The sequence below is a fragment of the Nocardia macrotermitis genome (assembly GCF_009604405.1).
Classification (GTDB): Bacteria; Actinomycetota; Actinomycetes; order Mycobacteriales; family Mycobacteriaceae; genus Nocardia; species Nocardia macrotermitis.
In genome coordinates this window covers 345,347-402,685 of sequence record NZ_WEGK01000005.1, presented here as the reverse complement: position 1 = coordinate 402,685, position 57,339 = coordinate 345,347, and the positions used below count along the sequence as shown (strand labels likewise).

General features: G+C 68.0%; 59 protein-coding genes and 2 pseudogenes (1 of these 61 running past the window's edge). 28 read left to right on the top strand and 33 right to left on the bottom strand.

The features are described 5' to 3' along the window. On the top strand, positions 1–19 hold the 3' portion of the coding sequence (locus NRB20_RS14740; protein WP_194289852.1) for a hemophore-related protein. 308 nt of this gene lie to the left of the window's left edge; 19 of the gene's 327 nt are visible here — the last part of the coding sequence; the start codon falls outside the window, past its left edge; its stop codon occupies positions 17–19. A gap of 115 nt (positions 20–134) precedes the next feature. Then, entirely contained in the window at positions 135–512 is a 378-nt protein-coding gene (locus tag NRB20_RS14735; protein ID WP_153410633.1) for a hypothetical protein, read from the top strand. A gap of 28 nt (positions 513–540) precedes the next feature. On the opposite strand, the gene NRB20_RS14730 is transcribed toward NRB20_RS14735, so the two are convergent. The 8 genes from NRB20_RS14730 to NRB20_RS14695 all read right to left on the bottom strand — a co-directional run bounded on the left by NRB20_RS14730 (position 541) and on the right by NRB20_RS14695 (position 9,668). Further along, complete coding sequence (locus tag NRB20_RS14730) at positions 541–1,896, bottom strand: glycoside hydrolase family 27 protein (RefSeq protein ID WP_319944923.1); 1,356 nt, start codon at positions 1,894–1,896, stop codon at positions 541–543. A 3-nt stretch (positions 1,897–1,899) separates the two neighbouring features. After that, a complete protein-coding gene (locus tag NRB20_RS14725) occupies positions 1,900–3,096 on the bottom strand; it encodes an NAD(P)-dependent malic enzyme (protein WP_319944922.1) in 1,197 nt (398 codons plus the stop codon). A 639-nt stretch (positions 3,097–3,735) separates the two neighbouring features. Then, on the bottom strand, positions 3,736–5,493 hold the full coding sequence (locus NRB20_RS14720; RefSeq protein ID WP_319944921.1) for an FAD-binding protein: 1,758 nt from the start codon (positions 5,491–5,493) through the stop codon (positions 3,736–3,738). Positions 5,494–5,633: 140 nt separating this feature from the next. Further along, positions 5,634–5,942, bottom strand: a complete 309-nt coding sequence (locus NRB20_RS38110; RefSeq protein WP_153410632.1) for a hypothetical protein — start codon at positions 5,940–5,942, stop codon at positions 5,634–5,636. 635 nt (positions 5,943–6,577) lie between these two features. Continuing rightward, complete coding sequence (locus tag NRB20_RS14710; protein ID WP_319944920.1) at positions 6,578–7,432, bottom strand: PHP domain-containing protein; 855 nt, start codon at positions 7,430–7,432, stop codon at positions 6,578–6,580. Positions 7,433–7,499: 67 nt separating this feature from the next. Continuing rightward, a complete protein-coding gene (locus NRB20_RS14705) occupies positions 7,500–8,072 on the bottom strand; it encodes a suppressor of fused domain protein (protein WP_153410631.1) in 573 nt (190 codons plus the stop codon). Positions 8,073–8,150: 78 nt separating this feature from the next. Continuing rightward, on the bottom strand, positions 8,151–8,639 hold the full coding sequence (locus NRB20_RS14700; RefSeq protein ID WP_153410630.1) for a general stress protein: 489 nt from the start codon (positions 8,637–8,639) through the stop codon (positions 8,151–8,153). A gap of 81 nt (positions 8,640–8,720) precedes the next feature. Next, positions 8,721–9,668 (bottom strand): HpcH/HpaI aldolase/citrate lyase family protein, encoded by a 948-nt coding sequence (locus tag NRB20_RS14695; RefSeq protein WP_153410629.1) that lies wholly within the window; start codon positions 9,666–9,668, stop codon positions 8,721–8,723. A 92-nt stretch (positions 9,669–9,760) separates the two neighbouring features. Here NRB20_RS14695 and NRB20_RS14690 point away from each other — a divergent pair, with 92 nt between their 5' ends. The 5 genes from NRB20_RS14690 to NRB20_RS14670 all read left to right on the top strand — a co-directional run bounded on the left by NRB20_RS14690 (position 9,761) and on the right by NRB20_RS14670 (position 15,633). Further along, positions 9,761–11,101, top strand: coding sequence for a magnesium transporter MgtE N-terminal domain-containing protein (locus NRB20_RS14690; protein ID WP_153410628.1), 1,341 nt, complete (start codon positions 9,761–9,763; stop codon positions 11,099–11,101). Continuing rightward, positions 11,098–11,682: a DUF1003 domain-containing protein gene (locus NRB20_RS14685; RefSeq protein ID WP_319944919.1), complete on the top strand. Its 585-nt coding sequence runs from the start codon at positions 11,098–11,100 to the stop codon at positions 11,680–11,682. Before NRB20_RS14690 ends, NRB20_RS14685 begins: the two co-directional genes overlap by 4 nt. A 146-nt stretch (positions 11,683–11,828) precedes the next feature. Then, positions 11,829–13,256, top strand: a complete 1,428-nt coding sequence (locus NRB20_RS14680) for a lytic murein transglycosylase (RefSeq protein WP_319944918.1) — start codon at positions 11,829–11,831, stop codon at positions 13,254–13,256. A gap of 112 nt (positions 13,257–13,368) precedes the next feature. Further along, entirely contained in the window at positions 13,369–14,214 is an 846-nt protein-coding gene (locus NRB20_RS14675; protein WP_319944917.1) for a lytic transglycosylase domain-containing protein, read from the top strand. Between the two features lie 282 nt (positions 14,215–14,496). After that, positions 14,497–15,633, top strand: a complete 1,137-nt coding sequence (locus NRB20_RS14670) for an Mrp/NBP35 family ATP-binding protein (RefSeq protein WP_153410626.1) — start codon at positions 14,497–14,499, stop codon at positions 15,631–15,633. Positions 15,634–15,706: 73 nt separating this feature from the next. Here NRB20_RS14670 and NRB20_RS14665 read toward each other — a convergent pair whose 3' ends face one another. Together NRB20_RS14665 and NRB20_RS14660 are read right to left on the bottom strand one after the other, a co-directional pair. Continuing rightward, positions 15,707–16,633 carry an aminoglycoside phosphotransferase family protein gene (locus NRB20_RS14665; RefSeq protein ID WP_153410625.1) on the bottom strand — a complete coding sequence of 309 codons (927 nt, stop codon included), beginning with the start codon at positions 16,631–16,633 and terminating at the stop codon, positions 15,707–15,709. Further along, positions 16,630–17,916, bottom strand: a complete 1,287-nt coding sequence (locus NRB20_RS14660) for an XRE family transcriptional regulator (protein ID WP_153410624.1) — start codon at positions 17,914–17,916, stop codon at positions 16,630–16,632. The genes NRB20_RS14665 and NRB20_RS14660 overlap by 4 nt, the downstream gene beginning before the upstream one ends. A gap of 293 nt (positions 17,917–18,209) precedes the next feature. Between NRB20_RS14660 and NRB20_RS14655 the strand changes: the two genes are divergently transcribed. The 5 genes and pseudogenes from NRB20_RS14655 to NRB20_RS14635 all read left to right on the top strand — a co-directional run bounded on the left by NRB20_RS14655 (position 18,210) and on the right by NRB20_RS14635 (position 21,017). Next, a complete protein-coding gene (locus NRB20_RS14655; RefSeq protein WP_153410623.1) occupies positions 18,210–18,398 on the top strand; it encodes a hypothetical protein in 189 nt (62 codons plus the stop codon). 99 nt (positions 18,399–18,497) lie between these two features. Further along, a pseudogene (locus NRB20_RS14650) lies at positions 18,498–18,812 on the top strand (DivIVA domain-containing protein); the annotation flags it as partial. Between the two features lie 407 nt (positions 18,813–19,219). After that, positions 19,220–19,795, top strand: coding sequence for a DNA-3-methyladenine glycosylase I (locus tag NRB20_RS14645; protein ID WP_319944916.1), 576 nt, complete (start codon positions 19,220–19,222; stop codon positions 19,793–19,795). A gap of 181 nt (positions 19,796–19,976) precedes the next feature. Beyond that, positions 19,977–20,144 carry a DUF3117 domain-containing protein gene (locus NRB20_RS14640; RefSeq protein WP_083895957.1) on the top strand — a complete coding sequence of 56 codons (168 nt, stop codon included), beginning with the start codon at positions 19,977–19,979 and terminating at the stop codon, positions 20,142–20,144. 21 nt (positions 20,145–20,165) lie between these two features. Next, entirely contained in the window at positions 20,166–21,017 is an 852-nt protein-coding gene (locus tag NRB20_RS14635; RefSeq protein WP_319944915.1) for a putative RNA methyltransferase, read from the top strand. A gap of 69 nt (positions 21,018–21,086) precedes the next feature. Here NRB20_RS14635 and glgA read toward each other — a convergent pair whose 3' ends face one another. Further along, positions 21,087–22,283 carry a glycogen synthase gene (gene glgA / locus NRB20_RS14630; RefSeq protein WP_153410819.1) on the bottom strand — a complete coding sequence of 399 codons (1,197 nt, stop codon included), beginning with the start codon at positions 22,281–22,283 and terminating at the stop codon, positions 21,087–21,089. Positions 22,284–22,365: 82 nt separating this feature from the next. Here glgA and glgC point away from each other — a divergent pair, with 82 nt between their 5' ends. The 3 genes from glgC (at position 22,366) to NRB20_RS14615 (ending at position 24,293) form a co-directional block, all read left to right on the top strand. Continuing rightward, positions 22,366–23,580 (top strand): glucose-1-phosphate adenylyltransferase, encoded by a 1,215-nt coding sequence (gene glgC, locus NRB20_RS14625; protein ID WP_319944914.1) that lies wholly within the window; start codon positions 22,366–22,368, stop codon positions 23,578–23,580. A gap of 52 nt (positions 23,581–23,632) precedes the next feature. Further along, positions 23,633–23,923: a hypothetical protein gene (locus tag NRB20_RS14620; protein ID WP_153410621.1), complete on the top strand. Its 291-nt coding sequence runs from the start codon at positions 23,633–23,635 to the stop codon at positions 23,921–23,923. Between the two features lie 142 nt (positions 23,924–24,065). Then, positions 24,066–24,293, top strand: coding sequence for a hypothetical protein (locus tag NRB20_RS14615; protein WP_153410620.1), 228 nt, complete (start codon positions 24,066–24,068; stop codon positions 24,291–24,293). 63 nt (positions 24,294–24,356) lie between these two features. On the opposite strand, the gene NRB20_RS14610 is transcribed toward NRB20_RS14615, so the two are convergent. The 6 genes from NRB20_RS14610 to NRB20_RS14585 all read right to left on the bottom strand — a co-directional run bounded on the left by NRB20_RS14610 (position 24,357) and on the right by NRB20_RS14585 (position 29,157). Then, on the bottom strand, positions 24,357–24,581 hold the full coding sequence (locus NRB20_RS14610) for a hypothetical protein (RefSeq protein ID WP_319944913.1): 225 nt from the start codon (positions 24,579–24,581) through the stop codon (positions 24,357–24,359). A gap of 95 nt (positions 24,582–24,676) precedes the next feature. Then, the gene (locus NRB20_RS14605) at positions 24,677–24,907 is read right to left on the bottom strand and encodes a hypothetical protein (RefSeq protein WP_227833493.1); all 231 of its coding nucleotides are present in this window, start codon (positions 24,905–24,907) and stop codon (positions 24,677–24,679) included. Between the two features lie 156 nt (positions 24,908–25,063). Next, positions 25,064–26,722 (bottom strand): ABC transporter permease, encoded by a 1,659-nt coding sequence (locus NRB20_RS14600; RefSeq protein ID WP_153410619.1) that lies wholly within the window; start codon positions 26,720–26,722, stop codon positions 25,064–25,066. After that, positions 26,719–27,639 carry an ABC transporter ATP-binding protein gene (locus NRB20_RS14595; protein ID WP_153410618.1) on the bottom strand — a complete coding sequence of 307 codons (921 nt, stop codon included), beginning with the start codon at positions 27,637–27,639 and terminating at the stop codon, positions 26,719–26,721. Before NRB20_RS14595 ends, NRB20_RS14600 begins: the two co-directional genes overlap by 4 nt. Before the next feature lie 54 nt (positions 27,640–27,693). Next, positions 27,694–28,401 carry a TetR/AcrR family transcriptional regulator gene (locus NRB20_RS14590; protein WP_319944912.1) on the bottom strand — a complete coding sequence of 236 codons (708 nt, stop codon included), beginning with the start codon at positions 28,399–28,401 and terminating at the stop codon, positions 27,694–27,696. Positions 28,402–28,518: 117 nt separating this feature from the next. After that, positions 28,519–29,157, bottom strand: coding sequence for an O-methyltransferase (locus tag NRB20_RS14585; protein WP_319944962.1), 639 nt, complete (start codon positions 29,155–29,157; stop codon positions 28,519–28,521). Positions 29,158–29,416: 259 nt separating this feature from the next. On the opposite strand from NRB20_RS14585, the gene sigE reads away from it, so the two are divergent. The 5 genes from sigE to NRB20_RS14560 all read left to right on the top strand — a co-directional run bounded on the left by sigE (position 29,417) and on the right by NRB20_RS14560 (position 33,744). Next, positions 29,417–30,157 (top strand): RNA polymerase sigma factor SigE, encoded by a 741-nt coding sequence (sigE, locus tag NRB20_RS14580; protein WP_153410617.1) that lies wholly within the window; start codon positions 29,417–29,419, stop codon positions 30,155–30,157. Positions 30,158–30,231: 74 nt separating this feature from the next. Further along, the gene (locus NRB20_RS14575) at positions 30,232–30,666 is read left to right on the top strand and encodes a zf-HC2 domain-containing protein (protein ID WP_153410616.1); all 435 of its coding nucleotides are present in this window, start codon (positions 30,232–30,234) and stop codon (positions 30,664–30,666) included. A 90-nt stretch (positions 30,667–30,756) separates the two neighbouring features. Beyond that, positions 30,757–32,337: a S1C family serine protease gene (locus tag NRB20_RS14570; protein ID WP_319944911.1), complete on the top strand. Its 1,581-nt coding sequence runs from the start codon at positions 30,757–30,759 to the stop codon at positions 32,335–32,337. Positions 32,338–32,346: 9 nt separating this feature from the next. Continuing rightward, positions 32,347–32,775 (top strand): Sec-independent protein translocase protein TatB, encoded by a 429-nt coding sequence (gene tatB, locus NRB20_RS14565; protein WP_153410615.1) that lies wholly within the window; start codon positions 32,347–32,349, stop codon positions 32,773–32,775. 132 nt (positions 32,776–32,907) lie between these two features. Then, positions 32,908–33,744, top strand: a complete 837-nt coding sequence (locus tag NRB20_RS14560; RefSeq protein ID WP_153410614.1) for a hypothetical protein — start codon at positions 32,908–32,910, stop codon at positions 33,742–33,744. Positions 33,745–34,008: 264 nt separating this feature from the next. Here NRB20_RS14560 and NRB20_RS14555 read toward each other — a convergent pair whose 3' ends face one another. After that, positions 34,009–34,956, bottom strand: a complete 948-nt coding sequence (locus tag NRB20_RS14555; protein ID WP_153410613.1) for a glucosyl-3-phosphoglycerate synthase — start codon at positions 34,954–34,956, stop codon at positions 34,009–34,011. After that, positions 34,953–35,831 (bottom strand): dihydropteroate synthase, encoded by an 879-nt coding sequence (folP, locus tag NRB20_RS14550; protein WP_153410612.1) that lies wholly within the window; start codon positions 35,829–35,831, stop codon positions 34,953–34,955. The genes NRB20_RS14555 and folP overlap by 4 nt, the downstream gene beginning before the upstream one ends. Positions 35,832–36,041: 210 nt before the next feature. On the opposite strand from folP, the gene NRB20_RS14545 reads away from it, so the two are divergent. Beyond that, the gene (locus tag NRB20_RS14545; protein ID WP_153410611.1) at positions 36,042–36,386 is read left to right on the top strand and encodes an effector-associated constant component EACC1; all 345 of its coding nucleotides are present in this window, start codon (positions 36,042–36,044) and stop codon (positions 36,384–36,386) included. After that, entirely contained in the window at positions 36,386–38,251 is a 1,866-nt protein-coding gene (locus tag NRB20_RS14540) for a tetratricopeptide repeat protein (protein ID WP_153410610.1), read from the top strand. Before NRB20_RS14545 ends, NRB20_RS14540 begins: the two co-directional genes overlap by 1 nt. 44 nt (positions 38,252–38,295) lie before the next feature. Here NRB20_RS14540 and NRB20_RS14535 read toward each other — a convergent pair whose 3' ends face one another. The 4 genes from NRB20_RS14535 to dapE all read right to left on the bottom strand — a co-directional run bounded on the left by NRB20_RS14535 (position 38,296) and on the right by dapE (position 41,152). Then, entirely contained in the window at positions 38,296–38,544 is a 249-nt protein-coding gene (locus NRB20_RS14535) for a hypothetical protein (RefSeq protein WP_153410609.1), read from the bottom strand. Positions 38,545–38,671: 127 nt separating this feature from the next. Further along, positions 38,672–39,226 carry an LOG family protein gene (locus NRB20_RS14530; RefSeq protein WP_406603824.1) on the bottom strand — a complete coding sequence of 185 codons (555 nt, stop codon included), beginning with the start codon at positions 39,224–39,226 and terminating at the stop codon, positions 38,672–38,674. Then, entirely contained in the window at positions 39,223–40,026 is an 804-nt protein-coding gene (locus NRB20_RS14525; protein WP_153410608.1) for an LOG family protein, read from the bottom strand. Before NRB20_RS14525 ends, NRB20_RS14530 begins: the two co-directional genes overlap by 4 nt. 31 nt (positions 40,027–40,057) lie before the next feature. Then, a complete protein-coding gene (gene dapE, locus NRB20_RS14520) occupies positions 40,058–41,152 on the bottom strand; it encodes a succinyl-diaminopimelate desuccinylase (RefSeq protein WP_319944909.1) in 1,095 nt (364 codons plus the stop codon). Between the two features lie 103 nt (positions 41,153–41,255). Between dapE and dapD the strand changes: the two genes are divergently transcribed. After that, positions 41,256–42,209, top strand: coding sequence for a 2,3,4,5-tetrahydropyridine-2,6-dicarboxylate N-succinyltransferase (gene dapD / locus NRB20_RS14515; protein WP_319944908.1), 954 nt, complete (start codon positions 41,256–41,258; stop codon positions 42,207–42,209). A gap of 52 nt (positions 42,210–42,261) precedes the next feature. Here the strand turns inward: dapD and NRB20_RS14510 are convergent, their stop codons facing one another. Further along, positions 42,262–43,689, bottom strand: a complete 1,428-nt coding sequence (locus tag NRB20_RS14510) for an acyl-CoA synthetase (protein WP_319944907.1) — start codon at positions 43,687–43,689, stop codon at positions 42,262–42,264. A 70-nt stretch (positions 43,690–43,759) separates the two neighbouring features. Then, positions 43,760–44,398 carry a TetR/AcrR family transcriptional regulator gene (locus NRB20_RS14505; protein ID WP_319944906.1) on the bottom strand — a complete coding sequence of 213 codons (639 nt, stop codon included), beginning with the start codon at positions 44,396–44,398 and terminating at the stop codon, positions 43,760–43,762. A 174-nt stretch (positions 44,399–44,572) separates the two neighbouring features. On the opposite strand from NRB20_RS14505, the gene NRB20_RS14500 reads away from it, so the two are divergent. From NRB20_RS14500 to NRB20_RS14490, 3 genes are all read left to right on the top strand, one after another. Beyond that, positions 44,573–45,439 carry an oxygenase MpaB family protein gene (locus tag NRB20_RS14500; RefSeq protein ID WP_153410605.1) on the top strand — a complete coding sequence of 289 codons (867 nt, stop codon included), beginning with the start codon at positions 44,573–44,575 and terminating at the stop codon, positions 45,437–45,439. A gap of 126 nt (positions 45,440–45,565) precedes the next feature. After that, entirely contained in the window at positions 45,566–46,906 is a 1,341-nt protein-coding gene (locus NRB20_RS14495; protein WP_153410604.1) for a S8 family serine peptidase, read from the top strand. Between the two features lie 76 nt (positions 46,907–46,982). Next, entirely contained in the window at positions 46,983–47,225 is a 243-nt protein-coding gene (locus tag NRB20_RS14490; protein ID WP_153410603.1) for a hypothetical protein, read from the top strand. A 134-nt stretch (positions 47,226–47,359) separates the two neighbouring features. Here the strand turns inward: NRB20_RS14490 and dapC are convergent, their stop codons facing one another. The 4 genes and pseudogenes from dapC to cofG all read right to left on the bottom strand — a co-directional run. Next, a complete protein-coding gene (gene dapC, locus NRB20_RS14485) occupies positions 47,360–48,469 on the bottom strand; it encodes a succinyldiaminopimelate transaminase (RefSeq protein WP_153410602.1) in 1,110 nt (369 codons plus the stop codon). 5 nt (positions 48,470–48,474) lie between these two features. After that, complete coding sequence (gene fdxA, locus NRB20_RS14480) at positions 48,475–48,798, bottom strand: ferredoxin (RefSeq protein WP_040827607.1); 324 nt, start codon at positions 48,796–48,798, stop codon at positions 48,475–48,477. A gap of 100 nt (positions 48,799–48,898) precedes the next feature. Beyond that, positions 48,899–49,516 carry a Uma2 family endonuclease gene (locus NRB20_RS14475; protein ID WP_194289851.1) on the bottom strand — a complete coding sequence of 206 codons (618 nt, stop codon included), beginning with the start codon at positions 49,514–49,516 and terminating at the stop codon, positions 48,899–48,901. Positions 49,517–49,584: 68 nt separating this feature from the next. Then, positions 49,585–50,883: pseudogene (gene cofG, locus NRB20_RS14470) on the bottom strand (7,8-didemethyl-8-hydroxy-5-deazariboflavin synthase CofG); the annotation flags it as partial. A gap of 184 nt (positions 50,884–51,067) precedes the next feature. Between cofG and NRB20_RS14465 the strand changes: the two are divergent. Then, a complete protein-coding gene (locus NRB20_RS14465) occupies positions 51,068–51,598 on the top strand; it encodes a PH domain-containing protein (protein WP_153410599.1) in 531 nt (176 codons plus the stop codon). A 71-nt stretch (positions 51,599–51,669) separates the two neighbouring features. Next, on the top strand, positions 51,670–53,352 hold the full coding sequence (locus NRB20_RS38105; protein WP_227833539.1) for a PH domain-containing protein: 1,683 nt from the start codon (positions 51,670–51,672) through the stop codon (positions 53,350–53,352). Between the two features lie 13 nt (positions 53,353–53,365). Here the strand turns inward: NRB20_RS38105 and NRB20_RS14455 are convergent, their stop codons facing one another. The 4 genes from NRB20_RS14455 to NRB20_RS14445 all read right to left on the bottom strand — a co-directional run bounded on the left by NRB20_RS14455 (position 53,366) and on the right by NRB20_RS14445 (position 57,030). After that, positions 53,366–53,809 (bottom strand): hypothetical protein, encoded by a 444-nt coding sequence (locus NRB20_RS14455; RefSeq protein WP_153410598.1) that lies wholly within the window; start codon positions 53,807–53,809, stop codon positions 53,366–53,368. Further along, positions 53,806–53,964, bottom strand: a complete 159-nt coding sequence (locus NRB20_RS37555) for a hypothetical protein (protein WP_194289850.1) — start codon at positions 53,962–53,964, stop codon at positions 53,806–53,808. Before NRB20_RS37555 ends, NRB20_RS14455 begins: the two co-directional genes overlap by 4 nt. Before the next feature lie 385 nt (positions 53,965–54,349). Next, entirely contained in the window at positions 54,350–55,267 is a 918-nt protein-coding gene (gene mshB, locus NRB20_RS14450) for an N-acetyl-1-D-myo-inositol-2-amino-2-deoxy-alpha-D-glucopyranoside deacetylase (RefSeq protein WP_319944904.1), read from the bottom strand. Then, on the bottom strand, positions 55,264–57,030 hold the full coding sequence (locus NRB20_RS14445) for an ABC transporter family substrate-binding protein (protein WP_406603830.1): 1,767 nt from the start codon (positions 57,028–57,030) through the stop codon (positions 55,264–55,266). The genes mshB and NRB20_RS14445 overlap by 4 nt, the downstream gene beginning before the upstream one ends. Between the last annotated feature and the right edge of the window lie 309 nt (positions 57,031–57,339).

The following is a 57,339-nucleotide window of genomic DNA, read 5'->3' as shown; positions in this document are numbered from 1 at the left end:
GCACGCCTGCCACAGGTGACCGAATCCCCAACTCGAGACTCCGCTGATAACCGCCGATAACACGTTGTACCGCAGTGGCCGGTGGGATAGAACGGGTGAGAAGACAAAAGTCGTTCTCGACGTGGGGAATTCGAATGATTCGCAAGATCGTCACCGCGACGGCACTGACCGCCGGACTGCTCGGCGGCTTCGCCGCGCTCGGATCGGCAGTGGCGCAGGCGACGCCGATCGGCACCGTCAACTGCGGTTCGGCGCCCATCGGCAGCAAGCTCGTCACCACCTGCACCAACACCGATCTCGGACCCGGCACGATGAACTACTCACTGCTGTGCACCAATCTGGTGTTCGAGTGGTACCACACCGAGCGGATCGGGCCGAACTCCACGCAGACCATGGTTCGCGACTGCGGTCCCGGCGCGCATCCGATCCTGTGGGGTTCCTCGGGCATCACCGACTACCAGCAGTTGCAGAACTACCTGAACCAGCAGAACCAGCAGGCGCTCAACCACTGAGCCGCAACCGATCTCGCGCGGTGGCCGATCAGGTCACCCGCGAGGGGGTTATCCGCAACAGCACCGTGTCGTGCGCGGCCACCTGCGCACCGACCCTGGTGCGGACGAGCGCGTGCGCGCCCGACCACAGGTTGCGGGCCGTATAACTGTTCGCCGCAGGCAGATTCAGGTTCGGCAACGCGATCGAGAGCGTCGCGGTCGCGTCACCGCTGTTCCACAGCGCGACCGCGACCGAACCGTCCGACAACGTTCGGCGCCAGACCTTCCCGTCGGTGCCGGGCACCACGGCGACCGGCGCGGCGAGCGGATCCTGGTCCACGGCAATGATTTCCGGATCGGTCAGCAGCCGCCAGGTGGTCTCGTTCATGTAAGGCAGGGCGTTGCCCGCCATCAGCGGCGCGGCCAGCAGGGCCCACATGCCGAACTGGGTGCGCTGCTCGACCGTGGTGAGTCCGGGATACGAGGTGCCCTGCACCCCCGGGACGCCGACCTCGAGCATATCCGGATCGGCCCAGTGCCCCGGTCCCGATCGGGCCGCCGATGCCGCTGCGCCGGAAAGAATTTCGCTGACGCCCTGATTCCCGGCCGCGCCCTGACGCAGGGCCCAGCCGGGCAGCAGATCGTTGGTCGTGCGCCACAGCGTGCCGATGCCGGACCAGTCGTAGATCCCGCCGGGCGGCGCACCGGGCACATCGCTGTTCGGATTGATGCTGTAGACGATCGGACGTCCGGTGGCGCGCAACGCATCTCGCATTGTCGTGAATGCGGACACCTGCCGGTCGATATTGGAATCCGGTGAGCACCAATCGTATTTGAGATAATCCACACCCCAGGAAGCGAATGTGCGCGCGTCGAGCATCTCGTGTCCGGAACTTCCGGTACTTCCCGGATAGGTTCCGGAAATCTGTGCGCAGGTACGGGAATTCGGACTCTCGTAAATACCGAATTTCAATCCACGCGCGTGCACATAGGCCGCCAGGGCCGCGATGCCGTGCGGAAAACGGGTCGGATCAGGTTGCAGCGCACCGGAAGACGCGCGCTGCGTGGCGAACCAGCAGTCGTCCACCACGACGTATCGGTAACCCGCCGTACGCATCCCACTGGCCACCATGGCATCGGCCGTCTGCTCGACGGTGCGCTCGTCCACCGAACAGCCGTAGGCGTTCCAGGAGTTCCACCCCATCGGCGGCGTGCGCGCCACCCCGGGAATCGCGATCGCCGTGGTACCGCCCAGGTGCACGGTGTCGGCGAACGGCGCCGAGGCGACGCCGCCGAGCAGCACCAGCACCATGATCAGCGCGCCGGCCAGCGCCGTCAGCACACCCCCGGACAGCGCAGAACGCCCCCGCCGACCCGGCGTGGGGCGTTCTACCTTCGAAACCACCTGTTACGCAACGCCTTCTGCGCGTGCCGCAGCGGCCACAGCCTCGGCCACGGCCGGGGCGACCCGCGGATCCAGCGGGCTCGGGATGATCTTGTCCACGGCCAGCTCGTCCCGCACCACGCCGAAGATCGCGTTGGCGGCGGCCACCTTCATACCCTCGGTGATCCGGCGCGCACCGGCATCCAGCGCGCCCTTGAACACGCCCGGGAAGGCGAGCACGTTGTTGATCTGGTTCGGGAAGTCGCTGCGGCCGGTGGCCACGATCTGCACGTACTTCTGCGCGATCTCGGGGTGGATCTCCGGATCCGGGTTGGACATCGCGAACACGATCCCGTTCGGCGCCATCGAGGCGATCAGTTCCTCGGCGATGGTGCCCGCGGACAGACCCATGAACACGTCCGCACCGGCGAGCGCGTCGGCCGCGGTGCCACTCAGCTTGCGCGGGTTACTGCGTTGCGCCAGTTCGGCTTTGACCTCGTTGAGGTTGTCCCGATCGGTGCTGACGATGCCCTTCGAATCGAGCACCACGACATCCTCGACACCCGCGGCGAGCAGGATGTTGGTGCACGCCACACCCGCGGCGCCGGCGCCGGACACCACGACCTTCAGGTCCTTGATGTCCCGGCCCTGCACGGTGGCAGCGCCGTTGAGCGCGGCCAACACCACGATCGCGGTGCCGTGCTGGTCGTCGTGCATGACCGGGCAGTCCAGCGCCTCGATGACGCGCTTCTCGATCTCGAAGCAGCGGGGCGCGGAGATGTCCTCCAGGTTGACCGCGCCGAAGCTCGGACGCAGGCGGATCAGGGTCTCGACGATCTCGTCGACATCCTTGGTGTCCAGCACGAGCGGAATCGAATTGAGCCCGGCGAACTTCTTGAACAGTGCGGCCTTGCCCTCCATGACCGGCAGCGAGGCACGCGCGCCGATGTCACCCAGGCCGAGCACCGCGGTGCCGTCGCTGACCACCACGACCAGGCGGTCGGTCCAGGTGTACCGCTTGGCCAGCGCGTCGTCCGCCGCGATGGCCCGGCTGACCTGCGCGACACCCGGGGTGTAGGCGATCGACAGATCGCGCTGGGTGTCGAGGGGGGCGCTGAGTTCCACCGAGAGCTTGCCTCCGAGATGGCCGGCGAAAATCTCTTCGTGGGTGATCTCGGACAGGCTGGCAGTTGTATTCGGTGCGTCAGTCACAGAGGACACGATTTCACTCCTGCTCGATGCGGGCTAAACCGGGGGACGGTTACCGTCGGGTATGGAAATTAGGGATTTTTCGGGTTACTCGAGGGTGCTCCGAATGCGCTCGCACATGTCCCGCAATACCCTTCGGTAGTTACATCGCGGCAAGTCACGGTGGTTACTTCGCGGCAAGCCGTAAGGGGTATTGCGGGATACGGTTCGCGTATCGCCGCACAGATCCGTCGAGCCGGAGCCGGATGGTTGTCCGGGCAATGCACTACGGTGGTGATCCGCGGACCGGAGCCGTGCGTCACGGATCGCCGTTCACCAACCTCCCCGGGCCGGGCGGTGGCACCGGCCGGGATCCGGAACATTCTGCCAGCAGCCGCAGGTCTTGCCAAATCCTCCCGCGCGGCAGCAGGTCGAGAACGGCCGGTATGTGCCATTTCCCGAGGCTACGTGCCAGAAATTACCGCCGCGTCACCGAAGACCGACGATCCACACGACGATCCGGTGAACTGTCGCACCGCGGCCGAGCACGCGATGTGCGGCGGGCCAGCGGCGCGTTCGAGACTCTAATACGCGCTCCCAGACCGGAATCCGCCGCCCGTCGAACCACGAACCATCCGAGTCGGTACGACGGTTCACGCCACCCGCACCGACTCAGGCCGTAGCCAGATCCGGACGTTCGAGTTCGCACGCCTGCTCGGGCTGCAACGCGGAAGGCGGCGACCCAGCAGGCTGCGACATTGCGGACTGCGACGCGACGGACTGCGACACAGCGGACTGCGACACGACCGGCTGCCACACAGCGGACTCCGGCACAGCGGACTGGAGCACAGCGGACTCCGGCACAGCGGGCTGCCGCACAGCGGACTGCGACGCGACGGGCACCGGCTCGCACGCCTGCGGACGCACCCAGACTGTACCGAGCCCGCCGGTGAGCAGGCGACGGCACCAGTGTTCGATCACCTCGGGATGATCCGTGCGGCGATGGATACCGCGCGATTCGGTTCTGGCCAGCGCGCTGTATTTGGTCCAGCGGGCCACCGCCAGCAGCGCCGCGGCCTCCCGCGCGTACAGACGGTCCGGACCGATACCGCCGAGCGCGAATTCGGTGGCGGGCCACAGCGCGTCGAGTTCGGCGATGCTGTCGCGCAGACTGTCCGCGCTGCGCCGGTAACTGCGGCGCATGGGCAGCGTGTGCTCCTGGACCAGACCGACCACCGCGCGCGGATCGAGCCCGGCTCCGCCGTGCAACCCCGCGCCCGGCACCGGCCGCACCGGCCCGCGCCGACCACGCCCGGCCGCGAAACGGGCCGCACCCGCGCCCGCCCACACGCCCGAGGACATCGACCACGCCCCGCCCTGACCTCCGAATCCGCCGACCGCACCGGTGATCGGTTCGCGCCCGGCCACCTCACCGGCCGCGAACAGTCCGGGAACCGTTGTCGCGCAATCGAATCCGATCAGTCGCACGCCACCCGCGCCGCGCACGGTGCCCTCCAGCACGGCCCGCACCGGCATCCGCGCGAGATCGCCGGGCAGCCGCCTGCCCGGTGCGGCGTCCTGTGCGCCGAGCTGCCAGCAGGCGTAGACACGGCGTCCGTCCGCCAGCGCCGCGAGCGCCTGTGCGCCGAATCCCTCTCCCGCACTGCCGAATACCGTGCCGTTCTCATCGCAGAGGGTGGCCGTGCGCAATGCCGCCCGGGATGCCGTCGCGCGCCGATCCGCGCCCGCCGGATGCGAACCCAGCACCGGTGCCAGCGAATACGCGCTGGAGAACTCCATCCCGGACAGCTCACCGCCCGCCTCGGCCGCCATCAGCATGCCGTCGCCGGTATCGACGTCCGTCCCCGCGCCGCCGGAGCGGAACGCGCAGCCGCCGGTCGCCACCACCACTGCCCCGGCCCGCACCGTCCACGACCGGAAGCCGTCCTGCGTCCGCACGCCCGCCGCGCCGGACACCACGCCCTCGGTGTCCACGATCAGTTGCAGCGCCGGGTGGTGATCCAGGATCCGCACCCCGGCCAGTATCAGCGCGCGACGCATCCGGGCCAGGTACTGCGCACCGTCCAGCCGGATCCGGGTGACGCGCGCGGCGGGCTCGGCCGGTTCGCGCCGCGACCAGCGGGCCAGGTGGTCCGCCTGCCGGTACGTCTCGGCGAGCACCCGCGCCATCCACTCCGGATCGCCGAGGCAGCCGCCGTCGGCGAGGCCGCGCGTCACCGCCGCGTCACGCAGCGGACCGGGCGGGATATTCCACAGGGAGACAGTGCTTTTCGCGGTCGGGCCGCTGTGCCCGCAGCGGGCCTTGTCCACCAGCGCCACCCGGACTCCGGCACGTGCGGCCGACAGCGCCGCCCACACTCCCGCCGGGCCACCGCCCAGCACCAGCACGTCGGCCTCGAGGTCGATCACGGCCGCCTCCCGCGGCGGTCGGACCCCACTCGCTGGAGGCGCGTCGACGCCACGGACTGCTTCGATGATTCGTTCGCGATCTTGCCCACAGGAAATAAGGTTCGGACACAGTTCACCTGTTGGCAACCATTACACGGAGTTCAATTCCACCACTGCGTAACCAATAGATAACCTGCCGCCACAAAAACGACCACCGATCCGGAAAAAGCGGCCAAACCTCGACGCCGATCGGCGAACACCTGCCCAACCATGGCAACCACCGCCAAACCGACATGCCACCCCACCATCTTCATCCCCGGCCCCGGATACCCCCGCGCGTCACCCAGCACCGCCGACCCCGCCACCACCAACGCGAGCACCACCATCCCCGCGGCCACCACCCCACTGACCCCCCGCACGAACCTCACGCCCCACACCCCATCCCGCGCCCCACCATCGACCGCCACCATCGCCACCACTCCCTTCGACCACCACCGACACTGCACACCCACACCCGAAAGCCTTGCGCCCCAACAAGTGGACGATCCCGAACCACGACCGGACCAACCACCCCCCACGCGACCGTACGCCGCACCCGCAAGCTCGCCCCACCACGGGCACCCGCACCCCCAACCACTCGCATCACCACACCGCGTCCCGGGCTCGCCCCACCACGAACACCCGCACCCCCAGCCACCCGGATCACCACACCGCGTCCCGGGCTCGCCCCACCACGAACACCCACACCCGGCCACGCGAATCGCCACACCGCAACCCCGGGCTCGCCCCACCACGAACACCCGCACCCCCAGCCACCCGGATCACCACACCGCGTCCGGCTCGCCCCACCACGAACACCCACACCCCCAGCCACTCGCATCACCACACCACACCCCGGGCTCGCCCCACCACGAACACCCACACCCCAGCCACCCGGATCACCACAGCGCATCCGGCTCGCCCCGGCACGTGCGCCCGCACCCCGGCCACGCGGATCACCACAGCGCACCCCGGCTCGCCCCACCATGGGCTGCCCCATCACAGCGCCGGAAGTCACGCAACGCTCACCACATCCCGCACACGCACACGCACTCAGCGTCGGGGGTCATGCGGTGATCACCGGGACGCCGGTCGCCTTGCTCACGAGTTTCTCGAATTGTGCTGGGTCCGTGGTGCATTCGCCCAGCGCGATAACCTTGTTCGCGCCGTGGTAGTCCGAGGAGCCGGTGGTGAGCAGGCCGAGTTCGGCGGCCAGTTCGCGGAGCACCGCGCGGTCGGCCGGGTTGTGGTCCGGGTGGTCGAGTTCCAGACCGGCCAGACCGATCGTGGCCAGGTCGCGGATCTCGTCGAGGGCGAGCAGCCGGCCGCGCGTGCGGGCGCGGGCATGCGCCACCACCGCGACTCCGCCTGCCGCAGTGACCATTTCGACCGCCGTTCGCAACGGGGTGTCGGCCTTCTCGGCGTAGTAGCGCCCGCGCGGAGCCAGCAGATCCACGAAGGCCGCGTCCACCGTCGGCACCACCCCGGCCGCGACCAGTGCGCGCGCCAGATGCGGACGTCCCGCCGCGGGCCCCGCCGAGGCGACCACCTCCTCCGGATCCACCGGCAACCCGTCCGCCGCCATCCGCTCGGCCATCGCCCGCACCCGCGCCACCCGCTCCCCCCGCAACCGCTCCCGCTCCCGGGCGAACGCGACATCCCCCGGATCGAACAGATACGCCAGCAGATGCACCGGCACCGGCCACCCGTCCTCCCCCATCCCCTGACACGACATCTCCATCCCCCGCACCACACTCATCCCCGCGGGCAACGCCGCAACCGCCTCCCCCCACCCCGCGGTCGTATCGTGATCGGTGATCGCCACCACATCCAGCCCCGCCCCCACGGCATTCCGAATCAACTCCGCCGGACTGTCGGTCCCATCGGACACGCTGCTGTGGGTATGAAGGTCGATGCGCACCCATCCATACTGCCCAACGCCGCGGTAGCTGCTACGGCGACCACGGTGAGTCAGCGACCACGGTGAGTCAGAGGTTGGCCGCGCCGCGTTCCGGGTCGCGAACGTCGATATCGGCCTCGGCCCATGCCTCGCGCAACGCGGGGGCGCCGCGCAGGCGGACCCAGGCGGCCTCGGTGGCGGTGATCGGGGCGACGGACAGGAACCGGACCGGGTCGGCGGGTTCGGGGAGGGCGAGGTCGGGGATGTCACCGGGGCCGAGCAGGACGGCGGTGAAGGGGGCGTTGCGCCACAACGGTTCTCCCAGGTCCAGCAGCGCATCCGGTTGCAGCACAACACCTTCCACTGCGGGGGAGGCGATCAGGACGCCCAGCGCGCGGGTCAGGCCGGTGTGGGCGGCACTGCCGCGCAGGGTCAACACCAGTTCCGCACGCGGCCCACGCTCCGGATCCACCACTGCCGCAGCGGGATCCGTCATCGGATGCCGCGCGCCACCGAGCGTGACGTAGTGCACGAACTCGCCGCCGGGAATCCTCAGGATCTCGATCGGCTCGAGCCCCAGGAACGTCACCGAGGCCGAATCCGCGCTCGGCACACCGAAATACCCGAGCACCGCCGCCCGGACCGACTCGATCACATCCATACCGAACCGGCCTCCACACCAGCACGACGCAACGAGAATCCGCGCCGCCGCAGGGCGCGTACCGGATCGCTCATACCGTCAGATCGCCAGCCGGGCCAGCATGTCGCGCGCCTGCTCGGCGGCCTTCGGCTCGCACAGCACATCGTAGCGACCGGCCACCAACTGCATGGTCGAGGCGAAATCACGCTGACCGCGGGTGGCCGCGTACGGGATCGAGGTGGAGATGACGCCGAAGATCACACCGCCCACCAGGCCGACCAGCAACGCCAGCGCGCCGCCACTGGAGAATATGCTCAACAGCAGCCCGAAGAACAGCCCGAGCCACGCGCCCGAAACCATCCCTCCGCCAATGACTTTGCCCCACGTCAACCGGTAGAGCACCCGCTCGACCTGCATCAGGTCCACTCCGACGATGGTCACGTTCTCCACCGGGAAGTGGTTGTCGGCCAGATAGTCGACCGCGCGCTGGGCCTCGGCATACGTCGGATACGAACCGACCGGCCACCCCGACGGCGGGGTCGGCAGCGCCTGCCGATTGCGATTCGAATTCCCGAGTGGGTTGGTCATAACTCCATCATGCTAGTTCCCGGCGGCCGGTGGGGGTACGAAACGCGTGGTTCGTGCCATTCCGGCGGCCGGGCCCGCAGCTCAGTCGGCCGGAGGTTCGAACGCTGTGGTGCGCGTCATCCCGGCGGCCCGCCCCTTCTCCGCGACGACCTGAGCCATCTTCGCGCTGGCCTCGTCGATCATCTCGTCACCGAGCATCACCGCACCGCGCGCGCCGCCCTGAGCCGAGGTGTGGAACGCGTACGCGTCCAGAATCTCCTCGGCCCGGTCGTAATCGGCCTGGCGCGGGCTGAAGATCTCGTTCGCGGCCTCGATCTGCGTCGGATGCAGCACCCACTTGCCGTCGAAACCCAGTGCGGCCGTGCGCGCCGCCGCCCGCCGGAACGCGTCGAGATCACGAATTTGCAGGTAGGGACCGTCGATCGCCTGCAACCCGTGCGCCCGGGCGGCGAGCAGGATGGTCATCAGGATGTGGTGGTAGGCGTCGCCGGTGTCGTACCCCTCGGGCTGCTCCCCCACCACCAACGTGCGCATATTGATACTGGCCATGAAGTCCGCCGGACCGAACACCAGCGTCCGCACCCGCGGGCTCGCGGTCGCGATCTCATCGATGTTGCGCAGGCCCAGGGCGTTCTCCAGTTGCGGTTCGATACCGATCCGCCCGACCTCGAGCTCGCACGCCTTCTCCAACTGGGTCAGCAGCAGATCCAACGCCCGCACTTGCCCGGCGTCGACCACCTTCGGCAGCAGGATCGCGTCCAGGTGCGCACCCGCGCCCTCGACCACCGTGATCACATCGGCGTAGGTCCACTGGGTGGTCCAGTCGTTGACCCGCACCACCTTGATCTGATCACCCCAGCCCGACGAATTCAGCGCTGCGACAATGTTTCCCCGCGCCGCGACCTTGGCGGCCGGAGCCACCGCGTCCTCGAGATCCAGGAATATCTCGTCGGCGGGAAGGCCCTTGGCCTTCTCGATCATCCGGGGGTTGCTGCCGGGAACTGCGAGCACCGAACGGCGGGTTGGCATGGGCGACTCCTCCACGTCTGGGTTCGGTGGGGAGTCTAGCTGTGGCGAGTCCTGCGATCCGGCCCCGGACCGGTGCCTCTACGCTTTCAGGCATGGCTTCGACGAGGGTTTTCGCGGCCAGGCTCGCCGGTCTGGTGGTCCTGGGTCCGGACGGCGAATCGATCGGCCGCGTCCGGGACGCGGCGATCTCGATCCGCTACGACCGACAACAACCCCGGGTGCTCGGCCTCATCGTCGAATTGCCAACGCGCAAACGGATTTTCGTGCCGATGCTGCGCGTCACCTCGATCGAGCCCGGCTCGGTCAGCCTCAATACCGGCACGGTCAGTCTGCGCCGGTTCCAGAAGCGTCCCGGCGAGATGCTCGCGCTGGCCCAGATCCTCGACTCGCGCGTGCAGGTCGAGGATCCCGATCTGCCCGAACTCGACGGCGTCGAGGTCTTCGTCGCCGATCTGGGCATGGAACAGACCCGCACCCGCGACTGGGTGGTCTCGCGGGTGGCGGTGCGCCGGTATCGCGGACTGGGCCGGGCGCTGCGACGCAGTGCGGTGCACGTGGTGGACTGGACCGAGGTGCGCGGGCTGACTCTGCAACAGCTCAATCTGCCCGGCCAGAGCGTGACCGCGCTGCTCGAACAGTTCGAGGGTCTGCGGCCCGCCGACGTCGCGCACCTGCTGCGCGAACTGCCCGAGAAACGCCGCATCGAACTGGTCCGCGCCCTGGACGACGAACGTCTGGCCGACGTCGTGCAGGAGCTGCCCGAGACCGACCAGATCGACGTGGTGCAGAACCTGGGCGTCTCGCGCGCGGCCGACGTGCTCGAGGCGATGGACCCCGACGACGCCGCCGACCTGCTGGGCGAACTGCCCAAGGGCGAGGCCGAGGCGCTGCTCGCGCAGATGGACCCGGAGGAGTCCGAACCGGTGCGCCGGCTGCTCGAGTACTCCCCCTACACCGCGGGCGGCATGATGACGCCCGAACCGGTCGTACTGCATCCGGCCGCCAACGTGGCCGAGGCGCTGGCCCGGGTGCGCGATCCCGATCTGCCCGCGGCGATGGCCTCGATGGTGTTCGTCGTCCGGCCGCCCACGGCCACCCCGACGGGACGTTATCTGGGTTGCGTGCACACGCAGCGACTGCTGCGCGAACCTCCGGCAACCCTGCTCGGCGGCATCGTCGACACCGACCTGTCCCAGCTGCGGCCCGAGACCTCGCTGCCCGCGGTGACCCGCTACTTCGCCACCTACAACCTGGTCTGCGGACCGGTGGTCGACGCCGAGAACCACCTGCTGGGCGCGGTGACCGTGGACGATGTGCTCGATCACCTGCTGCCCGAGGACTGGCGAGAACATGATGAGGAAGCACACGAAGTACACGCCGCCGCGCACGCCGGGGTGAGCTCGCAGGCCGTGGCCGAAGGAGAAGTGCAGTGACCGACCGCGCCGACAAGCCCCGCGCCCGCCTCGAGACCCCGGTCGAAACCCGGTTCCGCTTCGATTTCGACGCCGAGGCGATGGCCCGGACCAGCGAGCGGATCGCCCGTTTCCTGGGCACCGGTCGTTATCTGGCGATCCAGACCGTCATCGTGGCCGTGTGGATCGTGTTGAACATCTTCACGATCGCACTGCGTTGGGATCCGTATCCGTTCATACTGCTCAACCTGGCCTTCTCCACCCAGGCCGCCTACGCCGCGCCGCTGATCCTGCTGGCGCAGAACCGGCAGGACAACCGGGACCGGGTCTCGCTCGAGGAGGATCGCCGACGCGCCGAGCAGACCAAGGCCGATACCGAGTTCCTGGCCCGCGAACTGGCGGCGTTGCGGATCGCGGTCGGCGAGGTCGCCACGCGTGACTACCTGCGTCGAGAGCTCGAGGACATCAAAGGCATGTTGAGCCGCATCGAGTCGATCACACCGTTGGACGATGAAGATCCGAGCGATGCGCCCAAAACGCGGAAGAGTACCGATCGGAAGAGGGCGCAGGTACCGATTTCGCCACAACTGAGTGGCAACTGACCGCAAATATCGACAACATCTTCGACACCGATGGGTAACCTGGATCACGATACACGGAACGGCGGGTTGTATCAGAGCCGCTCACATGACCAGAGGGGAATGGTGTGCCGATGCGAATATCTGGACCGGTTACCGTATCGGCGCTGGTGGCAGCGGGTTTAGTGGCCTCGAGTTCGGCCGCGCAGACCGTCGCGCATCCTGGGTCGCAGAGTACGGCCGAACCACAGCTGGCAGCGGCCACCGACCCCGCGAACCCGATCGCGGCCCTGAACGACGAGTCCGCCGGTCTCGTTCCGGCCGCGCCCGAACCCGCCCGCAAACTTCGCGCGATGTCCTCCCCGACCGACGGCCTGCCGCTGTTCGGGGGCACGATGCCGCTGCGGGACATCTCGCTACCCGGCGGAGGCGGGATCTTCGGCATCCCCGAGATCGTGCTGGCCGCCTATCGCAATTCCGAACTGGCGCTGGCCTCCTCCGAGCCCGGCTGCGGGCTGAACTGGAGCCTGCTGGCGGGCATCGGCAAGATCGAGTCGAATCACGCCGGAAACGGCCGCACCGACGCCAACGGCACGACCGTCGGGGTCATCTACGGTCCCGCGCTGGACGGCACGCTGCCCGGCAACGAGGTTATGAAGGCCAGCGACGGCGGCTATGTGCGCGCCATCGGCCCGATGCAGTTCCTGCCCGGCACGTGGTCCCAGTACGCCGCCGACGGCCGGGGCAACGGCCGTCCGGACCCCAACAACGTCTTCGACGCCGCCCTGGCCGCGGGCAAGTACCTGTGCTCGGGCGGGCTGAATCTGCGCGATCCGCAGCAGCAGTTGCGCGCGGTGCTGCGCTACAACAACTCGATGGCGTACGCCTCGGAGGTGTTGAGTTGGGCCAACGCCTACCGGACCGGTGGCGTGCCGACGCAGGTGACCATCTCCCCGGACCTGATTCCGCCCGGCACCATGCCCGAGGGCGCGGGCGCGCAGATGACCGCGGCCAATTCGAAGGTGACCACGACCCCCGGTCCGGCCACGCAGGCCCCCGTCACCGCGAACACCCCGCCGACGCCCACGCCGACCGAGGTGATGATCAACGTCCCGGGGCTGCCGCCGATCCCGTGTGGCATCTTCTGTCCGGCGCCGCAGCAGGTCAAACCGTGCGATCCCGCCGCGACGCCCATTCCGGCGCAGCACCCGGATCCGAACAACCCGCTGGCCGGATTCCTGAAATGGGCTCCGGGAGCGCTTGCGGGACAGGCGAATCCGGCCACCCCGGCCAAGCCCGGCGACCCTGCGGTCGGTACCCCGGTCGATCCGAAGGATCCGAACGCCAAGCAACTGCCCGCGTCCTGCACGCAGCCACAGCCGCAGGCACAGGCCCAACCGCAGGCAGCCCCGGCCAAGCCGGACGTTCACCAGGCTCCCGCGCCTGCTCCGGCTATCAAGCCGCAACAGCCCGCGGAACCGGCGAAGACGCCCGAGCCCGGCCCCGCCGCGCCGCAGGCGGCCACCGTCGCGCCGCCTCCGCCGAGCATCACGTTGCCGTTCGGCATCGTCATCCCGCTACCCCCGGCGCCGCGATAACGCTAAACCGGGAAAGGCATCACGAAGGGGTAACGAAAAGGTCTCGGATGCGGTAACCTTCAATCGTTGTGTCACGCAAAGCTCACAGCGAGCATTGGAGGGTCCGCGCACCGTGGGACGTCACCGAAAGCAGCCGGAGCCCGTTTTCCGGCGCGGATCCGTTATCGCACTGGCCGGTCTCGTCCCCGCGGGGGTCGTCACCGTCAGCACCGCCTCCGCCTCCGAGTTGAACACCGGCGAGTTCACGGCCCTGTCCGCGGCCAAGCACGAAGCGGGCACGCAGCAGGCCCAGGCCGCCGCCGCGGCCACGGTCTCCGACGAAACCATGCACATGGCAAAGCATTCCGGGCCGCCGGTCGTGGAATCGGTTGCGCTGCCGCAGAATCGGGCCGAGGCGCAGGCCCCGGCCGGTCCGCTGGGTATGCCGGGCGTGGCCTACGCCGCCTACCAGAACGCGGAGAAGATCCTCGCGCAGGAGCAGCCCGACTGCCATATGCCGTGGTCGATGCTGGCCGGTATCGGTCAGATCGAGTCGCATCAGGCGTACGGCAAGCTCGACGCCGACGGCAATCCGCTCGAGCCGATCTACGGCCCGGTGCTGGACGGCAGCCTCTACGGCAACAACGTCGTCCCGGAGACCGACGGCGGCGCTCTCGACGGGATGACGAGTTACGCCCGCGCGGTCGGCCCCATGCAGTTCCTGCCCGAGACCTACCGCAAGTACGCGGGCGACGGCCGCGGCATCGGCGTCTCCGATCCGCAGAACATCTACGACGCCTCCCTCACCGCGGGCAAGTACCTCTGCGAAGGCGGCCTGGACATGCGCGACCTGTCCCAGCAGTCCCGAGCCATCATGCGCTACAACAACTCCATGGCCTACGTCGCCAACGTCATGGCCTGGGAAACCGCCTACCGCACCGGCGTCACCCCCCACGCAGCCGACCTGCCCACCATCTGACACGGCCGACGAGTCCCATCCACAGCTCCGGGAAGCGAAGGCCGGCAACGAAGTTCACGGCCACCGCAGAGTTCGAGGCCGTCTCGTCGGTTCGGACACGTGTCGTATACGCAGGTCGAGGACCGCAAGCCGCCGCACGTCCCACCGATCGGCCACGTGGCGGATATGAGGAACGAGTGCCCAACACCGGCCACGCCCCCTTCGGAGCGGAGCCGGGGCCGAAAATGCGGCACCCGCCGGAGCGGAACGGGAGCCGAAAACCGCACAGCTAGACTCGGCGTTATGTCTGTGGTTACGGAATCGGATGTGCGGGGCGCGCTCGCGAAGGTGATCGACCCGGAGATTCGCAAGCCGATCACCGAGCTGGGCATGGTCAAGGGGGTTCGGGTTGCGGCCGACGGCACCATCGACGTCGGGATCTACCTGACCACGGCCGCCTGCCCGATGCGTACCGAGATCAGTGATCGGGTGTCGCGGGCGATCGCCGATGTGCCCGGTGCGGGCGCGGTCACCGTGGAACTCGACGTGATGAACGACGAGCAGCGCACCGAACTGCGCAAGCAGTTGCGCGGCGACGCCGCCGAACCGGTCATCCCGTTCGCCCAGCCGGGTTCGCTGACCCGCGTCTACGCGGTCGCCTCCGGTAAGGGCGGTGTCGGAAAGTCCAGTGTCACAGTGAATCTCGCGGCGGCGCTGGCCGCCCGCGGACTGTCGGTCGGCGTCCTGGACGCCGACATCTACGGCCATTCGGTGCCCCGCATGCTCGGCACCGATCAGCGGCCCACCCAGGTCGAGCGGATGATCATGCCGCCGATCTCACACGACGTGAAGGTCATCTCGATCGCCATGTTCACCCAGGGCAATACGCCCGTGGTGTGGCGCGGCCCGATGCTGCACCGCGCGTTGCAACAGTTCCTCGCCGACGTGTTCTGGGGCGATCTGGACATCCTGCTGCTGGATCTGCCGCCCGGCACCGGCGACGTCGCGATCTCCATCGCCCAGCTCATCCCGAACGCCGAGATCCTGGTGGTGACCACGCCGCAACCGGCCGCCGCGGAGGTCGCCGAGCGGGCCGGGGCGATCGCCCTGCAGACCCGGCAGCGCATCGCGGGCGTGGTGGAGAACATGTCCTGGCTGGACCTGCCCGACGGCTCCCGCATGGACCTGTACGGCTCCGGTGGCGGCCAGGACGTCGCCGATCGCCTCACCCAGGCCGTCGGCGCGAATGTCCCACTGCTGGGCCAGATTCCGATCACCCAGGAACTCCGCGAGGCGGGCGACGACGGCACCCCCATCGTCCTGAGCGCCCCCGAGAACCCGGCCGCCCAGGCCCTGCACGCCATCGCCGACAAACTCGCCGTCCGTCGCCGCGGTCTGGCGGGCATGTCGCTGGGTATCGACACCACCCGGCATCTCTGAGTTCTCCCGCCACTCCGGGCTTCTGCACGCCCCCGGGCGAGTTCGGCGCGGCAGGTCCGCGAAAGGCCCTGCGCTACAGGATGTTCCAGCGGGACGCCGTGCCCGCACGAAGGGCGTCTATGCGGCGCAGGACCTCTCGCGCACACGGGGTGCCGGGGGCGGACTTGTACGCGTTGGTGGTGATCATGCGAAGTTCTCGGAGGTCACGCAGCCACGGGTAGCCGGACCAGGTCCGGATGTCGAAACCGTAGGCGTGACAGAACTTCTCGTATTCGACCGCGGGATGGGCGAAGCGGCGGCAGTGCACCTCGAGGGTGACCAGATCCCATTCGGGGTGGCCGTACGCCACACTCTCCCAGTCGCAGAGCACGGCACGATCGGTTTCGTTGTCCCACAGCATGTTCCGGTGATGCGCGTCCCCGTGGATGAGGCCCGGCGGCAGCACGAAGGTGACCTCGGCGGCACGCGCGGCCAACCGCGCGCGTTCGGCCCGCAGCAGTGCGCGATGCTCGGGAGTCAGAATCCGGCTCGCCGCAATGGATCTCGCGATCCGGGTGAAGGTTCCGGCCAGGTGCCGGGCGGGCAACCACTGCGGCGGCCGGGTGCGCAGCGAATGCAGCATCGACAGCGGCTCGGCGAGATCCGGCGCGATGATCTCCCGATACTGCGGCAGATACTGCCAGAAGGTGACCACACAACCGTCGATCTCCATCGGCTGCCGCACCGACGCCAACCCCACCACCGACACCTGCCGAGCCCGCAACCAGCGCACCAGCGCGACGACATCGACCGCGGTCGCCCCCTGATGCGGCCGATCGATCTTCACCACCACCGGCGCGCTCACCAACCGGTACACCGCATTGGTGTGATGCCGCAGCAACTGCGCGCCCGTGTGGTCCAGACCGACCGCACGACAAGCGATGTCGAGGATCGCCAGGGTCCGTTCCGGAGTGAACCCCGGGGCCGCGACCGGCTCGACGGGCTCGAATGTCGTGATCATCGCGCCGCCTCCGTGCCAGCCGCAACCAGATGCCGCAATTCCTCCACCCGCCGCCGCCCGCGCCCCCGATCCCCGATCGCGTCCACCACCGCGGCCGCGCGCCGCACCACGATCGTGGTCCGATGCTCGGGCGGCAACGTGGTCAGCACCTGCGCGGCCAGCTCGCACGCCTCGTCCACCGCGCCGTCGAGGGCGTAACCGATCGCGGTGTCCAGCTCGATGAGCGCGGGATCGACCACCACGCCCGGACTCATCCGATACAGCTGCAACGCCTGCTCCTGCACCCGCCGCGCGGCGTCGGTGCGCCCCAGATTGGTCAGAATGCCGGATTGATAGAGCAGCAAACGCTTTTCACCGAATCGGAACGCCTCGTCGGTGGGAGTGTCGCCGAGTTCGACGGTCCGGTGCACCGCCCGGTTCAACGCCAGATCCGCGCCCGCGGAATCACCCAGCCGGGCAAGCGCCCGCGCCTCGGCCGCCGCGGCCAGAGCCGTTGCGTCATCGGCGATTTCGGGTAGTTGCGCCTGCGCGGCCCGGGCCAGTACGACGGCCTGCTCCGGACTGCCGTAGTAGTACGGCAGCATCGCGTGCTGGGCCCGCACCCGTGCCCGCAACCGCAGGTTGGCGGTGTCGTCGGCGGCCATGCGCGCGGTGCCGTACCAGAAGTTCGCCCGTTCGATCTGGCCGAGTTTCATCAGCGCGTCCGCGATCAGCAGGCCCAGCACCGCGGTGACCTCCGAGAGCCGGGACTGGATGGCCGCGGGCTGCCGCTGCGTCGCGACGGCCTGGACTTCCAGCACGTCCGGCAGCACCGTGGCCAGCACCTGCGCGGGCGGGGTGCGGGTGTAGGCCAGGACGCGGCCGGCGGCCCGCTCCTCCATCAGATCCACCATCACCGGTCCGACCGTGCAGGCGGCCACGGTGCGGTCCACGAGCGCGCGGGCGTCGTCCAATCGTGCGAACAGCGTCGCGTCGTAACTCGCGACCGGGGCGGCGGGCGCGGTGGCTCGGCGCGCGGGCAACCGGCGTGCGCCGAGCGCGGCCTCGCCCTCGACGAGGATCTGCTCGAACCGCTCTCGCACCTCCGGCCCGACCTGCACCAGCAGGGTGTCGAGCAGTTCCTGGGTGAGCGGACGCGGGGTGACCGCGCTCAAACCGGCACGCCAATTGGCCACCGTCGTCATCTCGATACCGAGGTGAGCTGCGAACTCCCGCACGGACTTTCGCGTAGCCTCCTGCAGCGCCACCGCTTCGAATCCGGTCCACGGCCGACCCAACACCATTGTGAGTCCTGTTGTGAGTACTTGTTAATTCTGTGTTTCGAACCTTCGTGCCAACAGTAGGCCAACACCAACGCCAACACTGCGCGATTTCGCATCGGTACGGAAACGACGAAAGTAGATGGGGCACCCGGCGTCGAGCGTCACCCCACAGCCGGAGTCATCGCGCACCGTGGCGGCGATCCTGAGACCACGGCGGAACGACGGCGGCGGTATGCGTACCCAGGAAGGCACGCGGACGTCGTCGAGCCCGTTCCCGGCGCCGGGTGCATCCGCTCGCCCAGGAGGTATCTCCCATGCACACACCATCTTCCGGCACCCGGGACATGTGGTTGATGAACAGCCGCAACTGCTCGCACGAGCCCGTCGAACTCACCGACGAGCTGGCGCGATTCATCCTGGCCGTACACGCCGGGCACGGCGGCGGCTGTCGGCAGTACCTGGCCGCGTCCGCGTTCTGTTTCCGGCGCACCGGCGAAAGATGAACCGGCGGTTCGCGTCCCGGCGCGATCCGCACCCGTTGCGGGGCGACGCCTTCGACGGCAGCGTCGCCCCTGTCGGTGCCGCCCCCTATTCTCGAACGCATGCTCACGATGCTGCTGTACGTGCTGATCGTCGGATTGGTCGCCGCGCTGCTGTTCCTGGTCGCGAGCGCGGTGTTCGGTCGCGCGGAGGAGCTGGGTCCGCTGCCCGAGGGGACGACCGAGACCGTGCTGCCCGCCCACGACATCAGCGGCGCCGATGTGCGGGATCTGCGCTTCCAGCAGGTTTTCCGGGGTTACAAAGCGGGCGAGGTGGATTGGGCGCTGGCCCGGCTCGCGGCCCGCATCGATGAGCTCGAAACCCAACTGGCCCAGTCGCGCGGCGAGACACCGCAGCACGCCAGGACCACCGATCCGGTGGAGCAGACCGGCCCCGGCGTGATCCCCGGCGCCTGGACCGGCGGCCACCCCGCCCTCGACCTGCCACCGTCCGGCGCACCTCTCGAACGCCCAGGCAACGGCCAGGGCACCGCGTCACCCGAACAGAACACCGGAACCTCCGGCGACACGCCCGGCCGCATCGACGGAATGCAATCGTCCCTGGCCGGACTCACCTCCGGTTACACCCCCGCCACCGACACGCCCGGCAACCCGTCCGGTCAGATCCCCTGGCACAACCCCTCCGAAACCGGACCCTGGGAGCCGCCGCCCGCCCCCTCGACCGGCAGCCTCTCGCTACCACCGGTCGGCCCGACCCCTGTCCAGGCTCCGCAGCAGCCCGTCGCCTGGCCCACCCAGCCCGGACCGACCGCACCGGGGCAGCTGTGAGTGCCGACGGACCCGCCACCCCCGACGGCCGGGTGCGCTGTGGCTGGGCCGAATCCTCGCAGCTCTACCGGGACTATCACGACCAGGAGTGGGGTCGGCCGCTGCACGGCGACGACGCGCTGTTCGAGCGGATGAGCCTGGAGGCGTTCCAATCGGGGCTGTCCTGGATCACGATCCTGCGCAAGCGTCCGGCCTTCCGATCGGCCTTCGCCGGGTTCTCGATCGAGCGGGTCGCCGAATTCGACGACGCGGACGTCGAGCGGCTGATGGCCGATCCGGGCATCGTGCGCAATCGCGCCAAGGTCGTGTCGTGTATCGGGAACGCAAAAGTTGCCCGTGAGCTGGACACTAGTCTGGACAAGTTGATCTGGTCGTTCGCCCCGAGGCCACACGCCCGGCCGCGAACACTATCCGATGTGCCCGCCGTCACATCCGAATCGACCGCTCTCGCAAAGGAACTCAAGCGACGCGGGTTCCGCTTCGTCGGTCCGACGACGGCATATGCCCTGATGCAGGCGACCGGAATGGTGAACGATCATCTGGCCGATTGCTGGGTCGACGCGCACGCGTGAGTACACGCCCGGCTGGTCGGTTTTGGAACTCCGGTACCCGCCCAGTTCCGCAATAGGGAAGAATGGGCCTGGTGTAGCCCCTCGGCGCGGCGATCGCCGCTTCGGCGGGCTACCTGTTGGTGACAACAACGAGTTCCAAGAAAGTGCGCAGAAGACCGCGCGGATCTGGAGGGAGCAGAGGATGGCGGCCATGAAGCCCCGCACCGGGGATGGTCCCCTCGAGGCAACCAAGGAAGGGCGTGGAATCGTCATGCGGGTTCCACTCGAGGGTGGCGGGCGTTTGGTCGTCGAGCTCACGCCCGATGAGGCGGCGGCTCTGGGCAAAGAGCTCACCCAAGTCACGAGTTAGTCGCTCGATTCGCCCGAGGAGGTGAATCCGGCGGTACAACTCGCCACGGTCGCGTTCTTGCTGGCCTGTCCCGAATGCGGTGACGTCCTGGCTGTCCGCGGTCGTTCATTGTTCTGCGCGCGCGGACACGGTTTCGATATCGCCCGGCAGGGATATGTCAGCCTGCTGACGGGTGCGTCGACGAAAATGTCCGGCGATACCGCGGCCATGCTCGACGCACGGGCCGCCTTTCAGGATGCGCGCCATTTCGCACCCATCGCCGAGGCGGTGGCCGACGGCGTGCATCGGGACACTCCACCGACGCCGTTCTCGATACTCGAGATCGGTGCCGGTACCGGGTACTACCTCGCCGCGGCATTGGACGCCGCGCCGGATGCGAACGGGATCGCCTTGGACGTGTCCAAGCCCGCAGCCCGGCGCGGCGCTCGCGCACATCCGCGGGCCGCGTCGATCCTCGCCGACGCCTGGCGCGGCCTGCCGATCGGGGACGGCCGGATCGATCACGTGCTGTCGGTGTTCGCGCCCCGCAACGCCGGCGAGATCGCCCGGGTGCTCTCGCCCGCCGGTCTGATCACGGTGGTGACCCCGACGCCGCGACACCTGTCCGAGCTGATCGAGCCGCTGGCCATGATCGGCGTGGACACCGCCAAGGACGATCGTCTCACCGAGACGATGTCCGCGCATTTCGTGCTGCGCGACCGCGACGTCGTGGAGTACCCGATGACACTCACCCACACCGACATCGCGAATGTCGCCGCCATGGGCCCCTCGGCCCATCACGCCGCGGAACAGCGCGCCGAGCGGATCGCGGCGCTGCCGGAGGTGGTTCCGGTGACCGCCTCGGTGACGGTCTCGACCTTCGGCCGGGCCTGAGCCTCACCCCTAACCGGTGAGCACCGCCGCACCGGTGAATACCTTTGCACAGCAAGGTATTCGGTGCGATCAGCCCTTGCGGATGTGTTCGTACAGCCGCACGGTGCGTTCGGCGACCTGCGTCCAGTCGAATTCCGCGATGGCCCGCTCACGTCCGGCGAGACCCAGGGCTGCGGCCAGTTCGGCATTCCCGGCCACCGCGTTCACCGCATCGGCCAGACCGCGTTCGAACTCCGCGGGCGTCTCGCTGTCGTAGTGCACCAGCCGCCCCGTGGCCTCGCCGACCACCTCCGGAATCCCGCCCACATCCGACGCGACGACCGCGGTACCGCATGCCATCGCCTCCAGATTCACGATCCCGAGCGGCTCGTACACCGACGGGCACACGAAAACCGCAGAGGCCGCGAGAATCTGACGCACCTGTTCGGTCGGCAGCATCTCGCGCACCCAGAACACGTCCCCGCGACGCCGCGCCAACTCCGCCACCGCCGCCGACACCTCTGCCTCGAGCTGCGGCGTATCGGGCGCCCCGGCGCACAGCACGAGCTGGATCCCCGGATCGAAATCCCGTGCGGCCGCGAGCAGATGCCCGACGCCCTTCTGCCGGGTGATCCGCCCGACGAACGAGACGATCGGCCGGTCCTTGCGCACCCCCAACTCGTCGAGTACGTCGCGAGCCTCGGACACCGGGCCGCCCGGATGCCACACCTGCGCGTCGATTCCGTTGTGCACCACGTGAACCCGGTCCGGATCGATGGCCGGATAGGCGTCCAGCACATCGCGTCGCATACCCGCGCTGACGGCGATGATCGCGTCGGCGTACTCCATCGCATTGCGTTCGGACCACGAGGACAACCGGTATCCGCCGCCGAGTTGTTCGGCCTTCCAGGGGCGACGCGGTTCGAGCGAATGCGCGGTCAGCACGTGCGGAATCCCGTACAGCGCCGCGGCAAGATGTCCGGCCAGGCCGGTGTACCAGGTGTGCGAGTGCACCACGTCGACGCCGTCGGCGGCATCGGCCATGCGCAGTTGCGCCGACATCATCTGCAACGCGGAATTCGCCGCGTACAGCATGGGGTCGGGTTGGTGCACCACCGCGTCGTTGCGCGCGACACCCATACAGTGCACGGTCACATCGCACAGTCTCCGCAGCTTCGCGGTCAGCTGGGTGACGTGCACACCCGCACCGCCGTACACCTCGGGCGGATATTCACGAGTCATCATCGCGACCCGGAGACGATCGCGTTCCTGGGGCTCGCCGCTCATCAGACGGGAACTCACCGGTCCAACCTAATCGTTCACCTTCGGCATGACCACCCGAATCCCCCTCGGGCGGTAAGTTGGAGGCGTGAGGAGCCAGCCGCACGTACTCGGAATCGTGCTCGCCGGTGGTGAGGGTAAGCGCCTGTTCCCGCTCACCAAGGACCGCGCGAAACCCGCGGTCCCGTTCGGGGGTGCGTACCGGCTGATCGATTTCGTGCTGTCCAATCTGGTCAACGCGGGCTTTCTGCGGATTTGCGTTCTCACCCAGTACAAGTCGCATTCGCTGGATCGGCACATCTCGCAGACCTGGCGGCTGTCGGGTTTCGGCGGCGAATACATCACCCCGGTGCCCGCGCAGCAGCGGCTGGGCCCGCGCTGGTACACCGGCAGCGCCGACGCGATCATGCAGTCGCTCAACCTGATCTACGACGAGGATCCCGACTACATCGTGGTGTTCGGTGCGGATCATGTGTACCGGATGGATCCCGAACAGTTGGTGGCGCATCACATCGATTCCGATGCCGGGGTGACCGTGGCCGGGATCCGGGTGCCGCGCAGTGAGGCGAGCGCGTTCGGCTGCATCGATTCCGACGAGTCCGGGCGGATCACGCAATTCCTGGAGAAACCGGCCCATCCGCCCGGCACCCCCGACGACCCGAATATGACCTTCGCGTCGATGGGTAATTACGTGTTCACCACCAAGACGCTGGTGGACGCGATCCGCGCCGACGCCGACGATTCGGATTCCGATCACGACATGGGCGGCGACATCATCCCGACGCTGGTCGCGCAGGGCGAGGCCAACGTCTACGACTTCGCCGAGAACGACGTCCCCGGTTCCACCGACCGCGACCGCGGCTACTGGCGTGACGTCGGCACTATCGACGCCTTCTACGACGCCCATATGGACCTGGTCTCGGTCCACCCCGTCTTCAACCTCTACAACCGGCACTGGCCCATCCGCGGCGCCGCCGAGAACCTCCCGCCCGCCAAGTTCGCCCAGGGCGGCCTGGCCCAGGAATCCATCGTCGGCTCCGGCAGCATCCTGTCGGCCGCCACCGTCCGCAATTCGGTCCTCAGCTCCAACGTCTTCGTGGAGGACGGCGCGACCGTCGAAGGCAGCGTCCTGCTCCCCGGCGTCCGCGTCGGCCGCGGCGCCGTCGTCCGCCGCGCCATCCTGGACAAGAACGTCATGGTCGGCGAGGGCGAAATCATCGGCGTGGACCTCGACCGCGACCGCCAACGCTTCGCCGTCAGCAACGGCGGCGTGGTAACCGTCGGCAAAGGCATTTGGGTATAAGGGAATTCGCCGCGGTGGATTCCCCACGGACGCAGGTACCATCGGATTTGTGATGACGGGATTCAGTGATCAGGTTCTGGTGCTGAAGTTCCTTGCGGCCTCGGTGCTGCTGGTTTTGTTGCCGTTTGCTCTGGGCGGTACCGCCGAGGCCGTGGCGGCTGTGGCTGTCGCGGTTCTGCTGGTGAGTGTCGTCGCATTCCGGGGAGTGGCGGGCCGTGCCGTGGTGGATTCGCGAATCCGTGTGCGCGACAACACTGTTCCGCTGACACCGTGTGGGCATACCGCGCCCGATGTCGCCGGCCACGTTCTTCCCCGAGCTCCGGGATCGGCCTTCCGGCCGTAGTAGATCCCCTGTCCGTTACGTATGTGCTCATTCGAGCGAGCACATACGTGGTCACGTGATGCCTGGAGCTTCCTCGATGAACATCCCACCCCGATCCACTCATGCCCGAATCGCCCAGCGCGTTCGAAATACCTTGTCGCGCTTGCCCGGATATCTGTCCCTCGCCTACTTCACGATCTCGAGTGCGATGTCGACCGTCATGCTCCGAGCAGGCGCGCTGCTACTCGTCGCCATCCCCGTCACCGAAATTCTGATCGGCGTGGACGTGCTCACGACAATCGCACTCCTGGCCCCGGAGGCCGCCGCTGTCATCGCGATCGTCCTGATCGGCGTCTACTTCCTGCGACAAGCGCGACGAAAACGATCCTGACCTGATCCGCGCGGCGGCCGCGCTGTCCCCGGCCCTCGCCAACTCGATGCTGTTGGCGATCAGCTAATTCCAGCCGGGCGGCGGCGTGTTCGGCCCCGCCGTGCAGAACGGGTAGCAGGTGCCGGGGGTCGGGGTGGGGGCCGGATTGGTAGAGGGGCGGCTGCCGTAGCCGGTCACCAGCAGCATGACCAGCAGGGCGACGAAGACGGCGAATCCGAGCACCACGCCGACGAGCACGATCCAGCCTCGTGGCAGCACCTCGATCAGGATCGCCCGCTGTATCACCACTGCCCATCACCCCACAACCGAATCGCTCACTGCCCCAATGGTATCGGTTCGGGGCGATTAGGGGGGCGTTGCCTGGACATCGGCCCGCCGGACGTTCAGCTCGGGTGGACCGGCGAGGGTGTGGGGGTGGCGGCGCAGAAGGGGGCGCAGGTGCCGGGCGTGGTGAGGATCGAGGATTGCTGATCTCCGAAGTGAGCGCCGCTGACCAGCAGCAGGACCAGCACGGCGAGCGCGATGATGAGGCCGAAGACGACCAGTAGGGGGCCGACGAAACCGCCGGGCATGTGCTCGCCGAGCTCGTCCTGGATGTCTACGAATCTGACCATGGTGTCCTCACCCCTCGCGACCACTCGACCGGCTGCGCGGCGGTTTCGGCTGATGGCGGTCGGGCAGGTGGGTGCACAGAACTCCGAGCGATCAGGCGCAGAATACGCCCCCGGAACGGGCCGGGGGCGTATCGGGTGGAAGCCGCGGGCGAACTCTCAGCGAAGATCGCGCCTACGGAAGGCGTACAGGCCCGACGCGATCAGCGCGGCGGCGATCACCAGCAGGATGAGCACCGGTGTCCAGGTGAACGGTTCCGCGGGCAACTTCGGCAGATGGCTGTACGGATCGATGTCCAGAACCCATTGCGGCATACCGGCAATCGAGCCGAGCAGGAACAGCGCCACCCCGGCGGTGAACACACCCCAGGCCACCGAGGCCCACCGCGGCAGCACCCCGAACAGCAGTACCGCGGCACCGGTGAACAACCAGACGGCGGGCAGTTGCACCAGCGCGGCCCCGAGCACCCGCGGCAGCTTCCCGCCGACGTCGTGTGCGGCGATACCGTACGCCAGACCGGCCAGCACACCCGAGATCAGCAGCAGTACAACAGGACCCAGCAGCGCGAACACCAGATGCGATGCGACCCAGCGGATCCGGCCGACCGCCCCGGTCAGCACGATCTCCGCGCGATCGGCCGACTCCTCCGAATTCAGCCGCAGCGTGGCCGATATCGCGTAGGCGGCCGCGGCCAACCCCAGCAGCGTGAACGCGGTGGTGATGAACGCGTCCTCGAGCGCACTGGCCCCACCCATGCGAGCGATGATGTCCGCCACCGCCTTACTGCCGCCCACCTCGTTCGCGATCCCGTTCACGACACTGCCGATGACCAGCCCGTACAACCCCAGACCCACCGCCCAGGCCACGAGCGTGCCGCGCTGCAACCGCCAGGCGAGTCCGAGCGGCCCGGAGAGCACCTCGGACGCCACGGGCGCACCGGGACGTTCGGCGATCAGCCCGGCCCCGACGTCCCGCCGCCGCAACAGCGAATACGCCACCCCGATCAGCACGACCGTGGTCACCACGTGCAGCAGCAGAATCCACCAGTGATCCCCCGACAACGCCCGCACCTGGATCGACCAGCCCTGCGGCGAGAGCCAGCTGAGCGGATCGGCGGGCCCGTCGGCGGCGCGCGCGTCACCCACCGCACGCAGGACATAGGTCACCGCGAGCACCGCGAACGCGACCCCCCGGGCGGTGCGAGCACTCGCCGACAGCTGCGCGGCCACCGCGCCGACGGCCGCGAACACCATGCCCGATCCGGCCAACGCCAGCCCGAATGCCAAGGCCCCGTGCGCATCCACGCCCGCACCCTTGATACTCACCACCGCCAGCAGCCCGGTCGCCAACGCGCCGATACACGAAACCAGCAGTGCCGCAGTCAGATTCGACAGACGACCCAGGCGCGTCGAGGCGAGCAACTCCTCGCGGCCGGTCTCCTCCTCCGCACGGGTGTGCCGGATGACGGTCAGAATGGTCGCGATACCGATGATGGTGAAGAACATCCCGGCCTTCCACAACCCGGCCGCCGCCCCGGAGGTGGTGTTGTAGACCGGCCCGTACATGGCCAGCTGCGCGGGACTGGTATTGACCGTATGTGCGAAGTGCGCCAACTGATCCGGACTCGAATACACCTTCTCGGTGCTCTTCACGTACACACTGCCCAGCGGCAGCGACAGCAGGATCACCCACAGCGGCAACACGATCCGATCGCGCCGCAGATACAACCGCAGCAGCCGCCACGTCCCGGTGAATTCCGAAGCGACACCGGATGATTCGGCACGGCCGAGCGGCCCGGCCAACGTAGCGGTCGTCATTTCGAAACCTCCGCGAGATCGCGGGAGTCCTCGCCGTTGCGCGAATAGTGCCGCAGGAACAGCTCTTCCAGCGTCGGCGGCTGGCTGACCAGACTCCGCACGCCCGCGTCACCGAGCACCCGGATCAGCTCGCCGAGATGTTCGCTGTCGACCTGACAGCTCAATGTGTGATCGCTGAGGTTGACGTCCTCGACACCCGCGATCCGGCTCAGATCCCCTGGGTCACCGATCAATTCGGCCTTGATCGAGGTCCGGCTCAGATGCCGCATCTCGGCCAGCGAACCGCTCTCCACGGTCCGTCCCGCCCGGATGATGGTGACCCGATCGCACAGCGCCTCGACTTCGGACAGGATGTGACTGGACAGCAGCACCGTCACCCCGCGCTCGGCCGCCTCCCGGGCACAATCGCGAAATACCTGTTCCATCAACGGATCCAGGCCCGAGGTGGGCTCGTCCAGCAGCAGCAGCCGGGCCTGCGAGGAGAAGGCCGAAACCAGCGCGACCTTCTGCCGATTGCCCTTGGAGTAGGTGCGCGCCTTCTTGCGCGGATCGAGTTCGAAGCGTTCGATCAACTCGGCCCGGCGCTCGAGGTCCAGCCCGCCGCGCATGCGGGCGAGCAGATCGATGGTCTCCCCGCCCGACAGCGACGGCCACAGCGTGACATCGCCTGGGACATAAGCGATATCGCGATGCAGCGCGACCGCGTCGGTCCACGGGTCCCGGCCCAGCACCTCGGCGGCGCCGGACGTGCGGGACAGGATTCCCAGCAGAATCCGGATGGTGGTCGACTTGCCCGCGCCGTTGGGGCCCAGGAAGCCGTGCACCTCCCCCTCGGCGACGTCCAGATCGAGTCCGTCGAGGGCGCGTACCTGCCCGAAATGTTTGTGCAACTGCCGGACGACGATTGCCGATGACATCGGATCTCCTGTATTCGTGGCGCGGACCGCGACTCCGCGGGATCGTCCCCGGGGTCAGCCCTCCGCGCCGGATCGGTTCTTGGGTGGAATGTGTTGTGCGTCAGTGGTTTCGCGCCCGGACAGCAGAGTGTCCAGCGCCATCGAATCGGTGAGCAGGCCGTTGGTGTAGAGGTCGATAGCGGGCAGCATCATCGCGTCGGTGTACTCCCGCAGCATCTTGGGATAGTCGGGGACACCGTCGTGCTGGGCGAGGTAGAGCTGCATGAAGAGCAGGAATCCCCCGCCGTTCTGCAAACCCATGTACCGGGCGGTCGCCTTCAGGTCCAGCGGTGCGCGCAACGAGCCGTTCTCGATGCCGACCCGCAGATAGGACTCCATATCGCCGACCATGTGGTCGAACATCTCGACCGCGAGCGGTCCGCCCGCCTGCAGACTGCGCATCAGATAGGCCAGGTACGGCGCGAACTCCTCGACCTCGGCCATCGCCTGCAACAGCCCCTTCGGAGAAGGGTTGCTCATGTATTCCATCTTGGCCCTGCGGATGAATTCGCGGACATGATCGTCACATGCCTGCCGCAGCCCGTCCTTGGAACCGAAATGGTGGTTGACCAGGCCGGGTGACACGCCCGCCGCCGCGGCGATGGCACGCACCCCGACCCCGAAACCCTGCTCTCCGAAAATTGTCATCGCGGCCTCGCGGATGCGGGCGCGCGTAGTCAGATCCTCGGGGGATCCTTCCGGTACGGCGACTCCTTTGAACACATGTTTAATATACTAAACAGGCGTTCAATCCGCACGCAAGAGTTCGGCAGATTTTCCGGCGTGTCGTCTTCGCGATTCGGTTCGACGGCCCGCGATCAGGGCTGTGAACTGGGGAAATTACCCGCGCGAGGCGCAGAGCAAGCCGTCGCCGAGCGGGATCAGCACACTCGTCAACCGCGGATCCTCGGCGATCGCGCGAGTGGCCGCGCGCACCGCGTGCGTACCGGCGTCGCGCTGCGCGGGATCGGGCACCCGGCCGCCGAGCAACGCGTTGTGCAGCATGATCGCGCCACCCTCACGCAACAACCGCACCCCCTGCTCGACGTACTGCGGATGTTCCAGCGGCGCGGCATCGATGAACACCAGGTCGTAGGCGCCGTCGGCGAGCCGGGGCAGCACGTCCAGGGCACGGCCGTTGATCAAACGGGTGCGCGCGGGGGCGATTTCCGCGGTCCGGAACGCGTCGCGCGCCGCCCGCTGATGTTCGGGCTCGGAATCGATCGTGGTCAGCGTGCCGTCCTCGCGCATACCGTCCAGCAGCCACAGACCGCTGATACCCGCGCCGGTGCCCACCTCGACCACCGCCCGCGCGCCGAGCAACTGCGCGTACATGCTGAGCAGCGCGCCCACCGACGGCGGCACGGGAGCCGCGCCCAGTTCGGTGGCCCGCTCCCGCGCGGCGAGGAGAACCTCGTCCTCGACCACGGAGTCCTCGACGTACGCGAGGTTGCGCTGCAGGGCCGATGCGGTGGGTATGACGCTCACGCGTATGAGGCTAATCGCGGATCACCGCGACGGCCCGGCGACGCGAGCTCAGTTTTTCTCAGGTGTCACTCAGGCTCCCCATACCACGGCCTCATCGGGACCACGTTAAGTAAGCAGTACGCAAAGGCCGACCGATCGTCGACCGGCGCCGGGAACAACCCGATACGAATCGGCGGTTGTACCCGATACACGACATGACAGTCGTGAGAGCGCCGGGGCACGGTCCCGAGTAGGAGGTAACCCCATCCACATGGTCGATGCGGCGCGTGAGTTCGCCACCCTGCCAGAGTCGAGTATGCCGATCGACGGTAACTCGGCCGAATACCCCTTGCCCGCGGCGGACGGCAGCGACCCTGCCGCGCTCCCCGCCCACCCCGACGAGGCCCTCGAAGCCGAACTCGCCGAGTCCGACCCGTTGTCGGGCACCGCGGCCTTCGACGCCACCGGCGATCGCACCATGATGCCCAGCTGGGACGAACTGGTTCGCGAGCACGCCGATCGGGTGTACCGGCTGGCATACCGTCTGACCGGCGATCCGCAGGACGCCGAGGATCTCACCCAGGAGACGTTCATCCGCGTCTTCCGGTCGCTGCAGAGCTATCAGCCCGGCACGTTCGAGGGCTGGTTGCATCGCATCACCACGAACCTGTTCCTGGACATGGTGCGCCGCCGCAACCGGATCCGGATGGAGGCCCTGCCCGAGGATTACGACCGCGTCCCGTCCGAGGGGCCCGATCCCGAGCAGGCGTATCACGATTCCCGGCTCGATCCGGACCTGCAAACCGCACTCGACTCGCTCGCGCCGGAATTCCGCGCCGCGGTCGTGCTGTGCGATATCGAGGGTCTGTCCTACGAGGAGATCGGCGCGACGCTCGGCGTCAAATTGGGCACCGTGCGCAGCCGTATCCATCGCGGGCGTCAGGCACTGCGCGAGTACCTTGCGCATAATGGATCTCAGGCACGGTTCGCCGCCACGGAGAAGGTCGGGTAATTTACGGCCGTCGGCAGCGGCCGTGTGGTCGGTCGGTATGAGCTGTTGTCAGGTCGGAAGGGTGTGTGCACCGTATGAGTGGCCAGGAGCGCGATTCGGGTAACGCGGCCGGTAGAGCGCCCCAACGCCGACCTCGTTTCGCCCCGACCGAACATCTGGCCAGCGAGGCCATCGCCGCCTACGTCGACGGTGAGCTGCGCATGAATCCCTATCTGCGCGCCGCCGAACATCTGGCCCGCTGCCCCGAATGCGCCGCCGAGGTCGAGGCCCAGCAGCAGGCCCGCATCGCGTTGCGCCAGGCCGCCCAGATGCAGATTTCCGCACCGCACGACCTGCACGACACGCTCAGCCGGATTCCGCTGGCCGACCTCACCGGAAATGGTGTGGACGATATGTCGCGCGGCGCGAGTTTCCTGGGCCTGCGCACGGATTCGTTCCGTTTCCCCTCTTCGGCGGACCGCGATCTGAGTTCCGACAGCAAGCGGTGGACCGGTTGGTGGCGCAAGTAGAGTTCAGGTCGTGAACGGAGCGCAGCGGAGTGAACCATTGACACAGCACCGCGTTGGCGCGGCGGGGGCGAGCGCTAGCGAGGCTCTGTCGTGACTACCGAATCTACGAACACCGGATCACAATCCGCGGCGGACGGGCAGTCGTCCGTGCCGGATTCGGCGGCCGATCGGGGGAACCTGAGGCCGTCGGACGCACCGGTACTGGGCCCGCGGCCGGTTTCCCGGCCCGAGATCGACAAGCACACCGCGCGCGCGTTCCGCCGCCCCGACGGGCAGAGCGGCTCGTTCGCCCCCTACACCGGCACCCCGCAGCAGCAGGCCGCCGCATCCGAACTGGTGAACCGGCCGCCCGACGCGGTCCTGGCCGAGGCGTTCGGCCGTCCCGAGGGCTCCGGCGAATTCCTCCAGCGCGACCCGGACGCGACCGGCGACGCCGCCGCGCCCACCCCACCGGCCGACCCGTGGCGTGATCCGTCCGCCGCCGCCCGGCTCGGCGCGCCCGCGGTCGGCACCCCGCAACCCGAGCGGCCGCAGCCCGGCGTCAAACTCACCGCCCGCGAGGTCCTGTTCGGCAGCCGCGTCGCCCCGAAGGCACTGGCCGTGCTCGGCGTGATCGCGCTGGTCATCGGCGTGGCCGGTGGTCTGGTCGGCCGTTTCACCGCCGAGGCCACCTCGGTGCTGACCTCGAAGAAGGTCACCCTGGCGCAGGACAGCGCGTCGGGTAAACCGCAGGGTTCGGTGTCCAAGGTCGTCGACGCCGTGATGCCCGCGGTGGTGCAGATCCGCGAAACCGTCGGCGACAACGGCGCGCTCGGCTCGGGCGTGGTCATCGACGGCAGCGGCTACATCGTCACCAACAACCACGTGATCTCGATGGTCGCGATGGACAACACCCATCACGGCAAGATCCAGGTGACCTTCTCGGACGGTTCCCGGGTCCCGGCCTCGCTGGTCGGCCGCGATCCCAAGACCGACCTGGCCGTGCTCAAGGTCGACAACGTCAAGAACCTCACCGTCGCCCGGCTCGGCAAATCCGACGACGTGCAGGTCGGCGACGCCACGCTCGCCATCGGCTCGCCGCTGGGCCTGCAGAAGACCGTCACCGCGGGCATCGTCAGCGCGCTGCATCGCGCGATGGTGGAGACCCCGGAGGCCGGTGACGACACCGCGGGCGCGTTCGACGCGGTGCAGACCGACGCGGCGATCAACCACGGCAACTCCGGCGGTGCGCTGGTCGACGGTCAAGGTCGGCTGATCGGCATCAACACCGCGATCCGCAGTGAGAGCGGCGGTTCGGTCGGGCTCGGCTTCGCGATTCCGGTCGATCTGGTCAAGCGGGTCGCGCAGACGATCATTCACCACGGCGTCATCGAACATCCGTGGCTCGGCGTCAGCGCCAAGACCAAGCAGGTGGAGAACGACACGCTCAGCGGCGCGGCCATCGCCGACGTGGTGGCCAACAGCCCCGCGGCCAAGGCGGGTCTGACCGAGGGCGACGTGGTGGTGCAGGTCGGCGATCGCGAGGTCACCGAGCAGGCCGAACTGACCGTCGCGGTGATGTCCCAGCAGATCGGTCAGAAGGTCGATCTGCAGATCGTGCGCGACGGGCGTCGGGTCACGGTTCCGGTAACGCTGGAATCCGACCGGAACGCACCCAAGCCGGCCCAGTAACCTGGTCTCATGTTCGATATCGGCTGGCCCGAGATGATGATCCTGGTGGTTGCCGCCTTGGTCGTGCTCGGGCCGGAACGGTTGCCCGGGGCCATTCGCTGGACCGCGCAGAGTCTGCGGCAGGTACGCGATTACGCGAGCGGTGCGACCAGTCAGCTGCGTAGTGAACTCGGTCCCGAACTCGACGAGCTGCGCAAACCGCTCGACGAGTTCAACGAGTTGCGCAAACCGCTCAATGATCTACGGGGGATGACGCCGCGTTCGATGGTGACCAAACACCTGTTGAACGGGGACGATTCGTTGTTCACCGGTAATTTCGACACACCGGGCGGCACGTCGTCGCCGGATGCGGCGACCTCGTACACCCCACCGGCCGCGGCCCCGCCGAAACCGCTGGCGCACAACGAGAAGCCGCCCATCGATTTCGACGCGACATAACGATTTCGTCGTGGACCGGCCGGTCGACCGATGACATTCGGCGAGGTAGCGAGCCGATGCGCGTCGCCAGTCGGAAATATCACGTCAAGTGGTCTAGACACATACCGCTGTCGAGGTATCTAGACTGCGCACATGTCTGCCGATGAGGTGGCACGGGTGTTCGCGATCGATGACAAGGTCGAACGCCTCAAGGCGGCCACCGACGGGGTTGCCCAAGCGCAACAGACCATCAACGAGCTCACGCGCATCCGGCGCGCAGTCATCCGGGACCTGCATGCCGAGGGTTGGACGTTCGCCAGAATCGGTGCGGCCGCAGGACTTTCGCGTGCGCGCATCCATCAGGTGAGTACCCAGGGGCCGGTGCCGGAGGGCCTGTTCTTCGGGCACGGACCGCTCACCATCCTGACTCCCGAGGTGCGCAGTACCACCCGCACCGCACCGCTGGTCGGCGCGCCCGATGCCACCGCACCGCACCGCCTCCAGGAATTACTGCGCGAGCTGGGGTTCTCGGTGACCGTCGAACGTTTCCTACCCGGGCGGGCGCTGGATCTCGAGCGGGACGGACTCATCGTCCTGGGCGGCCCGGAACTCTCCCCGAGTCTGCGTTATCTGGCCGCCGCCGATCCGCGCCTGCGTCGCACCGTCGCCCGCGCCGGACGGGTGCGTCGCGGTATCGAGGACCGCGCCGCCCGCCGCGTCTACCGCCCCGGCGGCACCGAACCCTACGACATCGCGTATCTGGCCCGGCTGCACCGCCCCGACAGCCACGGCACGGTACTGCTCATCGACGGCCTGCACCCGCCCGGTTCGCTGGGCGCGATCCGCCTGCTGGCCACCCGCCTGGCCACCCTGCACGAGCGTGCGGGCACGCACCCGTTCTCGGCCGTCGTCGGCGTCCGCTACGACCGCAACACCGGGGAACCGCTCGAGGCGGATCTGCTGACACCCATCTATCGCCACGAGCGCTGAGCTTTCCGCCCCGGCATCCTCGACGCATGTCGATGGGTACCGACGTGTTCCGTCCACCCGCATGACAGTTCGCCGCGCGAGCGACCCGAAACGTCGGCCGACGACGGCGACCGGACGCTCCGGGGCAATCACGATGCGCCGGAATCTCCCACGCGCACAAGCGTATTCGCCGGGCGGCCCGGGGACGGTGCAGCATCTCGCCACCGCACCGGCCGGTCTCGGGCACCCGGCGACACACCGCGGTCACCGCGCGGCGAAAACTTCTCAGGCAGCGACGATCGCCGGACGCAGCGTATTCATCGGAGGACGATCCTCCAGTGAGACCTCGGTGCTCAACGCGGTGAATTCGTCTCCCACCAAGGGGAATTGAGTCAGCGCCGCGCCGGAATCGCGAATTCCGGTGCGGCCCAACATGGTTCCCATGATCTGACGGCTCATCACGCCCAGGTCGGACAGCGGGCGGTTGCGGTGCGTGCGCACGCCCAGGTTGACCTGGCCGATGGCGGACATGCCGAGCAGATCGTAGGTGTCCAGCAGCAGGCCGATCTCGACGCCGTAGCCGGGGGCGAAGGGGATCGCGGTGAGCAGCTCCCGGGTTCCGGCGTATTCGCCGCCGAGCGGTTGCAGCACCCGGGACAGGTCCGGGCGCAACGCCGCCAGCAAGGGGCGGGCCACCAGTTCGGTGACGCGACCGCCGCCGTTGTGATCGACCGTCTGCCCCTGTCGCAGCGGACGACGGTAATACGCCTTGACCAGATGCATATCCGGCACCGTCAGCAGCGGGCCCAGCAACCGGGGCACGAAGGACGGATCCGGATCGATCAGATCGGAGTCGACGAACGCGATCAGATCACCGGTGGTGGCCGCCAGCGAGCGCCACAGCACCTCGCCCTTGCCGGGTACCGGATCCAGTTCCGGCACGGCCTGTTCGCGGCTGACCACGCGCGCCCCGGCGGCGCGGGCGCGTTCGGCGGTGGCGTCGGTGGAGCCGGAATCCAGCACCACCAGTTCGTCCACCAGGGTGCCCAGCAGCGGCAGGATGCTGGCCACCACGTCGGCGACGGTGTTCTCCTCGTTCAGCGCGGGCAGCACCACCGAGACGGTGCGGCCCGCTTTGGCGGCGACGAGTTCGTCGACGGTCCAGTCCGGGCGGTCCCAGGTGTTGCTGGTGGCCCAGGTGTTGTCGGGGATACGGTCGGGGTTGGTCGTCATACCAGACCTCGCAAGGTTCGTGCGGGAGGACGGATGCCCTGTATGGCCGCGATCATGTCCACTACTCGCCGGGTCGCGGCGACCTCGTGGACTCGGAAGACGCGGGCGCCGGCCGCGGCCGCCCATGCCGTTGCTGCCAATGTGCCCTCCAATCGCTCGGACAGGCCGACACCCAGGGTCTCCCCGATGAAATCCTTATTACTCAGCGCCATCAAGACCGGCCATCCGGTATTTACAAGAATGTCCACGGCACGCAACAGTTCGAGCCCGTGATAGGTGTTTTTGCCGAAATCGTGCGTCGGGTCGATCAGGATCGCGTCCTTGGCCACGCCCGCGGCCGCGGCGTTCTCGGCGGCCCGCACGACCGTCTCGGTGACCTCCGCGACCACGTCGTCGTACCGCACCCGATGTGGCCGGGTGCGTGGCCGCGCGCCGCCGGTGTGGCTGCACACGATGCCCGCGCCGGTCGCCGCGGCGACCCCGGCCAGATCCGGATCCGCGCCCGCCCAGGTGTCGTTGATCAGATCCGCGCCCTCGGCCACCGCCGCCCGCGCGACATCCCCGCGCCAGGTGTCCACACTGATCAACAGCTCGGGATAACGCTCCCGGATAGCCGCGACGAACGGCACCACCCGCCGCGTCTCCTCGGCGGCATCCACCACATCCCCCGGCCCCGCCTTCACCCCGCCGATATCGACCAGATCGGCCCCCTCGGCAACGGCCCGATCCACCGCCGCCAACGCCGCGTCATCGGAGAATGTGGCTCCCCGGTCGTAGAAAGAATCCGGCGTCCGATTCACGATCGCCATCACCAGAGCCCGATCCGTCGCCACCGTTTTCCCGCACAAAGTAGGTAACGGCGGCACAGCACTCATACCCCGACTGTACTGGAGCACCCGTTCCGCCTCGGTGCGCCTTCGGTCTGCCCGGAACTCACGCGACGAATGGGCGCCCGGACATAGGGTGTCGCCGGGCGTTCACGAAAACGGTTGTCGCATCGGCAGATGCCTGCGTATCCGGGGCGCTTCGTGATGAAATTGACCCGAACAGCCGGGGCGCTGTCACAACTTCGGGAGGGAATTCGGATGGCCGTGCAGATCAGGCTCGTGGGCGATACCGCCGCGCGGGAGATCGTCGAGCTACGGGACTGGCTGTCACGGGAAGACGAGTTGCGCGGACATGTCCAGGCGGTACCCGCCGCCATCGAGGCCGATGAGATGGGTGGCCTCGTCGAGGTGCTGATGGTCACCCTCGGCGCGAACGGGGCGGGCGCGACACTGGCGGCGTCGCTGTCGGTGTGGATCAAACACCGTCGGCCCACGGTGAAGATCGAGGTCAAACACGCCGACGGCCGGGAAGTCACGATCGATCTGCGCAACGCGCCGGATCTGGATGTGCCGGAGTTGCTCGACGCGATGCTCGCGGGCTGATGCGCCTGCCGGATCCGTCCCGGTCGCGGGCATTACTGCTGGGCGCGAGTCTGTTCACCGATCCAGAACTCCCCGACCTGCCGGGCGTCCGGAACAACCTCGCCGACCTGGCCGAGATCCTCGTCGGTCCAGCTGGGACGGCGCTGTCGAGCGAATACTGCATTGCCTTGGCCGACGAGTCCGACCGCGGCGTCATCGGGCAGCAGTTGAACACCGCGGCGACCGAGGCGGAAGACATGCTGCTCGTCTACTACGCGGGCCACGGCCTGGTGGGCATGGACGGGCAGCTGTACCTGTCGCTCCCGGACACCCGCAGCAACCCGGACATGGTGTCGTGGACGGCACTGCCGTTCGAACTGGTGCGCAACACCCTGGCCAAGGCCCGTGCCGACAATCGAGTCCTGATCCTGGACTGCTGCTTCTCCGGAACAGCCATCGATCTGATGACCGACGTCACCACAGCGGTGTCCGGCCAACTGACCGTCGCGGGCACCTGCACCCTCGCCTCCTCCCCTGCCAACCGCCCGTCCAGGGCACCCAGCGGAGCCAGGCACACCGCCTACACCGGCGAACTACTGGCGTTACTGCGCAACGGCATCGAGGACCCCGGCATCGACATGCTCACCCTCGACGTGATCCACGAGCATCTCCAGAAGACGTTGCCGTCCAAGGGATTTCCCCGCCCGGAACGTCGCAGTACCCGAAACATCGGCCATCTCGCGCTTGCCCGTAACCGGCGCAACCCACACATCGATCCGACAGCCCTGGTCATCCTGGCAGAAGAGCTGGGCGACGCGGGAGACGGACAAGGGGCGGAGCGGCTCAACCGACAAGCCGCTTTGCAGAACAACGCCACGGCTATGACCAACCTGGGCTGGCTACTCTACGGGCGAGGCGAACTCGTCGAAGCCGAACAATGGTTTCGACAGGCGGCCGCCCAGGACAACGCCGCGGCGATGAACAACCTGGGGTCACTGTTGGAGGAGCGAGGCGAAACAGCCGAAGCCGAACAGCTGTACAGCCGAGCCGCCGCACAGGGCCACGCCCTCGCCATGTGCAACCTGGGATGGATCCTCGATCGACGCGGCGAACTCACCAAAGCCGAACAGCTGTACCGGCAAGCCGCCGCACAGGACGACGCCTCGGCAATGAACAATCTCGGATGGCTGCTCGACCGACGCGGCGAACCCACCGAGGCCGAACAGTGGTACCGCCAAGCCGCCACACAGAACGTCGCCGCGGCCATGTACAACCTGGGATCGCTGCTCGACCGACACGGCGAACCCACCGAAGCCGAACAGTGGTACCGCCAAGCCGCCACACAGAACAGCGTCCTGGCAATGAACAATCTCGGACAGCTGCTCGACCGACACGGCAAACTCACCGAAGCCGAACAGTGGTACCGCCAAGCCGCCACACAGGGCAACGCCCTGGCAATGTCCAACCTCGGATGGCTGCTCGACCGACGCGGCGAACTCATCGAAGCCGAACAGCTGTACCGGCAAGCCGCCGCACAGGACAACGCCTCGGCAATGAACAATCTCGGATGGCTGCTCGACCGACGCGGCGAACCCACCGAGGCCGAACAGTGGTACCGCCGAGCCGCCGCACTGGGCAATGCCCTGGCGATGAACAATCTGGGATCGCTGCGCGAGCGGCAGGGCAAGCTCGCCGAGGCCGAACAGCTGTACCGGCAAGCCGCCGCGTCGAATAACGCGCTGGCGATGAGCAACCTGGCATCGCTGTTCGAGCGGCGCGGTGCACTCGTTGAAGCCGAACGCTGGTACCGGCAATCCATCGAGGAGGGCAATGCCGAAGCAGCCGGCAAACTGGAGTCGTTGACACGCAGGTTGCGTCGCACCTGAGGACGGGGCCCCGCGTTGCCGGGCAACGGTTCAGCGGACCGTCCTCAGAGGTCGGCGGTTTCGACAGGTAGGTCCTCGGCGGTGCGCAGGGCGTCGGTGAAGTCGGCGAGGATTTTCATCGAGGAGCCGGACAGGCCGTCGGTGGCGCGGGCCAGGCGTCGAATTCCGGTGTCGCGCAAGGCTTCGACCACGGCGCGGTCGTGGCCCCGCGCCCAGGTCACCGATTCGCGGGGGCCGGGCTCGGGCGGGCCGGGTTTGCGGTTCCGGCCGCCGATCAGGGTCAATATGCGCACGTTCACATGGTAGAAGCCATGATCAGTCCAGTCGGACACAATGCTCGGATCCTCTGCGAGGGGACACGCGGCACGGTTCGGCTGGTCGAAGACGCGGGCCGCGTGGCCGCTGGGACGGGTTTCGCGCTCAGCCGGACCGGGCCGCCAGCGCGTCGAACGCCTCGGGCAGATCCGGGGTGACCCGGATCCGGTCGAGGGAGGCCGGGGTGACGAATCCGCTGTCGCGCAACTGATCGAGCCAGGTGAACAGGCCCTGATAGTGCCCGAGCGGGTCGAGCACGACCACCGGTTTGTCGTGCATGCCCAGATAGCCGCCGGTCCAGGTCTCGAAGAACTCCTCCAGCGTGCCGATGCCGCCGGGCAGGGTGAGGAAGGCGTCGGCGCGATCCTCCATGATGCGTTTGCGCTCGCGCATGGTGTCGGTGACGATCAGTTCGTCGGCGTCGACATCGGCGACCTCGTGATGCACCAGCTGTTTCGGGATGACCCCGATCGTGCGCGCACCACCCGCGCGGGCCGCCACCGCGACCGCGCCCATCATCGACACGTTCCCGCCGCCGGACACCAATTGCCAACCGCGCCGGGCGATCTCGGTGCCGACCTGGGTGGCCAACCGCAGCTGCGCCGCATCCCCCGCACTGGCCGAACAGTAGACGCACACCGCGAACGTCCGCTCGCTCACCACTGATCCTCCGTCCCGATCACATCCTCGCCGCGGCCCTCCGCGGCGCGCACCACGATGTCGACGACCTGCTCCACGCTGTCGGTGACCTGCACCAGACTCAGATCCCCGGGCGAGATCTTGCCCGACCCGAGCAGCGAATCATGCAGCCAGTCAACCAGACCCGACCAGTACCGGGTGCCGAACAGGATGATCGGGAAGCGGGTGATCTTGTGCGTCTGCACCAGCGTCAGCGCCTCGAACAGCTCGTCCAGCGTGCCGAATCCGCCCGGCAGGCAGATGAACGCCTGCGAATACTTGACGAACATCGTCTTGCGTGCGAAGAAATAGCGGAAGTTGATCCCGAGATCCACCCACTCGTTCAGACCCTGTTCCATCGGCAATTCGATGCCCAGGCCGATCGAGAATCCGCCCGCCTCGTGCGCGCCGCGGTTGGCCGCCTCCATCACACCGGGACCGCCACCGGTGATCACCGCGAAGCCCGCCCGCGAGAGCGCATCGCCGATCGCCCGCGCGGCCTGATACTCCGGATGGTCCACCGGCGTCCGCGCGGACCCGAAAACCGTTACCGCACGCGGTATTTCGGCGAGCGCACCGAATCCCTCCACGAATTCGCTCTGGATCCGCAGCACCCGCCACGGGTCGGTGTGCACCCAGTCGGTGGGACCGCGGCCGTCGAGCAGATGCTGATCCGTGGTGCCGGTCCCCTGTTTACGATCCCCCCGCAACATGATCGGCCCCCGGAACTTCGGCGCCGATCGAGGCGATCGGGACGCGGCGGGCTCGGTTTCGCTGGACATGAAATCAACGCTAGCAGTTGGGTTGCTGGGGTCAGGCGCGTGTGAGGTAACCGCGCAGAATATCGGCGACCGTGGTGATCTGCGCGGTCGGCACGTGCTCGTCGACGGTGTGCGCGAGGTTCGGGTCGCCGGGACCGAAGTTGACCGCGGGGATACCGCGAGCGGCGAAACGCGACACATCGGTCCAACCGTATTTGGCGCGGATACCACCACCGCCGTGCGAATGCACCTGTTCGACAAGGTTCTTCGCGGCGGGCGCGGTCAGACCGGGTAGTGCGCCCGGCGAACCGTCGGTGCGTTCGAAATCCAAGTCCAGACCCGAGAACACCTGGCGCACATGCTCGGTCGCCTGCTCGAGCGAACGATCCGGCGCGAAACGGAAATTCACCAGCACGCTCGCCTCGTCCGGCACGACGTTACCGGCCACACCGCCGTCGATCCCCACCGCCGAGAGGCCCTCGCGATAGACGCAGCCGTCGATGTCCACCTCGCGCGGCCGATATTCGCGCAGCCGTTGCAGAATCGGGCCGAGCGCGTGAATCGCGTTGTCCCCCATCCAGGCTCGCGCGGTGTGCGCGCGGGTGCCGCGCACGGTGAGCCGAACCCGCAGTGTGCCTTGACATCCCGCCTCGATCCACGCACCCGACGGCTCGCCCAGGATCGCCAGATCGCCGTCCAGCCATTCGGGGAGTTCGCGTTCGATCCGGCCGAGGCCGTTGAATTCCGCGGCGATCTCCTCGCAGTCGTACATGATCAGCGTCAGATCGCACACCGGCTCGGCGACCGTGGCGGCCAGATGCAGGAACACCGCGTCACCGGACTTCATGTCGACGCTGCCGCAACCGTAGAGCGTCTGCTGCCCGTCCACCGTCTCGAATCGGCCCGGCACGTTGTCCGCGATCGGCACGGTGTCCAGATGCCCGGCCAGGATGACGCGGCTGTCCCGGCCGCGATCGGTGCGGGCCAGCACGCTGTTACCACAGCGCAGCACCTCGAAACCCGTGGTCTGCTCGCGCAACGCCCGGGTCACCGTGTCGACGATGGCCGCCTCGTCCTTGGAAACGCTCGGGATGTCCACCAGGGCGGCGGTGAGGACGATGGGGTCGGCACGCAGATCGATGGTCACCCGAACCAGACTAATTGTTCACGGCCTCGGGCTCCCGGGTCGCGAGGTATCCGGCGGCACCCACCGGCCCCACCCGGCCCGGCCTGCCCATACACTCGGGACCGTGAGCATTCAGGGAGCATCCGCAGTCGGCCTGGCGACCGTCACCGTGAACGGCACGGTCCTGGACAGCTGGTATCCATATCCCGAACTGGGCGGATTCGAGACTTCCGGCACCGAGAAGCTGAGCCCGGCCGATCCCGAGTACGCGCGATTCGCGGATCTGGTCGGCGTCGACGAGGCCCGTCGCGTGGAGGTGGTCGCGGTGCGCACCACGATCGCCGACCTGTCCGCCGCCCCGGCCGACGCGCACGACGTCTACCTGCGGCTGCACCTGCTCTCGCATCGTCTGGTGCGTCCGCACGGGCTGAGCCTGGACGGTCAGTTCGGGCTGCTCGCGAACGTGGTGTGGACCAATTACGGGCCGTGCGCGGTGGAGGAGTTCGAGCTGGTGCGCGCCCGGTTGCGCGCCCGCGGGCCGGTCACGGTGTACAGCCTGGACAAGTTCCCCCGGATGGTCGATTACGTGCTGCCCTCGGGTGTGCGGATCGGCGACGCGGATCGGGTGCGGTTGGGCGCGCATCTGGCCGAGGGCACCACGGTCATGCACGAGGGTTTCGTGAACTTCAACGCCGGGACGCTGGGCGCGTCGATGGTGGAGGGTCGCATCTCGGCCGGTGTGGTGGTCGGCGACGGCTCGGACGTCGGCGGCGGGGCGTCGATCATGGGCACCCTGTCCGGCGGCGGCAAGCAGGTCATCTCGATCGGTGAGCGCTGTCTGCTCGGCGCGAACGCCGGTCTGGGCATCTCGCTGGGTGACGACTGCATCGTGGAGGCCGGACTCTACCTGACCGCGGGCACCAAAGTCGCTCTCCCCGACGGCAATACGATCAAGGCCGCCGAGCTGACCGGGCAGTCGAACCTGCTGTTCCGGCGTAATTCGCTGACCGGCGCGGTCGAGGTCGTCGCGCGCAAGGGCACCGGTATCGAACTCAACGCGGCACTGCACGCCAACTGATTTCGAACGCATCCCCGCCCGGCCGCACATCGTGGCCGGGCGGGGTGTTTCGCTAGCCGAGCAGTTTCTTCTGGACCTTGCCCATCGCGTTGCGCGGCAGCGATTCCACCAGACGCACCTCGCGGGGCCGTTTGTGCACCGAAAGCTGTTGCGCCACATGGTCGATCAGCGCCTGCTCGAGTTCGCCGGGCGCGTCCGCGCGGGGCACCACGAAGGCGACGATGCGCTGCCCCAGATCGTCGTCCGGGACGCCGACCACGGCGACCTCCGCGACCGCGGCGTGGCCGAGCAGCACGGTCTCGATCTCGCCCGCGCCGATCCGGAAGCCGCCGGATTTGATCAGATCCACCGACTCCCGGCCGACGATGCGGTGGTAGCCGCCCGCGTCGATGGCCGCGACGTCGCCGGTGCGGAACCAGCCGTCCGCGGTCCAACATTCGGCGGTGGCATCGGGGCGGTTCAGGTAGCCGCCGAACAGCATCGGCCCGCGCACCTGCAATCCGCCGATGCTCTCGCCGTCGTGCGGGACGGGTTCGCCGGATTCGTCCCGCAGCCTGGTCTGCACGCCCTCGACCGGGACGCCGACCCAGCCGGGACGACGCTCACCGTCCGCGCGGATCGACAGCGTGATCATGGTCTCGCTCATCCCGTACCGCTCCACCGGCGCCTGCCCGGTCAGCTCGCGCAACCGCTCGAACACCGGCACCGGCAGCGGCGCACTGCCCGAGACCAGCAGCCGCGCATTCGCCAGTTCCTTTGCCGCGCCGGGATCTTCGACCACCCGGGACCACACCGTCGGCACGCCGAAGTAGATCGTGCCGGGGGCCGCGGCATAGGCCGCGGGCGTCGGTTTGCCGGTGTGCACCAGCGGGCTGCCCACCCGCAGCGGACCCAGCAGCCCCAGGATGAGACCGTGCACGTGGAACAGCGGAAGTCCGTGCACCAGAACGTCTTTCGAGGTCCACGCCCAGGCCCGCGCGAGCGCGTCCAGTCCGGCGGCGATCGCGCCCCGGCTCAGTACGACGCCCTTGGGCGCACCGGTGGTGCCGGAGGTGTAGAGGATGAAAGCCGTTGTGTCCGGGCCGGGTTCGGGGTAGGTGTGCCAGGAGCGGGCATGCGCGCGCACCGGAACCACCGGCAGTTCGGCACCCTCGGGAGCCTCGCCGAGCCACGCCTGCGCCCCGGAATCGGTCAGGATGTGCGCGATCTCGGCCGTGCCGGAATCCGGCGGCACCGGGACCACCGTGACCCCGGCGATCAGGCAGCCCAGCACGGCCAGCACGGTCGTCGCGGTCGGGCGCGCCAGCACCGCGACCCGTTCGGCCTGCGCGACGCGCTCGGCCACCGAGGTCGCCGCGCCGATCAGATCACTGCGCGAGAGCGTGAGCCCGTCGATCGTGACGGCGTCGGGAATATCCGCACCCGCGGCGACGGCGGCCGGATGCAGGGACTTCAGCAGCGGTAGTGACCCATACGACACCGGATCAACCTATCAAGCAGCCGACCCGCCGTTCCCGCCTTCCAGCGGTACCGCCGGAAAATGTTGCGGCTCAGGGGATCCGGAAGCCGGGCACCACGTGGTCACGCGCGAAACGACGCACCGCGGCGTCGTCGTCCAGTGGGATGACCGTCTGCGGGGTCAACGCCATCGACAACGCGGTGCGCGCGATCATCTCCGCCAGCGGCTTCGGGTCGTACTGCTCCAACTTGCCCTCCCGCTGCAGCCGTTCGATGAATTCGGCCAGGTAGTCACGTCCGAGTTCGATCACGGGCGCGCCGCGCACGGTCAGATACGGCAGCACCATCTCCGGTTCGGTGGTCAGCAGCCGGTCCAGCAGCTGGTTGCCGCGCAGCCCCTCCTGGAAGGCGACGAACAGTTCGACGATCTGCTCCTCGGCGCCGGCCTCGGAGTCGATCTGCCCCTGCACGACCGTGTCCACCTGGACGATGAACTCGCGCGCCTGCCGCAGCCCGACCGCCTGGATCAGGTCGGTCTTCCCGGCGAACCGGCGGTACAGGGTGGCCAGCGAGAGTCCGCCGCGCCGCGCGACCTCCACCATGCTGGTGCGCTTGATCCCGAAATCGAGGAAGGCCAGCAGTGCGGCGTCCAGGACCGTCGCCTGGTTGCGGTCCTCGGGAGCCGCGTCACGCACGAGCGGCAGCAGCTTCAGCTTCGCCAGCTTGGTCACGACCGTATCCTCTCTCCGTACCTCGGGACGATGACAAGGAAATCACCGCACACCGGCAACTTTACGACCGCAGCGTTTGACAGGTCCAGATCCCGATGAGAAGGTGAGAAGGAAAGTTTCTCACACTTCTTCCGCTGGAGTGGCGTGAAGAGAGATCGAGGAGACGAGTCGACGATGACCGCCGCCGCCCAGCAATGGGCCGAGCCCGAACCGACCCGACCGGTGACACTTACCCCGGAGACGGTCCGCGAACACATCGACGGCATCGCCGCGTTCATCGGCGGGGCCGCGAATGTCGTCATGCAGCTGAGCCACCCGCCCGTCGGCTACGGCGTCGTGGAGAGCACCGTGGAGAGCGGCAAGGCGTCGCTGCACCCGGTCAAGCGGCTGCGCACCACCCTGACCTACCTCGCGGTCGCCTGGATGGGCACCGAGGAGGACTGCGCCGCCTATCGCGAGGCCGTCAACGGTTCGCACCGCGCGGTGCACTCCAAGCCGGGCGCGGAGGTCAAGTACAACGCCTTCGACCCGAACCTGCAGCTGTGGGTGGCGGCCTGCCTGTACTGGGGCGTGGACGATCTGTACACCCGCATGCGCGGCCCGATGGAACCCGCACTGGCCGACGAATTCTACCGCTACAGCGCGCGCCTGGGCACCACGCTGCAGATGCGTCCGGAGATGTGGCCCGCCGATCGCGCTGCCTTCCAACAGTATTGGGACGAGAACATCGCCAAGCGCACCATCGACGACACCGTGCGCGCCTACTTCAACGAGATGATCGACCTGAAGTGGCTGTCCTTCGTGCCGCGCACGCTGTTCGCCAAGGTGCATCGCTTCGGTGTGACAGCGCTGCTGCCGCAACACCTTCGCGATCAGATGGGGATGACCTGGACCGCGCGGGACGAGCGCCGCTTCACCCTGCTGCTGCGCTCGATCTCGGTGGTGTGGACACGGATGCCCGCGGTGATCCGCGCAGCTCCGCTCAACACCTGCCTGGCCTACATGCGTATGCAGCGCCGACTGGGCCGTCCGCTGGTCTGAGCCCCGCACTCGCGTTCTCGATCCTGTGCCGCACGTTCCCCGTGCGGCACAGGAGTTTCCGGACCGGACGGACCAATCTCCGCATCCACCGAGCGAACTTCCGGTCCAGACGGCAGGATGGTGATCATGCGCGTAGTGATTCAGCTTCACCCCGCCACCGAACTTCTTGCCGCCGTTGCCGATCCAGGCACACAGGTCGCGGCGGCCGATGTGGTCGGGGATCTGCCCGGTTTCGCCCTCGAGAACACCTACGAACCGATCCATATTCCGGGATTCACGGCGGGTACCGCCGGCGGACCGGAAACGTTCTCCGCCCATCCGGCCGACGGTTCGGTCGTGGTGCGCGGCGAGATTCCCGACGACGATGCGAACGTCCTGTCGGGTCTGCACGGTTTGTCCACTGTCGCAGGGGTTTTCGCCGATCCCGTGATCGAGTCCGTACTCACCTGCGGCGGCGATCCGGCCGTGGGTACCTGGCACGACGTCCAAACCCTGCTGCACACCGGCGATCTCACCACCGCCGGGCTCACCGGTAACGGCGTCGCGCTGGCGATCGTGGACACCGGCATCAACGCCGACAAGGTCAACCAGGTGCGCGGCGGGACGTTCACCATCGATGCCAAGCGCAGCTGGAATCCCCAGGGCGTCACCGGAACCGCGGGTCAGTTCCCGGTGGATCACGGCAGCATGTGCGCGTTCGACGCGCTGATCGCCGCACCGCAGGCCAGCTACCTCGACATTCCGGTCATGAAGAGCACCCGCCAGGGCGGTTCCACCATGGACGGCCTGCTGTCGGACGCCGTGGCCGCCTACGCGCATCTGCGCACCGTGCTGTCCGATCAGCCGGAAGCCTCCCGCGCACTGGTGATCAGCAACAGCTGGGGTTCGTTCTCGCCGCAGTGGGACTTCCCGGTCGGCCAGCCCGGGAACTACTCCGACAACCCGAACCACCCGTTCAACGTCATCGTCCGCTCGCTCGACGCCGCGGGCGCGGACATCCTGTTCGCCGCCGGGAACTGCGGTAAGGAATGCCCGGACGGCCGCTGCGCCTACCCCGATCACCCGATCGGCGGCGCCAACTCCAGCCCGAGCGTGCTGAGCATCGGCGGTGTGGATACCAAGGGACAGCGCGTCGGCTACTCCTCCCAGGGCCCGGGCCGCCTCAGCGACAAGAAGCCCGACGTCTGCGCGTACACCCACTTCCAAGGTTCCACCGCCTTCGGCGCGACCGAGCCCGACACCGGCACCTCGGCGGCCTGCCCCGTCGCGGCGGGCCTGGTGGCGGCCATCCGCACCACCCACTCGGCCACCGCCCTCCCCCCGGCCCAGCTGCGAGCGTTGTTGCAGCGCACCGCAACCCATCACGACCCGTCCGGTTTCGACTACGACTACGACTACGGCTACGGCACCCTCGACGCGTCGGCGATCCTCGCCGAACTCCAGAAGGCCACCGCGGCCCGCGCCTGACCCCCCGGTGGCAGCAGGGCCCGAGACCAAGAAAGTCGGGCCCTGCTGCCGCACCGAAATCCAGTACCGTGGACTCATGCCGCTACTCACCGTCCGGCTGCCCGAGGGCGCGAGCCTCGACGACGCACTGCGCGAACTACATCTGACCCGTGCCGACGCCGATATCGGCTACGGCCTGATCTGCCTCGACCCCGACGACGGGTTGTACGCGTTGCGCGTCACCGATGTGGCCGCGCAACGATTGAACGAATCCGATTCCGAGACCACCGTCTACGCGGACCCCCGCATCGAACCGGCGGGCCCGGATTCCCCTGCCTGAGAACGGAATCCGCGTACACCACGGCGGACCGCTCGGTATGCGACAATCCGCGAAGCCGAGGGCACCACTGCACGAATCCGAATTCGGGAACGACGCTCACGAATTCGAAATCCTCTGCGTGACAGGGGATCCGGTTACTCCGCGGTGAGCCGCTCGGCGGCGGCGGCGATGCGTTCGTCGGTCGCGGTCAGACCGATGCGGACGTGGTCGACGCCGGTGGGGCCGTAGAAATCACCGGGGGCGGCGAGAATACCGCGTTCGGCGAGCCAGTCCAGGGTGGTGCGGCCGTTCTCGCCGCGGGTGGACCACAGGTACAGGCCCGCTGACGAATGGTCGATGCGGAAACCGGCCTCCTGCAATGCCTTTCGCAGGATTTCCCGGCGCGCGCGATAACGTTCGCGCTGCCGCGCCTCGTGGGTGTCGTCGGTCAGCGCGGCGGTCATGGCCGACTGCACCGGGAACGGCATGATCATTCCGGCGTGTTTGCGCACCTCGAGCAGTTCGCGCACCAGGGCCGGATCGCCGGTCACGAATCCGGCGCGGTAACCGGCCAGATTCGAGGTCTTGGACAGCGAGTGGACGGCCAGCAGGCCGGTGTGGTCACCGTCGCAGACGCGCGGGTCCAGGATGGAGACCGCGGGCTCGTCCCAGGCCAGGCCCAGGTAGCACTCGTCGGAGGCGACGACCGCGCCGCGCTGGCGGGCGAAGTCCACCACCTTGCGCAGATGGTCGACGCCCAGCACCTTGCCGGTCGGATTGGACGGCGAGTTCAGGTAGATCAGGGCCGGAGATTCGGGGCCCAGGCGCGTCATCCCGTCCGCGCGCAGCACCCGGGTGCCCGCCAGCAGCGCACCCACCTCGTAGGTCGGATACGCGACCTCGGGAATGACCACCAGATCGGACGCACCCAGTCCGAGCAGTCGCGGCAGCCCGGCGATCAACTCCTTGGTACCGATCGCGGGCAGCACCGCTTCGGCGGCCAGACCCGTGATGCCGAACCGCCGCGCCAGCGCCTCGACGGCCGCGGCACGCAGTTCGGGCGTCCCGTGGGTGGCCGGATAACCGGGCACCTCGGCGACCGCGGACAGCGCCGCACGGATCAGCGGATCGACCGGATCGACCGGTGTGCCCACCGACAGGTCCACGATGCCGCCGGGATGTTCCGCCGCCCGCGCCTTCGCGGAAGCGATGGTGTCCCAAGGGAAATCCGGCAGCAGACTACTGACGGGACGACGCACTCCCAACGTCGTTACTCGCTCGCCATCGGCGGCAGCGCCGCGATGAACGGCGGGTCGAAGTCCACCTTGCCGACCTTCGTCGCGCCGCCCGGGGAACCCAGGTCGTCGAAGAAGTCGACATTGGCGTTGACGTACCCGCTCCACTGGTCCGGGGTGTCGTCCTCGTAGAAGATCGCTTCCACCGGACACACCGGCTCACATGCACCACAGTCCACGCACTCGTCGGGATGGATGTACAGCATGCGACCACCCTCGTAGATGCAATCCACGGGGCATTCCTCGATGCACGCCTTGTCCTTCACGTCAACGCACGGTTCAGCGATGATGTACGGCACTGCCGCTCTCCTAGTCTGTCCTCGCCTGCGGGATACTCCGCCCGCGCAACAGTATCCCGGCATCACACATTACTACTGGTCAGCCTTGCCTAACTTTCGGTCAGATCCGCGGTGCCACCTCGAGATCCGACCAGAGCAACTCCAGCCGGAACGGATCCGAGACCGACACCGCCACCGGACTCATATCCCGATGCGACGTCCCTATGTGCGTGTACGGGCCCGTTCGCGCCGACAACGCATACCGTTCGATCGTCAGAACACCGACTTTGTCGAAGCTGATGATCCAGTAGTGCGGGATCCCGGCGTCGGCGTAGTCGCTCATCTTGTGAACTCGATCACGCCTCGCCGACCAGGTCGACAACACCTCGCCGACGATCAGGCAATGCTCGGCGGTCAGCTGCTCGTACTCGGGAAGGCATCGATGCAGGACGAAATCCGGTTTGCGAGCGGTAGCGGGTACCTCCCACAACAACACATCGATCTCGGTGTTGGTTTCGTAGCAGGGCTCACCCCCACCCCGGCGCATCTCGCCGACGGCGGCCTGCTCCAAGGCGAGGGACAATCGGGTCCCGACCTTCTGGTGATCTCGGCCTCGCTGTTCGCGAGGCACGACGTACCCGTCGACGATCTCCAGCTCACGCCGGATGTCCTCGTCGAGATCAAGGAAGGCTTCCCAGGAGATCGGCTCCTGTTGGGCCCGAGGCCAGCTCGCGGTCACGCTGCCATCGTAACCGCCGCGCGCACTCATCCCACCGAGAGCGGTACCGCGGTGACCGCTCCGCCCCGTTCGCGCCAAGGGTGGCCCTGCGGGTTCACCGACAACGCCAGCCCGATGTGCGGATCGGCAAGTGCCGCAACATGTTCCGTAACCTGCGGGGCGATCCAGGGGGAACCGGCCAGGATGTAGCGCGGGTGCGCGGTGAGCCGCTCGGTGAGAACGTAACCGCACTGGGCGGTGAGTTCGGCGAGGGTGTCCAGGTTCGGCCAGGGGCGCTCGGGATTGACGTGGTCGGGGGTCAGCGGGGAGACGCCGCCCCAGTCGTCGATTCCGGCGTCGAGCAGGGCGCGGCACTCCTCGAGGGAGACCAGGTTCGGCGGGGCCTGGATGCGCATGTTCGGGCCGAGGAGCAGCCTGGTCACGGCGATGGCGGCGCGGAATTCCTCGAGATTCGCGTCGGGACTGTGGCGCATCGCGGTGTCCTGTTTGGCCAGGAAGTTCTGCACGATCACCTCCTGCACGTGCCCGAATTCGTTGTGCGACTTCGCGATCGCCAGGATCGACTCGGCCCGCTCGGTCATGTTCTCGCCGATGCCGATCAGGATGCCGGTGGTGAACGGCACCGACTCGCGGCCCGCGTCGTTCAGCGCGCGCAACCGGACCGCCGGATTCTTGTCCGGGCTGCCGTAATGGGCCTGCCCACGCTGGGTGAACAGCCGCTCGGAGGTGGTCTCGAGCATCATGCCCATCGAGGGCGCGGTGGGCTTGAGGCGCGCGATCTCCTCCTGGCTCATGACCCCCGGATTCAGATGCGGGAGCAGACCGGTTTCCTCGAGCACCCGGATCGCCATGGCGCGCACGTAATCCAGCGTGGAGCTGTACCCGCGCTCGTCGAGCCACTGCCGGGCCTCGGGCCAGCGCTCCTCGGGTCGATCCCCGAGCGTGAAAAGTGCTTCCTTACAACCCATTTCAGCACCATTGCGAGCGATCTCGAGGACCTCGTCCGGCTCCAGATACATCCCCCGGCCCGCGGCGCGCAGCTTGCCGGGGACGGTGACGAACGTGCAGTAGTGGCAGACGTCGCGACACAGATTGGTCAGCGGGATGAAGACCTTGCGCGAGTAGGTGATCGGCAGCGCGGACTCGCGATCGCCGTACGTCGCACGCAATCCCGCGTCGCGCACCCGGGCCGCCGCTTCGCACAGCTCCGCCAGATCCGCGCCGCGCGCGTGTAACAGCACCACGGCATCGTCGAGTTCGAGTCCGACTCCCTCGCGCACGCGCCGCAATGCCGCACGCATCGCCGAGGCCGTGGGCACGGCGACCGGGACGCCCGGTACAGGTAGCTCCGTCACGCTCTCGATCATGCGCCAACCATCCGACAGTTCTCCCTTCGGTGCCTGTGAGGTGAGACAACTCGCCGCCCGCGCACCCTATTCCGAGTCCTCCGGATCGGGGGCAATCCGTCCGAATCAGCGGGAACTCCGGGCCCGCACACACGCAGCAGTCACAGTAGCCGCGTGACCGTCCGATTTGATGCACTATGGCGGTATGGCATACGGAGGGGCGATGGGCCAGGAGCAAACTCCAGCAGGGCGAACCGTTCTCGCGGAACCGGCGTGGCGGCCGAGTCCGCGCGCGAAGACGCTCTGGGCGATACCGGCGGCGATCGGCTGGGTGATCGTCGTGATCGCCGAGGTGGTGTGGTTCCTCTCGGATTCCGCGCACCGTCCCTGGCAGGTGCTCGCGCTGGTGATCACGCTGGTGGTGGCCGCGGCGCATGTCGCCGGGGTGCCGATGTGGCGGTACGCGGTGCATCGCTGGGAGGTCACCGCCGATGCGGTGTACACCCGCACCGGCTGGTTCACCCAGGAGAGCCGCGTCGCGCCGATCAGCCGGGTGCAGACCGTCGACACGCATCGCGGCCCGCTCGAACGCCTGCTCGGCCTGGCGACCGTCACGGTGACCACGGCGTCCTCCGCGGGCGCGGTACGAATTCCCGCACTGGATCTGGCGACGGCCGAACAGACCGTCGAGCGGTTGACCGAGGTCGCCGCGACGCACCAGGGAGATGCGACGTGACCGCACCGGAGCCGATCGGCGCCGCGACGACCGGCACGTCCGCGGTCCCCTGGCGTCGGCTGGACGGCCGGATGCTGCTGTTGCATCCGGTGCGTGAGGTGGTGCGCTTCATCCCGGTGCTGATCGTGACCGTCATCGCGGGCAGCCGCAGCGACAATCCGATGTGGAGCCTGGCGGCGCTGGCGGTGATCGTCGGGCTGGCAGTCACGCGCTGGTTCACCACCACCTACCGGATCGGCCCGGACACCGTGCAATTGCGGCGCGGGCTGCTGCAACGCAAGACGTTGACGGTGCCGCGCTCACGCATCCGCTCGGTGGACGTGCACGCGGATCTGATGCACCGACTGCTCGGGCTGGTGGTGCTGGCCATCGGCACCGGCCAGCAGGCAGACAAGCAGGAACGGTTCCATCTCGACGGGGTGGACGCCCGGCAGGTGCCCGAACTGCGCGCACTGCTGCTGCACGACGTGGAATCACCTGCGGGACAGCATGTTCCACAGGTCAAACAGCCGGATTCCCAGCCGCACAAGGGAATCGAGATCGGACATTGGCAAGCGGGCTGGGTCCGTTATGCGCCGCTGTCCCTGCGCGGACTGGCGGTCATCGCGCCGATCGTCGGTCTGGCCTTCAAGTTCGGCGTCGCCAGCGTGCTGTTCAACTCCGAGACGGTCAAGGAGATCGGTACGCGCGGTGCGGTTTTCATCGCGATGACCGTCGTGATCGTGCTGGTGGCGCTGATCGTGGTGGTGACACTCGGCGACTGTCTGCGTTATCTGACAACGTATTTCGGCCTGCGCGTCATCGACGACGGCCGCACCCTGCACATCAGCCACGGCCTGTTCACCACCCGCCAGACCACGCTGGATCTGGCCCGTCTGCGCGGCGCGACGCTCAAGGAACCACTGCTGCTGCGGCTCGCGGGCGGCGCGGAACTCGACGCCATCATGACCGGCACCGGTTCCCGGCAGAAGATCCTGCCCCAGGCCCCGCGCACCGCCGTGGACCACACCCTCGCCCAGTTGCTCACCAGCCGCCGGCGACATCGCGAGTCCGAACCTCTTGTCGAGGGTGAAACATACGGCGCAGCAACGGATTACCAGTCATCGAGCGACGCGGTCGAGCACGCGGAGACCGATCGCCGGACCCCGAATGCCGACACGCCCGCAGCCCGTATAACGAGCTGGGGATCGACCACTGCGGTCACCAGCATCGATGAAATATGCCCTCCCGCAAGGCAATCCGCATCGAATGACTTCAGCGGTACGAAAGATGCGGCCGCGCCCGTACACGTCGCCCTGATCCCGCACGGCAGCCGCGCCCGGCGGCGGCGGTTCACCCGTGCACTGGTGCCACTAGTGGTGATCGCGGTGATCATGGCGGTGATAGACGTTGCGGGACTGGGGATTCCGGCGTGGTCGTGGATCGTGCTCGCGGTCGTCGCGGTGATCGCGCTGGCGTTGGCGCAGGATCGCTACCGGGGCCTGGGACATGCCGTGATCCCCGGCGACGCCACGGGACCGACCTGGCTGATCACCCGCAACGGCTCCCTGGACCGCGACCGCGACTGCCTCGAGGCACCCGGCATCATCGGCTGGACCGTCCGCCAGACCTTCTTCCAACGTCGCGCGGGCCTGGCCACCCTGGTCGCCGCGACGGCCGCGGGTAAGAAGCGGTACCGGGTCGTGGATGTTCCGCTGCATCAGGCGTGGTCGCTGATCGAGGCGGTGACACCCGGACGTCTCGGGCACCGCTGAGCACGCCCGAACCTCAGCGCCGCGCGGCCTTCCCCGCATTGCGCGCGGGCAGCACATACCCGCGCCAGAACAGATAACCGCCCGCCGGAATCACACCGCAGGCCAGGAACAGCGGGGTGGTCCAACTGTCGGTGAGGATCACATCCCCGCCGGGCCCGGTGGTCAGGCACACCACGAAACCGACCAGCCACACCAGCACCGGCAGCGACATCATGGCCGGACTCGATACCACCGTCGCCATCCCCATCACCAGCACCAGATTGATCACCGCCGCGAAGAGCGCGCTGATCGGGAACGGAGTCGCACCGATATAACTCGGCAGATACAACACCTCGACCGCGAAGGTCAGCAGCCCGTTGAAGACCAGCAGCACCGCCAGCGCCACACCGGCCAGCAGATATCCGGGCCGCTGCTCCTCCGCCGAGGATTCCGTGCGGCCGATCGTCGGCGCCGTCACTGGACGGGCGGGAAGCCGAGCAGTGTCAACAGGTGACTCTGCATATCGACGACCGAGTACAGCACCGACAGATACAGCTCGTGCTGCGCCTGGAAATGCGGCTGCTGACTCTGCACGAACGCCACAATGGCATCCTGCAAACTCCAGTTGTACATGCCGCTCAGTCTAGAGCCGCCCGATACACCGCCGCGCCGACCGTCACAAGATCGCGACACGGATCGGGCACACTGCCGTCCGACATGAACTTCCCCAGCCCGGAGCCACTCTCGCCGACGTCACCGCGTTCGCCACGACCGCGCGCCGATGCATCATCGTCGGACAAGTTGTCGCTCACCACCCGGACCGATCAGAGGTCTGCGCCAGCCGCCCGAAACCAGCACGACTTCGGCACGCCGCGAACACCCGATCAGCGCTCAGATCACCAGGGCGCGGCCAACCCTCTGTCTACTCAGGTATTCGCCGTATGACCTGCTCCCCGCGCCTCGATAGCTCTGCGAACATCCCGAATCAGCGCAATGACCGGACGGGTATCCAGGGGCGCTAGGGCAGATCCAGACCAGCGAACAGATCGTGTTCGCGTCCGTCGGGGCCGACCTCGCCCCGCTGCCCGCGCACGAGGATGTAGTGCTCCTCGGGCAGGATCGGCTGGGCGATATCGTTCGAGAGGGCGAATTCGCGGCCCGACGGAGCCACGGCGACCTGGGTCGCGTGGGCGCGCAAGGCAGCGCGTTTGGCGGGGAGCACCTCGGAGACGTCGATGGTGGTGGTCACCGATTCACTTGGCACGCAAGCCAATTCCCCTTCGGCGGGCAGGATCCAACCGGCCGGGAGTGCGCCCGGCAGCTGGTCCACCGTGCGGCGGGCCAACGCCTCGGTGTGCAACCGCAACACCGTCGCATCGGTGACGGACCAGTAGAGTTTCGGTACGTCCCAACCACTTTCGGCGGCGCGATCCACCGCATCCATCGTGATCCGGTGTGCGCGAAGGTGATCCGGATGTCCGTACCCGCCCTTGGGGTCGTAGCCGACCACCACCGCGGGCCGCGTCTCGAGCAGAATCCGCGTCAGCGCCTCGACCGCGGCGTCACCGGATTTCACGAACGCCCGCGGATGCAGCGCCGCCTCCGATTCGCGCGGCGCGGCGGTCGTCCCCGACATTCCCGAATCCCGCCAGTGCCCCGCACCACCCAGGAACAGCGGCGGCCCGGCACCCAATTCGCCCAGGGCCCTGGACAATTCGCCGATCCGATAACCGCCGAGCTGATCGGCCGCGGAGCTCACCAGCTGCGCCAACTCCGCGCCGATGACCTCGCCCTCCTCGCCGAGGGTGCAGGTCACCACGGTCACCGCCACCCCCCGACGCCGATAGTGCGCGATGGTGCCGCCGGTATCGATCGTCTCGTCGTCCGGATGCGCGTGCACCAGCAGCAGGCCGCCGACCGGGGCGTCACCGGTCACGACAGCCGCCGCCAGTTCGCCGCGCCACCGAAGATACCGACCTCGATCGAACCGCTGAGCGACACCCCGTCCATCCGCGGCCCGGCCGCGGCGACGCCGTTGTCCTGCACGATCGGCAGCACGGTCGCCAGATCCCACAGCTTCGGCTCGGCCTGGGCGATCGCCTTGGGCAGATCGATACCGCGCAGCGCCGCGTCGATCTGCGCCTGCAACGTCGGATCGCACACCCCGGACACGTTGCCGGGAGCCTTGCGGATCACCTCGGCCTGCGTGGTGGCGGTGTCGTTCTGGCCGGTGGTGGGCACCGCGGGCAGGCAGCCGTACCGCGAGGCCAGCACGGTCGCGGGATCGCCGCCGGCCTGCTCCCAGCCGACGATCGCGTCGACGGTGCCGTCGAGCAGATCCTTACCGTAGAGCTCGTCGGCGGGCAGGTTGCGCACGCTGGCATCGATTCCGGCACTGCGCAATTGGTCCGCGGCGGTATTGGCGACCGCGAGCGCGGTGGTGTCCTTGTCCACCGCGCCGATCTTGATGGTCAGCGTCTTGCCGTCCTTGGCGACCTGACGCGGTTGCGGGGCGGGCGAGGTCGTGGAATTGGTCGGCGGCGTCTCGGGGGCGCGCGCGAAGCCCGCCTCGGCCAGCAATCCGAACGCCTGATCCGCGTTCATCCGCGGCGGCTGGGTCGGGGCGTATCCGGGATCGGACGGCGAAAGTACCTGTGCGCGAGCGGGTTCCACCCAACTGCCGGTCTGCGCGCCGACCGAGGCCAGCAGTCCGGGATCCACCAGACCCAGCACCGCGCGCCGCACCCGGACGTCGCTGAGATCGCCGGTGCGCCCGTTGAGCACCAACTGCATCTCCCGGGCCTGCGGCATGATCGCGGTCCGCACCGAGGGCACCGCGCCGAGCTGCGCCTGCGTCGCGGCCGTGCCGTGCACCAGCGCCATCTGCGCATCACCCGACCGCAGCGATTCGGCGACCTGCGCGGTGGTGCCGCCGCCGCGCAACTGGATCTGATCGGGCACCGCCGGTGTGCCCCAGTACCGGTCGTTGCGTTCGAGCAGGATCTCCTCGCGACCGGCGTCGGCCTGTTTGACCCGGAACTGCCCGCCGGAGATGGGATTCTGATCGATCAGCCCGCGATCGAGCGTCAGCGCCCGTTCGAATCCGCCGGGCGCGTCCTTGAGCAGATGCGAGGGCAGCAGATCGGTGAACAGACTCCGCCACGCCGGGTAGGCCCCGTTCATGGTGACCGTCACCGTCTTACCGCCCTGCGACGAGCTCACATCGGTGATCATCCGATACCCGGCCGGATCGACCACCCCCGGTTCGGTGATCATCTGCTGCCACAGATACCGGAAATCCTCCGCCGCGATCGGCGCACCATCGGACCAGGACGCCTGATCCTGGATCTTGTAGGTGACGGTGAACGGATTCTGCGACGTCACATCCGCCGACACCATCAACGCACTGTCGGGCACCCAATCGGTCGCCCCGGGCGTCGTCGGCGAGGGCACCGGCCGGAACGGACTCGGAAACACCATGGACGCAACGGCATCCGTGGCCGGAGACTGATTCGACCGCAGATGCGGATTGAACCCGATCCCGATGTCGTCCACCGCCACCACCACCGTGGTCTTGGTCGGCGTCGCGGGCAACGTCTTCGGACTGTCCGTACTCTCGATCGGCGGCGGCGGATTGGCCGTACACCCGGTGAGCAACGTCACCGAACCCGCCAACACCAACGCCACAACCCGCAGCAGCACCGTGGCACGCCGCGTCGCGCAAGCCCCCGCTGTATCTTTGGCCTCCGCTCCGCTCCGGCAGGGCTGCGGCCCCCCAAGGGCCGATTCTTCCCTCCCTCCGCTCCTCCGCTTCGCTCCCCCGCTCCGGTCAGTCCAGAATCGACCCGGGCCGCGGCCAGGAGTTGGCGTTGTCCGAGGTCGGCGAAACTGGGTGGACCTCGTGCTACTCCACGCTGAGCGGCTCACCATGCGATCCCTCTTCCGCCAATCCAGACTCGACCTCGGCCGCAACCAGGAGCAGACGTTATCGGAGGTCGGTGAAACCGG

Coding starts and splice junctions, on each gene's coding strand:
- tatB (WP_153410615.1), top strand. CDS start 32,347: ATGTTCGATATCGGCTGGCCCGAGATGATGATCCTGGTGGTTGCCGCC.
- NRB20_RS14595 (WP_153410618.1), bottom strand. CDS start 27,639: ATGTCATCGGCAATCGTCGTCCGGCAGTTGCACAAACATTTCGGGCAG.
- NRB20_RS14600 (WP_153410619.1), bottom strand. CDS start 26,722: ATGACGACCGCTACGTTGGCCGGGCCGCTCGGCCGTGCCGAATCATCC.
- NRB20_RS14495 (WP_153410604.1), top strand. CDS start 45,566: ATGCGCGTAGTGATTCAGCTTCACCCCGCCACCGAACTTCTTGCCGCC.
- NRB20_RS14555 (WP_153410613.1), bottom strand. CDS start 34,956: ATGACGACCAACCCCGACCGTATCCCCGACAACACCTGGGCCACCAGC.
- NRB20_RS14620 (WP_153410621.1), top strand. CDS start 23,633: ATGACGGGATTCAGTGATCAGGTTCTGGTGCTGAAGTTCCTTGCGGCC.
- NRB20_RS14465 (WP_153410599.1), top strand. CDS start 51,068: ATGGCATACGGAGGGGCGATGGGCCAGGAGCAAACTCCAGCAGGGCGA.
- NRB20_RS14490 (WP_153410603.1), top strand. CDS start 46,983: ATGCCGCTACTCACCGTCCGGCTGCCCGAGGGCGCGAGCCTCGACGAC.
- NRB20_RS14545 (WP_153410611.1), top strand. CDS start 36,042: ATGGCCGTGCAGATCAGGCTCGTGGGCGATACCGCCGCGCGGGAGATC.
- glgA (WP_153410819.1), bottom strand. CDS start 22,283: ATGAGCGGCGAGCCCCAGGAACGCGATCGTCTCCGGGTCGCGATGATG.
- NRB20_RS14690 (WP_153410628.1), top strand. CDS start 9,761: ATGGCTTCGACGAGGGTTTTCGCGGCCAGGCTCGCCGGTCTGGTGGTC.
- NRB20_RS14525 (WP_153410608.1), bottom strand. CDS start 40,026: ATGTCCAGCGAAACCGAGCCCGCCGCGTCCCGATCGCCTCGATCGGCG.
- NRB20_RS14575 (WP_153410616.1), top strand. CDS start 30,232: ATGAGTGGCCAGGAGCGCGATTCGGGTAACGCGGCCGGTAGAGCGCCC.
- NRB20_RS38105 (WP_227833539.1), top strand. CDS start 51,670: ATGCTGCTGTTGCATCCGGTGCGTGAGGTGGTGCGCTTCATCCCGGTG.
- folP (WP_153410612.1), bottom strand. CDS start 35,831: ATGAGTGCTGTGCCGCCGTTACCTACTTTGTGCGGGAAAACGGTGGCG.
- NRB20_RS14500 (WP_153410605.1), top strand. CDS start 44,573: ATGACCGCCGCCGCCCAGCAATGGGCCGAGCCCGAACCGACCCGACCG.
- NRB20_RS14700 (WP_153410630.1), bottom strand. CDS start 8,639: ATGACCAACCCACTCGGGAATTCGAATCGCAATCGGCAGGCGCTGCCG.
- NRB20_RS14540 (WP_153410610.1), top strand. CDS start 36,386: ATGCGCCTGCCGGATCCGTCCCGGTCGCGGGCATTACTGCTGGGCGCG.
- NRB20_RS37555 (WP_194289850.1), bottom strand. CDS start 53,964: ATGTACAACTGGAGTTTGCAGGATGCCATTGTGGCGTTCGTGCAGAGT.
- NRB20_RS14560 (WP_153410614.1), top strand. CDS start 32,908: ATGTCTGCCGATGAGGTGGCACGGGTGTTCGCGATCGATGACAAGGTC.
- NRB20_RS14655 (WP_153410623.1), top strand. CDS start 18,210: ATGCACACACCATCTTCCGGCACCCGGGACATGTGGTTGATGAACAGC.
- NRB20_RS38110 (WP_153410632.1), bottom strand. CDS start 5,942: ATGGTGGCGGTCGATGGTGGGGCGCGGGATGGGGTGTGGGGCGTGAGG.
- NRB20_RS14665 (WP_153410625.1), bottom strand. CDS start 16,633: ATGATCACGACATTCGAGCCCGTCGAGCCGGTCGCGGCCCCGGGGTTC.
- NRB20_RS14640 (WP_083895957.1), top strand. CDS start 19,977: ATGGCGGCCATGAAGCCCCGCACCGGGGATGGTCCCCTCGAGGCAACC.
- NRB20_RS14735 (WP_153410633.1), top strand. CDS start 135: ATGATTCGCAAGATCGTCACCGCGACGGCACTGACCGCCGGACTGCTC.
- NRB20_RS14660 (WP_153410624.1), bottom strand. CDS start 17,916: ATGGTGTTGGGTCGGCCGTGGACCGGATTCGAAGCGGTGGCGCTGCAG.
- NRB20_RS14695 (WP_153410629.1), bottom strand. CDS start 9,668: ATGCCAACCCGCCGTTCGGTGCTCGCAGTTCCCGGCAGCAACCCCCGG.
- NRB20_RS14705 (WP_153410631.1), bottom strand. CDS start 8,072: ATGGATGTGATCGAGTCGGTCCGGGCGGCGGTGCTCGGGTATTTCGGT.
- sigE (WP_153410617.1), top strand. CDS start 29,417: ATGGTCGATGCGGCGCGTGAGTTCGCCACCCTGCCAGAGTCGAGTATG.
- NRB20_RS14670 (WP_153410626.1), top strand. CDS start 14,497: ATGTCTGTGGTTACGGAATCGGATGTGCGGGGCGCGCTCGCGAAGGTG.
- NRB20_RS14605 (WP_227833493.1), bottom strand. CDS start 24,907: ATGGTCAGATTCGTAGACATCCAGGACGAGCTCGGCGAGCACATGCCC.